This window comes from Thiothrix lacustris DSM 21227, from assembly GCF_000621325.1.
Classification (GTDB): Bacteria; Pseudomonadota; Gammaproteobacteria; order Thiotrichales; family Thiotrichaceae; genus Thiothrix; species Thiothrix lacustris.
Genome location: NZ_JHYQ01000007.1, coordinates 57,672 through 115,342 on the forward strand (window position 1 = coordinate 57,672; position 57,671 = coordinate 115,342).

At 54.0% G+C, this 57,671-nt stretch carries 49 protein-coding genes and 1 riboswitch (1 of these 50 only partly in view); of the genes, 19 read left to right on the plus strand and 30 right to left on the minus strand.

Annotation, left to right across the window (positions count from 1 at the left end):
- The 3 genes from Q394_RS0104735 to Q394_RS0104745 form a co-directional block, all read right to left on the minus strand.
- On the minus strand, positions 1-51 hold the beginning of the coding sequence (locus tag Q394_RS0104735; RefSeq protein ID WP_028488258.1) for a hydrogenase iron-sulfur subunit. Its footprint begins 2,166 nt before the window's first position; the window shows 51 of its 2,217 coding nt (coding positions 1-51); the start codon lies at positions 49-51; the stop codon falls past the left edge of the window.
- Between the two features lies 1 nt (position 52).
- Positions 53-1,333, minus strand: a complete 1,281-nt coding sequence (locus Q394_RS0104740; protein ID WP_028488259.1) for a CoB--CoM heterodisulfide reductase iron-sulfur subunit A family protein — start codon at positions 1,331-1,333, stop codon at positions 53-55.
- 253 nt (positions 1,334-1,586) lie between these two features.
- On the minus strand, positions 1,587-2,516 hold the full coding sequence (locus Q394_RS0104745; protein WP_028488260.1) for a histone deacetylase family protein: 930 nt from the start codon (positions 2,514-2,516) through the stop codon (positions 1,587-1,589).
- A gap of 94 nt (positions 2,517-2,610) precedes the next feature.
- Here Q394_RS0104745 and Q394_RS0104750 point away from each other — a divergent pair, with 94 nt between their 5' ends.
- The 3 genes from Q394_RS0104750 to thiE are packed head-to-tail and all read left to right on the plus strand — an operon-like array spanning position 2,611 to position 6,745.
- Entirely contained in the window at positions 2,611-5,331 is a 2,721-nt protein-coding gene (locus tag Q394_RS0104750) for a bifunctional acetate--CoA ligase family protein/GNAT family N-acetyltransferase (RefSeq protein ID WP_028488261.1), read from the plus strand.
- Positions 5,325-6,131 carry a bifunctional hydroxymethylpyrimidine kinase/phosphomethylpyrimidine kinase gene (gene thiD, locus Q394_RS0104755; RefSeq protein WP_028488262.1) on the plus strand — a complete coding sequence of 269 codons (807 nt, stop codon included), beginning with the start codon at positions 5,325-5,327 and terminating at the stop codon, positions 6,129-6,131. The genes Q394_RS0104750 and thiD overlap by 7 nt, the downstream gene beginning before the upstream one ends.
- The gene (thiE, locus tag Q394_RS0104760; RefSeq protein ID WP_245606733.1) at positions 6,128-6,745 is read left to right on the plus strand and encodes a thiamine phosphate synthase; all 618 of its coding nucleotides are present in this window, start codon (positions 6,128-6,130) and stop codon (positions 6,743-6,745) included. The genes thiD and thiE overlap by 4 nt, the downstream gene beginning before the upstream one ends.
- Here the strand turns inward: thiE and Q394_RS0104765 are convergent.
- Positions 6,681-8,201: a hypothetical protein gene (locus Q394_RS0104765; protein ID WP_028488264.1), complete on the minus strand. Its 1,521-nt coding sequence runs from the start codon at positions 8,199-8,201 to the stop codon at positions 6,681-6,683. The two genes, thiE and Q394_RS0104765, sit on opposite strands and share 65 nt — an antisense overlap.
- A gap of 62 nt (positions 8,202-8,263) precedes the next feature.
- Here Q394_RS0104765 and hemL point away from each other — a divergent pair, with 62 nt between their 5' ends.
- From hemL to Q394_RS0104780, 3 genes are read left to right on the plus strand one after another with little or no spacing between them, the layout of a single operon-like run.
- Positions 8,264-9,544 (plus strand): glutamate-1-semialdehyde 2,1-aminomutase, encoded by a 1,281-nt coding sequence (gene hemL / locus Q394_RS0104770; protein WP_028488265.1) that lies wholly within the window; start codon positions 8,264-8,266, stop codon positions 9,542-9,544.
- Positions 9,545-9,562: 18 nt separating this feature from the next.
- The gene (locus Q394_RS0104775; RefSeq protein ID WP_028488266.1) at positions 9,563-10,828 is read left to right on the plus strand and encodes a S1 family peptidase; all 1,266 of its coding nucleotides are present in this window, start codon (positions 9,563-9,565) and stop codon (positions 10,826-10,828) included.
- Positions 10,816-11,772: an FHA domain-containing protein gene (locus tag Q394_RS0104780; protein ID WP_028488267.1), complete on the plus strand. Its 957-nt coding sequence runs from the start codon at positions 10,816-10,818 to the stop codon at positions 11,770-11,772. The genes Q394_RS0104775 and Q394_RS0104780 overlap by 13 nt, the downstream gene beginning before the upstream one ends.
- 13 nt (positions 11,773-11,785) lie before the next feature.
- Here Q394_RS0104780 and Q394_RS0104785 read toward each other — a convergent pair whose 3' ends face one another.
- From Q394_RS0104785 to metK, 5 genes are read right to left on the minus strand one after another with little or no spacing between them, the layout of a single operon-like run.
- On the minus strand, positions 11,786-12,517 hold the full coding sequence (locus Q394_RS0104785) for a 16S rRNA (uracil(1498)-N(3))-methyltransferase (protein WP_028488268.1): 732 nt from the start codon (positions 12,515-12,517) through the stop codon (positions 11,786-11,788).
- Entirely contained in the window at positions 12,517-13,389 is an 873-nt protein-coding gene (gene metF / locus Q394_RS0104790; protein WP_051542811.1) for a methylenetetrahydrofolate reductase [NAD(P)H], read from the minus strand. Before metF ends, Q394_RS0104785 begins: the two co-directional genes overlap by 1 nt.
- Entirely contained in the window at positions 13,382-14,692 is a 1,311-nt protein-coding gene (locus tag Q394_RS0104795; protein WP_028488270.1) for a class I SAM-dependent methyltransferase, read from the minus strand. The genes metF and Q394_RS0104795 overlap by 8 nt, the downstream gene beginning before the upstream one ends.
- Positions 14,693-14,752: 60 nt before the next feature.
- The gene (gene ahcY / locus Q394_RS0104800) at positions 14,753-16,159 is read right to left on the minus strand and encodes an adenosylhomocysteinase (RefSeq protein ID WP_028488271.1); all 1,407 of its coding nucleotides are present in this window, start codon (positions 16,157-16,159) and stop codon (positions 14,753-14,755) included.
- A gap of 20 nt (positions 16,160-16,179) precedes the next feature.
- The gene (gene metK, locus Q394_RS0104805) at positions 16,180-17,343 is read right to left on the minus strand and encodes a methionine adenosyltransferase (RefSeq protein WP_028488272.1); all 1,164 of its coding nucleotides are present in this window, start codon (positions 17,341-17,343) and stop codon (positions 16,180-16,182) included.
- 24 nt (positions 17,344-17,367) lie between these two features.
- Positions 17,368-17,446, minus strand: a riboswitch (S-adenosyl-L-homocysteine riboswitch).
- A 253-nt stretch (positions 17,447-17,699) separates the two neighbouring features.
- Here metK and tkt point away from each other — a divergent pair.
- The 5 genes from tkt (at position 17,700) to fba (ending at position 24,743) form a co-directional block, all read left to right on the plus strand.
- On the plus strand, positions 17,700-19,694 hold the full coding sequence (tkt, locus tag Q394_RS0104810) for a transketolase (protein WP_028488273.1): 1,995 nt from the start codon (positions 17,700-17,702) through the stop codon (positions 19,692-19,694).
- Between the two features lie 78 nt (positions 19,695-19,772).
- Positions 19,773-20,777 (plus strand): type I glyceraldehyde-3-phosphate dehydrogenase, encoded by a 1,005-nt coding sequence (gene gap, locus Q394_RS0104815; RefSeq protein ID WP_028488274.1) that lies wholly within the window; start codon positions 19,773-19,775, stop codon positions 20,775-20,777.
- Positions 20,778-20,883: 106 nt separating this feature from the next.
- Positions 20,884-22,065, plus strand: coding sequence for a phosphoglycerate kinase (locus tag Q394_RS0104820; protein WP_028488275.1), 1,182 nt, complete (start codon positions 20,884-20,886; stop codon positions 22,063-22,065).
- A gap of 127 nt (positions 22,066-22,192) precedes the next feature.
- Entirely contained in the window at positions 22,193-23,635 is a 1,443-nt protein-coding gene (pyk, locus tag Q394_RS0104825) for a pyruvate kinase (protein ID WP_028488276.1), read from the plus strand.
- Between the two features lie 43 nt (positions 23,636-23,678).
- A complete protein-coding gene (fba, locus tag Q394_RS0104830) occupies positions 23,679-24,743 on the plus strand; it encodes a class II fructose-bisphosphate aldolase (protein WP_028488277.1) in 1,065 nt (354 codons plus the stop codon).
- A gap of 46 nt (positions 24,744-24,789) precedes the next feature.
- Here the strand turns inward: fba and Q394_RS19165 are convergent, their stop codons facing one another.
- Entirely contained in the window at positions 24,790-25,794 is a 1,005-nt protein-coding gene (locus Q394_RS19165; protein ID WP_051542815.1) for a protein adenylyltransferase SelO family protein, read from the minus strand.
- A gap of 92 nt (positions 25,795-25,886) precedes the next feature.
- On the opposite strand from Q394_RS19165, the gene Q394_RS0104840 reads away from it, so the two are divergent.
- Positions 25,887-26,387, plus strand: a complete 501-nt coding sequence (locus Q394_RS0104840; RefSeq protein ID WP_028488278.1) for a disulfide bond formation protein B — start codon at positions 25,887-25,889, stop codon at positions 26,385-26,387.
- Between the two features lie 11 nt (positions 26,388-26,398).
- Here Q394_RS0104840 and Q394_RS0104845 read toward each other — a convergent pair whose 3' ends face one another.
- The 4 genes from Q394_RS0104845 to Q394_RS0104860 are packed head-to-tail and all read right to left on the minus strand — an operon-like array spanning position 26,399 to position 31,046.
- On the minus strand, positions 26,399-28,804 hold the full coding sequence (locus Q394_RS0104845; RefSeq protein WP_169735879.1) for a bifunctional molybdopterin-guanine dinucleotide biosynthesis adaptor protein MobB/molybdopterin molybdotransferase MoeA: 2,406 nt from the start codon (positions 28,802-28,804) through the stop codon (positions 26,399-26,401).
- Between the two features lie 8 nt (positions 28,805-28,812).
- On the minus strand, positions 28,813-29,508 hold the full coding sequence (locus tag Q394_RS0104850; protein ID WP_028488280.1) for an ABC transporter ATP-binding protein: 696 nt from the start codon (positions 29,506-29,508) through the stop codon (positions 28,813-28,815).
- Positions 29,505-30,206: an ABC transporter permease gene (locus Q394_RS0104855; protein WP_028488281.1), complete on the minus strand. Its 702-nt coding sequence runs from the start codon at positions 30,204-30,206 to the stop codon at positions 29,505-29,507. The genes Q394_RS0104850 and Q394_RS0104855 overlap by 4 nt, the downstream gene beginning before the upstream one ends.
- Positions 30,207-30,212: 6 nt before the next feature.
- Positions 30,213-31,046 (minus strand): ABC transporter substrate-binding protein, encoded by an 834-nt coding sequence (locus tag Q394_RS0104860; RefSeq protein ID WP_028488282.1) that lies wholly within the window; start codon positions 31,044-31,046, stop codon positions 30,213-30,215.
- 250 nt (positions 31,047-31,296) lie between these two features.
- On the opposite strand from Q394_RS0104860, the gene Q394_RS0104865 reads away from it, so the two are divergent.
- From Q394_RS0104865 to Q394_RS0104875, 3 genes are read left to right on the plus strand one after another with little or no spacing between them, the layout of a single operon-like run.
- The gene (locus Q394_RS0104865) at positions 31,297-32,622 is read left to right on the plus strand and encodes a sigma-54-dependent transcriptional regulator (RefSeq protein ID WP_028488283.1); all 1,326 of its coding nucleotides are present in this window, start codon (positions 31,297-31,299) and stop codon (positions 32,620-32,622) included.
- Positions 32,603-34,657, plus strand: coding sequence for a sensor histidine kinase (locus Q394_RS19170; protein ID WP_051542818.1), 2,055 nt, complete (start codon positions 32,603-32,605; stop codon positions 34,655-34,657). Before Q394_RS0104865 ends, Q394_RS19170 begins: the two co-directional genes overlap by 20 nt.
- Positions 34,658-34,715: 58 nt before the next feature.
- Positions 34,716-36,023 carry an ATP-binding protein gene (locus Q394_RS0104875; protein WP_028488284.1) on the plus strand — a complete coding sequence of 436 codons (1,308 nt, stop codon included), beginning with the start codon at positions 34,716-34,718 and terminating at the stop codon, positions 36,021-36,023.
- 10 nt (positions 36,024-36,033) lie between these two features.
- On the opposite strand, the gene Q394_RS19175 is transcribed toward Q394_RS0104875, so the two are convergent.
- The 7 genes from Q394_RS19175 to Q394_RS19195 form a co-directional block, all read right to left on the minus strand.
- A complete protein-coding gene (locus Q394_RS19175; protein WP_051542822.1) occupies positions 36,034-37,059 on the minus strand; it encodes a formate dehydrogenase subunit gamma in 1,026 nt (341 codons plus the stop codon).
- A gap of 4 nt (positions 37,060-37,063) precedes the next feature.
- A complete protein-coding gene (fdh3B, locus tag Q394_RS19180; RefSeq protein ID WP_051542827.1) occupies positions 37,064-37,705 on the minus strand; it encodes a formate dehydrogenase FDH3 subunit beta in 642 nt (213 codons plus the stop codon).
- A gap of 10 nt (positions 37,706-37,715) precedes the next feature.
- Positions 37,716-40,613, minus strand: a complete 2,898-nt coding sequence (locus Q394_RS0104890) for a formate dehydrogenase subunit alpha (protein WP_028488285.1) — start codon at positions 40,611-40,613, stop codon at positions 37,716-37,718.
- A 21-nt stretch (positions 40,614-40,634) separates the two neighbouring features.
- Complete coding sequence (locus Q394_RS19185) at positions 40,635-40,847, minus strand: twin-arginine translocation signal domain-containing protein (RefSeq protein ID WP_038140536.1); 213 nt, start codon at positions 40,845-40,847, stop codon at positions 40,635-40,637.
- A gap of 10 nt (positions 40,848-40,857) precedes the next feature.
- Entirely contained in the window at positions 40,858-41,463 is a 606-nt protein-coding gene (locus Q394_RS0104900; RefSeq protein WP_028488286.1) for a TorD/DmsD family molecular chaperone, read from the minus strand.
- Between the two features lie 127 nt (positions 41,464-41,590).
- Positions 41,591-43,594 carry a DUF3306 domain-containing protein gene (locus tag Q394_RS19190; RefSeq protein WP_051542829.1) on the minus strand — a complete coding sequence of 668 codons (2,004 nt, stop codon included), beginning with the start codon at positions 43,592-43,594 and terminating at the stop codon, positions 41,591-41,593.
- Between the two features lie 2 nt (positions 43,595-43,596).
- Positions 43,597-44,100, minus strand: coding sequence for a DUF3305 domain-containing protein (locus Q394_RS19195; protein ID WP_051542830.1), 504 nt, complete (start codon positions 44,098-44,100; stop codon positions 43,597-43,599).
- A gap of 238 nt (positions 44,101-44,338) precedes the next feature.
- On the opposite strand from Q394_RS19195, the gene moaA reads away from it, so the two are divergent.
- The 3 genes from moaA to Q394_RS0104925 are packed head-to-tail and all read left to right on the plus strand — an operon-like array spanning position 44,339 to position 47,096.
- Positions 44,339-45,346, plus strand: coding sequence for a GTP 3',8-cyclase MoaA (gene moaA, locus Q394_RS0104915; protein ID WP_028488287.1), 1,008 nt, complete (start codon positions 44,339-44,341; stop codon positions 45,344-45,346).
- Between the two features lie 2 nt (positions 45,347-45,348).
- On the plus strand, positions 45,349-46,200 hold the full coding sequence (locus Q394_RS0104920) for a formate dehydrogenase accessory sulfurtransferase FdhD (protein ID WP_028488288.1): 852 nt from the start codon (positions 45,349-45,351) through the stop codon (positions 46,198-46,200).
- A complete protein-coding gene (locus Q394_RS0104925; RefSeq protein WP_028488289.1) occupies positions 46,197-47,096 on the plus strand; it encodes a helix-turn-helix transcriptional regulator in 900 nt (299 codons plus the stop codon). Before Q394_RS0104920 ends, Q394_RS0104925 begins: the two co-directional genes overlap by 4 nt.
- Positions 47,097-47,166: 70 nt before the next feature.
- Here Q394_RS0104925 and exaC read toward each other — a convergent pair whose 3' ends face one another.
- The 7 genes from exaC to cysD all read right to left on the minus strand — a co-directional run bounded on the left by exaC (position 47,167) and on the right by cysD (position 54,534).
- Positions 47,167-48,687, minus strand: a complete 1,521-nt coding sequence (exaC, locus tag Q394_RS0104930) for an acetaldehyde dehydrogenase ExaC (protein WP_028488290.1) — start codon at positions 48,685-48,687, stop codon at positions 47,167-47,169.
- A gap of 126 nt (positions 48,688-48,813) precedes the next feature.
- On the minus strand, positions 48,814-49,059 hold the full coding sequence (locus Q394_RS0104935) for a hypothetical protein (RefSeq protein ID WP_028488291.1): 246 nt from the start codon (positions 49,057-49,059) through the stop codon (positions 48,814-48,816).
- Between the two features lie 248 nt (positions 49,060-49,307).
- Positions 49,308-50,354 (minus strand): Fic family protein, encoded by a 1,047-nt coding sequence (locus tag Q394_RS0104940; RefSeq protein ID WP_028488292.1) that lies wholly within the window; start codon positions 50,352-50,354, stop codon positions 49,308-49,310.
- A gap of 36 nt (positions 50,355-50,390) precedes the next feature.
- Positions 50,391-50,564, minus strand: coding sequence for a hypothetical protein (locus Q394_RS22280; RefSeq protein WP_156946738.1), 174 nt, complete (start codon positions 50,562-50,564; stop codon positions 50,391-50,393).
- Positions 50,561-52,327, minus strand: coding sequence for an SLC13 family permease (locus Q394_RS0104950; RefSeq protein WP_028488293.1), 1,767 nt, complete (start codon positions 52,325-52,327; stop codon positions 50,561-50,563). Before Q394_RS0104950 ends, Q394_RS22280 begins: the two co-directional genes overlap by 4 nt.
- Before the next feature lie 12 nt (positions 52,328-52,339).
- A complete protein-coding gene (cysN, locus tag Q394_RS0104955; RefSeq protein WP_028488294.1) occupies positions 52,340-53,608 on the minus strand; it encodes a sulfate adenylyltransferase subunit CysN in 1,269 nt (422 codons plus the stop codon).
- Positions 53,608-54,534, minus strand: a complete 927-nt coding sequence (gene cysD, locus Q394_RS0104960; RefSeq protein ID WP_028488295.1) for a sulfate adenylyltransferase subunit CysD — start codon at positions 54,532-54,534, stop codon at positions 53,608-53,610. The genes cysN and cysD overlap by 1 nt, the downstream gene beginning before the upstream one ends.
- Positions 54,535-54,648: 114 nt before the next feature.
- Between cysD and Q394_RS0104965 the strand changes: the two genes are divergently transcribed.
- On the plus strand, positions 54,649-55,161 hold the full coding sequence (locus Q394_RS0104965) for a hypothetical protein (RefSeq protein ID WP_028488296.1): 513 nt from the start codon (positions 54,649-54,651) through the stop codon (positions 55,159-55,161).
- Here the strand turns inward: Q394_RS0104965 and Q394_RS0104970 are convergent.
- The gene (locus tag Q394_RS0104970) at positions 55,144-56,871 is read right to left on the minus strand and encodes an NADPH-dependent assimilatory sulfite reductase hemoprotein subunit (protein WP_028488297.1); all 1,728 of its coding nucleotides are present in this window, start codon (positions 56,869-56,871) and stop codon (positions 55,144-55,146) included. The genes Q394_RS0104965 and Q394_RS0104970 overlap by 18 nt on opposite strands.
- Complete coding sequence (locus Q394_RS0104975; protein WP_028488298.1) at positions 56,871-57,605, minus strand: phosphoadenylyl-sulfate reductase; 735 nt, start codon at positions 57,603-57,605, stop codon at positions 56,871-56,873. The genes Q394_RS0104970 and Q394_RS0104975 overlap by 1 nt, the downstream gene beginning before the upstream one ends.
- Positions 57,606-57,671 lie beyond the last annotated feature (66 nt).

A 57,671-nucleotide genomic window follows, 5' to 3' on the forward strand; every position in this document is an offset into this window, starting at 1 on the left:
AAGACGGTCGCCGATACCGCAACCCGTACACAGATAACCACCAATTTTCATCTTATGCTCCTGCTACCTGATTGACGACTTGCACGGCACGCAACGCGGCGGCTGTGGCATGTTGCACAGCGCGGTTTACGTCCAGTGCATCGGAAGCAACGCCTGCGGCAAAAATGCCGCCGTTGCTGTCGTCCTGTTCGATGAAGCCTTCATCATTGACCATGATTTTGACCGGGAAACCTTTGAAGTCCACGCTGGGTTCCATGCCCGTCGCCAACACCACCAAGTCGTGCTGGTTGGCGTAACGCTTGTAGCCTTCGGTATCCACGCCGTGCAACACCGGGTTGCCAGAGGCTTTGTCTTCTTCGACCTTCGCCACTTTGGACTTGATGAAGCTGACATTCGGGTTGTCTTGCACCTTCTGGTAGAAATCGTCAAAACGGTCAATCGCCCGCATGTCGATGTAATAGATGGTGGACTTGCCGTCGTCGCCAAACTTTTCCTGCACGTAGTTGGTTTGCTTGAGGGAAGCCATGCAGCAAATGCGTGAGCAATGTGCCAGATGGTTTTTGTCACGCGAACCCGCGCACTGGATGAAGGCAACGTTTTTCGCTTCCTTGCCGTCAGAAGGGCGCAGCAATTTGCCGCCAGTGGGGCCGTGTGGGTCCATCAGGCGTTCAAATTCGACGTTGGTAATGACATTGGCGAAACGGTCGTAACCGTAAGGCTGAATCTTGTTGGCGTCGTAAGGTTTCCAGCCAGTCGCGAAAATCACCGCGCCTGCTTTCAGGTCGAGGGTTTCCACTTGCTGGTCAAGGTCGATCGCACCGTATTTGCAGGCAGCTTTGGCAGCGTCGGCTTCTGCCGTGCCAATGAGGCGCTGGTCAATGACGTAATGCTGCGGGAAAGCCATCGCATTAGGCAGGTACACGCCTTTGCGCTTGCCCATGTTGTAATTGAATTCGTCGTCGAATTCCGTGGTGGCAGCCTTGGCACATTCACCGCACGCGGTGCAGTGGTTGTTGACATAACGCGGGGTCAGGGTCACGGAAACCGTGTAGTCGCCGGTGTTGCCGCTGATATTAGCCACTTCGGCCTGTGTCAGCACCGTGAGGTTCTGGTTCATCTTGATACGGCGCTGGTTGATTTCCTGTCCGCAGGTCGGGTGACACATTTTAGGGAAGTATTTGTAAAGTTGGGAAACACGTCCACCCAAGTAGGGGCGTTTTTCCAGCAGGATGACCTGCTTACCCGTTTCGGTAGCTTCGAGTGCAGCGGTCATCCCGCTGATACCGCCACCGACGACGATAATGGTCTGGTTGGTTGCAACGACATCCGTCATTGAGGCTCCTCCGTCAAAGACAGTATTGTGGAATCCTGTGCGAAGCGCCCATTACTAGCCAAACATGTCCGAATCGGGTGGGCATCTTCCTTAAGTGGCTGGCAGGATACTATATTTTATGCGCCACATTCCAGCGTGTACCCTAATCGGGGTATGCGCTTTTATTGATTTGCAAATCAAAAATATTTATCAAAATACGCAAAGATGATAAATATCAATTATTCGTTATATTCTCACATTCTTATTTGGCGTCTTAGTGAAATTCTGCCAATTCTTTGATATGTGCAGTCACACTACGCCCTAACGGTGATAATTCATAACCACCCTCCAGACAGGAAACCAGCCGCCCACCCGCAAATTCCTTGGCAATCTGACAAAGCTCTTTGGTGATCCAAATGTAGTCGCGTTCGACTAGATTGAAGTTACCCATGTCATCTTCGAGGTGGGAATCAAACCCGGCAGAAATCATCACCAGTTCTGGTTTGAAGTCGCGCATGGCGGGCAGCCAATGGGTTTCAATGGCTTCACGCCACGCCGCACCGCCGGTTCCGGCTGGCAGAGGCAGGTTGAAAATATTGGGTACGTCGGTATCAGCCCCGCTGTGCGGGTAGAAGGGGTGCTGGAACGATGAGCAGAACATAACTTTATCGTTACCGCTGAAAATTTCTTCAGTGCCGTCGCCGTGGTGTACGTCGAAGTCAATGATGACGACGCGCTCTATCCCGTAGACTTCCATAGCATGAGCCGCGCCAACCGCCACATTGTTGAAGATGCAGAAGCCTGCTGCTTGGCTGCGTCCGGCGTGATGACCCGGTGGGCGAATGGCACAAAACGTGTGTTTGTGACTGCCCGCCATCACCAAATCCACCGCCATGATGGCAGCCCCGGCGGCGTGCAGCGCTGCATCCAGCGAATGCGGGTTCAACCCAGTATCACCATCTAGCATCGCGAAACCTTCGGTGGGTACGCTGGCGAACACGCGGTCCACGTATTCGGCATCATGCACCCGCACCAAGTGTTCACGTTCCGCACAATGGGAGTCATAATGGCGCGAAATCCAGTCCACACCCGACATGATCATACGGTTGTTAATGGCATCCAAACGCTCCGCGCATTCGGGATGGTACGGTGAGCCATTATCATGCAAATGGCAGTGAGAATGTGTAATTACGGCAACGGTCATGTTTTTTTCACGTAAATGAGCGTAGAATATGTTGCATTGCAACAAAAGATGGGTTTATCCACTTTTGTGCCCCTTCATCATAGAGGTTTTGGCCATGAGCCACCATTATTTAAATCAACTCTTTACTCCCAGTAGTGTCGCCGTGTTTGGTGCTAGCGAACGTGAAAAAGCCGTGGGAACACTGGTTTTTCAGAATTTATTGGCGGCTGGCTTCAAGGGTGCGCTTTACCCAATCAACCCCAAACACGCTGAAGTCCAAGGTCAGATAGCTTATCCGAATCTGGTAGCGTTAAACAAGCCAGTCGATTTAGCCGTAGTCGCAACCCCGGCGGCAACGGTTCCAGGCATTATCCGTCAGTGTGGCGAACACGGGGTCAAAGGCGTGGTGGTGTTATCGGCCGGGTTTGCCGAGGCGGGTAATCGCGGGCAACGTCTGCAAAAAGAGATTACCAATATTGCCGGGCAGTACGGTATGCATATCATCGGCCCCAACTGTTTGGGGATTATGCGCCCATCGGTGGGGCTGAACGCGACGTTTAGCCGCAATCAAGCGCAGCCGGGCAATCTGGCGCTGGTGTCGCAATCGGGGGCGATGTGTACGGCAGTACTGGACTGGGCAGCAACGCAGGGCATTGGTTTTTCCACCGTGATCACGCTGGGTGATACGGCGGATGTGGATTTCGGCGATGCGTTGGACTTTCTGGCGCTTGACCCCAAAACCGACAGCATTTTGTTGTACGTGGAAGGTGTCCACGATGCACGCGGTTTCATGAGTGGCTTGCGCACCGCTTCACGCATGAAACCGGTAATTGTGCTGAAAGCTGGGCGTTACGAGGAAGGTTCTCGTGCCGTGATGTCCCACACCGGGGCGATTGTGGGGCGGGATGATGCCTTTGATGCAGCATTGGAACGTGCCGGGGTCGTGCGGGTGAATACTATCGCGCAATTGTTTTCGGCGGCACAAATCCTGTCATCCGGTATCCGGGTGCAACAGGATCGCTTGTTGATCATTGCCAATGGCGGTGGCCCTGGCGTGATGGCAACGGATAGAGCGGTGGAAATGGGCTTACGCTTAGCAGAGATTTCCCCGAATACCTTGGCGGAACTGAATAAGGTTTTGCCGTTTACGTGGTCACACGGCAACCCGGTGGATATCCTCGGTGATGCTGACCCGGAACGCTACATTGCTGCCTTGAAAATCTGTATGCAGGATGAGAATCTTGACGGTATCCTCGTCATGCTTACCCCGCAAGCGATGACTGACCCGGTGGCTGTGGCAGAAGCGGTGGTGGATATTTGTAAAACCACTAAAAATGCCAAAAATGCCAAGCAGTGTAAGCCTATTCTCACTTGTTGGATGGGTGAGCAGCAGGTGTTGGCTGGGCGCAAAATTTTGACGGCAGCCGGTGTGCCGCATTTCCGTACACCGGAAGCAGCAGTTGAAGCCTTTGCCTATCTAACCCAGTACCGCAGCAACCAAAAGTTGCTGATGCAGGTGCCGCCTTCCGTCAGGGAGCAAACCACCGAACCGGATGTGGATGGTGCTCGCCTGATCATTGAGAGCGTACTCGCAGAAGGGCGACGTTCGCTATCGACGACGGAATCCCGCGCTATCCTGTCGGCGTTCCGCATTCCTGCGGTGCCGACCATTCTGGTGCGCAGCCCGTCGGAAGCGCTGGTGGCCGCCGAATCGCTGGGTTATCCGGTGGTGCTGAAAATCAGTTCGCACGATATTTCGCACAAGTCTGACGTGGATGGGGTACGTTTGAATGTTGCCAGCGCTCATGCGGTGCGTAGCGTTTATCTGGAGTTGATCGAATCTGCCCGCCGCAGCCTGCCCGAGGCGCGTATCGACGGGGTGACGGTGGAAAGCATGTACCACAGCAAATCCTCCCGTGAACTGATGATCGGGGTAGTGCGCGACCCGGTATTCGGCCCAGTCATCAGCTTTGGTATGGGGGGTACGTCGGTAGAAATTCACCGTGACCGCGCCGTGGCTTTGCCACCGCTGAACGATTACATGATCAAGAAAACGGTGTGCCGTACCCGTGTGGCGCGCTTGCTGGGCAATTTCCGCAATATGCCCGCAATTAATTTCGAGGCATTGTGGAAAGTCATGCAGCGCGTGTCCGAGATGGTGTGCGAGTTGCCGGAAGTGGTGGAGATGGACATCAATCCGTTAATGGCGGATGCTGACGGTGTGATTGCGGTGGATGCGCGGTTTATCATCAACTACCCACCGACTTCAGCGCGGCGTTATGATCATATGGCGATTCACCCCTATCCCAACGATTTGGTGAAGCGCCTGCAATTACCCGATGGAACGGATATTGTCATTCGTCCGATCCGCCCGGAAGATGCCGAAATGGAGCAGGAATTCGTGCGCAACCTGTCGAAAGAATCGCGTTACATGCGCTTCATGCAAGCATTACGGGAACTCACGCCTGACATGCTGGTGCGTCTTACGCAAATTGATTATGACCGTGAAATGGCCTTTCTGGCGCTGACAAGGCAAGAGGGTAAGGAAGTCGAGATGGGTGTGGCGCGTTATGCCATTAACCCCGACAAAAGCAGTTGTGAATTCGCGCTAGTGATTGCCGATGAGTGGCAAAATCGTGGTCTCGGCGGTGTAATGATGCAGACCCTGATTGATACGGCGCGTGCTAAAGGCTTGCGTACCATTGAGGGCGAAGTATTGCCGCATAATAATGGAATGCTTAAGCTGATGCAGCGCTTAGGTTTTGCTCGTCATCAGGATGGGCTGGATGATGGTGTGGTGATGGTCACCAAACGCTTAGGAGATACCTGTTGTTAACAGAAAACACATCTTCCCCGGCAATGCCGGTTGTCATGACACTGGCGGGGCACGACCCTAGTGGTGGAGCGGGCATTCAGGCGGATATTGAGGCGATTGCCAGTCAGGGGTGTCACCCGGTGACGGTGATCACGTGCTTAACTGTGCAAGATACCTGCAATGTGCAACGCATTGAGCCGCTGGCGGATTACCTGATTGAGCAGCAGGCTGAAACGCTGTTGGCCGATATGCCGATAGCGGCGTTCAAAATCGGTTTGCTGGGCAGTGTGGATGTGGTGCAGGCGGTGCACCGCATTTTGTTGCAAGCACCGGATGTGCCGGTCATTCTCGATCCAGTGCTGGCCGCAGGGGGTGGTAAAGGCTTTACCAGCGATGAGTTGCTGGGTGCCATTCGCGAATACCTGTTGCCACTGGCAACGTTACTGACGCCGAATGTGCCGGAAGCGGCGCAATTGGCCGTGCGCGGTGAAACGCAGGACGAACACGCCTTTTCTTTGATGGATCAAGGCTGTGAGTATGTATTGCTGACCGGTACTCATGCGCCAACCGAGCGCGTGGAAAATGCCCTGTATGGTGATGGTAAGCGCTTACGCACTTGGCTGTGGGAGCGCTTGCCAGAAACTTATCACGGTTCGGGCTGCACATTGGCGTCGGCCTGTGCTGCAAATCTTGCCAAGGGTATGGAAGTCAGCAAGGCCGTTGCCGCTGCGCAAGCGTATACGTGGGGAAGTTTGCAAGCTGCACACAAGCTGGGACGTGGACAATGGTTGCCTAACCGTTTGTACTGGCGGCAGGCATGATGCAGGGGCTTTACGTCATCACGGATGGTTCGACAGGTGACGTGTTGTTGGATAAGGTCGAGCAGGCTTTACGCGGTGGCGCTGCACTGGTGCAATACCGTGATAAGAGCATGGATGCTACCCGGCGTGGGCAGGAAGCCGCAGCCTTACGCGATTTGTGCCACCACTACCATGCCCTGTTTATCGTCAATGACGATGTGGTCTTGGCGAAAACCGTGCAAGCCGATGGTGTACACGTCGGGCGTGACGATTCTGCCTTGCGAGCGGCACGTGACTATCTGGGGAAATCTACGCTTATAGGGGTGTCATGTTACAACCGCTTGGCGTTAGCGTTGGATGCTGCCGCACAGGGCGCTGATTACATTGCATTTGGTAGCTTTTTTCCATCACCAACTAAGCCGGATGCACCGCGTGCTACGCTGGAATTGTTGCAACAAGCCCGCCAGCAACTCGCACTGCCTATTTGCGCGATTGGTGGCATTACCTTGGATAATGCGCCCAGCCTGTTGGCAAACGGGGCAGATATGCTGGCAGTCATTACCGATGTATTTAATAGCTCGGATATTGTGCAGCAGGCAACCCGTTATCAAGCGTTGGCTCATACTGTCCCGTAGTATTGGCGTCATCGATGTAATAAGTGGTGGAGCCGTAAGCCTCTAGTGGCGCTTCTGCTGCCATGGGTGGTGCGCCCTTGAGGATGTTGACGGCTTCTTGCAGGGTGTTCTGCTTATCGGGCTGTTGGGTTTGTTGTAGTTGCTCTTCAATGTGCTGGCGTAGTACCGTATTTTGCTGAAGTCTTTTTATCAGCTCATCACCACCGACTGAAGCAGTCAATACTAGGGCGATTTGTTCCTCTTGTACTTGGCTGTTCACAATCCGTTGATAAAATGTGTTGGCTGCCTGTTCAGGATTTTTAAGTAACTCAATGGCATAAGTTTGATTGCCGTATTCGTACAAGCTGTAACGGTCTTGTAGTGTGAGGAGGGTTAGGCCACTCTCTAGGTAACTTATCATCAATTGCCGGAGTGGTTCTGGGAGCGCTTGATTAGAGACTGTCGGGGTATTGGGAGAGATGTACATAAAAACCGTATTACCCAATTGCGACTGTAAATTCTTACGTTGTTCTGCTGTCATTGGCGTGCTGCTGATATCTCGAAGCAAGCTCGCCATATCCATCGAGAGATCCGTCAGGTTGGCATTTTGCAGGCGGAAACTGAAATATTGATCAGGAGCAATACGCGTGCGTAGCATGTCGAGTTGTTGTGAAAAGCGTTCTGCCGAAACTAACCATTGCTGGTTTTGTGACATGATGTGGTAAATATCCAGATAGGCTTTCAGTATTTCCGGGTCGGCTTCTTGCTGGAATTGTGTTTCTATAAATTGCTGAATACGTTGTAGGCGTGGGTTAGCGGGGGATTCACCGGCTTTTTTGTCAGGTGTGCCGGAGTCGTAATAGGTTTCGGAGGTTAATAGAATATTGAAGATTAAGCTTGAGCGTGCTTCAGTGCTTTGTCCACCACTACTGAGCGTTATGAGCATGTCTTCAAACAGGGCGTCATCGATGGCATTATTGAACAGGTTGATGGCTAGTGAGCTAATACTGTCTTCTAGCCCCAGTGACAATGCTTCTTCCCATATAAAACGTTGGGTAATAGGTTTGGAAATATCACTAGCTTCCATTATTTTTTGATGAAGCTGTTGTGATAGTTCATCAATGCGTGGCTGGTATGTTTGTTCGATGGTCACATCTATGAGTTGATAGGGCGTAAGTGGATTAAATAGTTGTTTTTGCAGAATAGAAAGTTCCTGCATGATACTGCTAATCGCTGTCAATAATGGTTCAAGAACTGCTTGCTTGTTTGGCGGGGGCGGCGGTGATGAGGGTAACGTACTGTCTGTTTTCGGTGTCCAGTCATTGGGTAATGCGCTGAAAATATGACGAGTTTCTGGTAGTGATGGTGGTGATTCTGCTAGAAAGGGGACATCAGGTTTGCTTGGTTTACTGATAAAGTAAGCCATGAACAAGCTAATTGCCACAACCAATCCGAAACCCAGTTTGTAACTGTTCAAGCGCGTGCCTCTCGCGTAAGATATGAAGGTCTTTCTAGTCAACTCTGCCAAGGATGCCAGCCGTGACCCGTTCCGAAACCCTGTTTGAGCAAGCTAAACACTCCATTCCCGGTGGTGTGAATTCCCCGGTACGTGCCTTCCGTAGTGTCGGAGGAACTCCCCGTTTTATTGCTCGTGCCCAAGGCGCTTATATGTGGGACGCGGATGGTAATCGTCTGATTGATTATGTCGGTTCTTGGGGGCCAATGGTGGCTGGTCATGCGCACCCGGAAGTGGTTGCCGCAGTACAAGCCGCCGCTGTCGATGGTTTGAGTTACGGTGCTCCAACCGAACTTGAAATTACCATGGCTGAGAAAGTCTGTGCGCTGGTGCCTTCCATCGAGATGGTACGTATGACCAGTTCCGGTACAGAAGCGACGATGTCCGCTATTCGCTTGGCTCGGGGATTTACGGGGCGTAATTTCCTGATCAAGTTTGAGGGCGGGTATCACGGTCATGGTGACTCCTTACTGGTGAAGGCTGGATCCGGTGCATTGACATTCGGACAACCCAGTTCCCCGGGTGTCCCTGCTGAATTGGCGCAATACACGCTGACACTGGATTACAATGATAGCGCACAAGTAAAAAAAGTGTTTGCCGAGCGTGGGCATGAAATTGCTTGCATCATTGTCGAGCCAGTATCGGGCAATATGAATTGTATTCCACCTGTGCCCGGTTTCCTTGAAACCCTGCGCGAAGTGTGTGATGAATCCGGTGCGGTATTGATTTTCGATGAGGTCATGACTGGGTTTCGTGTCGCCTTAGGTGGTGCGCAACAGCTATACAACGTCAAGCCAGACATTACCACGTTAGGTAAAATCATCGGCGGGGGGATGCCTGTTGGTGCGTTTGGTGGTAGACGAGACATCATGGAGCATTTATCGCCACTGGGTGCGGTTTATCAGGCGGGTACTTTATCGGGCAATCCCATTGCGATGACTGCTGGCTTGAAGATGCTAGAGATCATTTCTCGTGAGAATTTTTACACAGAGTTAACCAGTAAAACTACCTATTTGCTCGAAGGTCTGCAACAAGCTGCGGATGCTGCTGGGGTTGCCTTTATGACCCAACAAGTAGGCGGTATGTTTGGCTTGTTTTTTACCACTGAAGCGCGTATCGATACGTATGCTCAGGTTACTGCGTGTAATACTGAGCGATTTAATCGTTTCTTTCACGGTATGCTGAATCGTGGTGTTTACCTTGCACCATCGGCTTATGAGGCAGGTTTTGTCTCTAATGCCCATAGTCAAGCCGATTTGGACGAAACCATCGCCATTGCCAAAGACGTATTTGCCAGCCTGTAAGCTGCAAGGAATGCCCTCGTGCTGTTAAGACTTTTTCTTTTGTTGGCGACCCTGTGGGTCGCTGCCCCGGCGTGTGCGGAAAATACGTCCTCCTCTATTTCTATTTATTCTGATGTTGAGCAATCGGTTTATCAGGTACAGGTTATTAACCTGCAAACGGGTAAGAAAAATGCGATTGGTTCTGCATTTGTGGTGATGGATCCGACGATTCTGGCGACTAATTACCATGTGGTCAGTACATACATCAATAACCCAAAGGGTGATTTTGCGCTGGATTACCTGTCAACGACCGGTGAAACGGGGCGCTTGGAATTGCTGGCGGTGGATGTTATTCACGATCTGGCGGTATTGAAAGCGACAACTGCACTGGGCAAGCCATTGCAGATTGCTAAAATTCCCCCCAAAGGTACGCGCCTGTATTCTTTGGGTAACCCCATGGATAAGGGATTTTCTATTGTGGAGGGGACAAATAACGGTGTCATGAAATCTAGCGATGATAATAACATCCTGTTTTCTGGCAGCCTAAACCCTGGCATGAGTGGCGGCCCTACATTGATTGACACTAAGGAAGTGGTGGGTGTCAATGTGGCGACGTCCGGTAATGGTTTAAGCTACTTGGTGCCCGCTGAGTATTTGGCGATTATTCTGGAGCGTTTGAAGCTAAATAATTTTAAGGCAGATGAAGATATTTTTCAGCGTCTTAGCGAACAACTGCTGAATAATGCTGATAAGTATGTGCAGCGTTTGCGGAATATGGCGTGGACCAGTGAGCGTATCGGTCATTTCATGGTTCCGATGGATATTCCGGGGGCGACGCGTTGCTGGGATAACAGCACTAAGCCTAGCCCAGATGATCTGATGCATTCTTATTTTACCCAGTGCAGTAATGAGAGCAGCATTTATTTGGATGATGATCTCGAAGTGGGAACACTGGCGTATGAGTATATTTGGTTGGATGGCAACAATATGATGCCTGCTCGCTTTTACCGCCAATACGAGGCGATGAATGCCAGCGTCTCCAATAGCGGAGCAGGTAAGCAGGATGTCAGTAACTTTGCGTGTTTTACGGATTTTACGGCGGTATCTGGGCAGGAATTCAAGTTGACCATTTGTCGCCGTGATTACTTTAACTACGCCGGTTTGAGTGATCTGTTGGTCACGGCTGCACTGGTGGGCAATAAGCGTGAGGGAATGTTGTTTAATTTGGATATGACAGGAACCACCTTTACTAGCGGAATGGCGTTGTTACAACGCATGTTGGAGGATTTCAAATGGCAAAAATGATGATTGAAATCCAGACGCGTGGCCTTAATCAGTATCAGCGTCTGGCGCACTTTCCGGTGACGATTGGGCGGGCACTGGATAACGATGTCATTCTTTCTGATCGGTCGGTGTCGCCGCACCATTTGCGGCTGGAACAAGATGAAGACGGGCAAGTGTTTGTCCATAACTTGGTTCTGGAAAATGGGACGCGCCTGAATGAGCATCCGCTAGGGGAGCAGCCCGTACAAGTACCGATTCCCAGTCAGTTGGTGTTAGGAGACCGTAAGCTGCGGCTAGTATCAATGGATACCCCCGTGGAAAACACGTATGTCAGCCACTGTCGCAGTTTGTTTGCACCTTTGTGTAAGCCGTTCTGGGCGATAATGCTTTTGTTTATGGCTATAGGCGGCTTGTTGGTCAATGACTATCTGGATGTTGGCTTACAGAAAGACCTACTATTTTACTTTAGCGGGTTGCTGCCCAGCTTGTTATGGATATTATTTTGGACCTTGGCGATTAGTGGTATTACCCGATTAATTACCCATCGGTGGGAGTTTACGCCAGCGTTAAGTGTGGTTGCTTTGTTTAGTCTGATGCCATTGGTGTTTCAGGAAGTGGGCGGTGCATTGAATTATTTTTTGACCTCAGACGCACCGACAATGTGGTTAGTGGGTGGGGTCAGTGATTTCTTGTTGTTGCCAGTGCTGGTTTACGCTTATCTGCATTGGGTATTGAATCAGAGGCATTTGCCAGCGCTGGGATTTGCGCTGGTACTGAGCGCGTTACCCTTGGGATTACGGGCGATCAACTTGCTGGATCAGGTGACGGCGGATAAGGAGTTTTCCAGTGATCCTTATTACAACCAGACGCTGAGTTCGCTGAATATTCATGCTCGCCCAGCGTTGCCGTTGGCGGATTACCTGAAGAAAGCAACAGAAGCGTTGCCTTCACAGGTGGAAGAGTAAGCACTCCTCCCGATCAGAGATCACCGTAGTGGTGCTGGAGCAAGGCCAGTGCGGTGATGCTAGCAGTTTCAGCCCGCAGGATACGCGGGCCGAGTGACACGGGTGTAACGCCTGCTTGCACACAGCTTGCTACTTCCGCATCGCTAAAGCCGCCTTCGGGGCCGATTAGTAAGGCAACGGGCGTCGGCAAGTCCAGCGGTAGGCTGTTGATGCGGGGGTAGTCACCCGGCGCGAGAATCAGGCGTGTGCCTTCAAAAGGCTGCTCCAGCCAGTCATCCAGTTCCAGCGGGGCATTCAGTTGCGGCATTCGGGTGCGCCCGGATTGTTCGCAAGCCGCTACCATAATGCCCTCCCAATGCTGCATTTTCTTGTCGACCTTTTCCTTGCCGATCCGCGCCACACTGCGTTGCGTGACCAGTGGCTGGAAGGTGGCAACACCGAGTTCTACCGCTTTTTGCAGGGCGAAATCCATTTTGTCAGGCTTGATGATGGCTTGCACCAGCGTGAGTTGCAGGGGGGATTCGGTATCAATCTCAGCAAAGGCTTCGATCAAGACAGAGGCGCTGCGTTTGCTGACGTTGTGGATCTGCGCGGCATATTCACCGCCTTCACCGTTGAACAGGATCAGGGGTTCGCCGACGTTCAGGCGCAAAACTTGCACGGCATGGCGGAAGGTGCTGTCAGGCAGGGGGAATGCCTGCCCGACAGTCAATGCATCCGTGATATAAAAACGTGGAATGCGCATTAGTCCGCTAACCCGATGTTTTTCCAGATGCTCATGGTCGGTTCAACCCGGTTCATGGTGTAGAAATGCAAGCCAGGAGCGCCGGTTTCCAGCAGGTTTTCCGCCAGCAAACTGATGAATTCCTCGCCGAATTTGGCAATTGCATCGGTGTCATCACCATAGGTTTCCAGTTGCTTACGCAACCAGCGCGGGATTTCTGCGCCGCACATATCCGAAAACCGTGCCAGTTGGGTGTAGTTGGTGATCGGCATAATGCCGGGCACGATGGGGATTTCCACGCCCTTTTTCACGCATTCATCCACGAAATGCCAATACGCATCGGCGTTGAAGAAGTATTGCGTAATGGCACTGTTTGCGCCCGCTTTCACCTTCCGCACAAAGTTGTCGATGTCGACTTTGAGGTTAGATGCTTGCGGGTGCATTTCCGGGTAGGCGGCGACTTCGATGTGGAAGTCATCGCCGGTTTCCTTGCGGATGAATGCCACCAGTTCGTTGGCGTAGCGGAATTCGCCGAGGTCGCGTGAGCCGGAAGGCAAATCACCGCGCAGGGCAATAATGTGCTTGATGCCGTTATTGCGGTAAGTGTCGAGAATCTCGCGGATTTGTTCGGCACTGGAGCCGACACACGACAAATGTGGTGCGGCCTCAATGCCTGAATCGCGCTGGATTTCCAGCACAGTATTCAGCGTATTGGCTTGCGTCGAGCCACCTGCACCGTAGGTGACGGAAAAGAAGCGTGGCTTCAATGTCGCCAATTGGGTGCGCACTGCCCGCAGATTTTCCGCGCCCTTGTCGGTTTTCGGCGGGAAAAACTCGAAGCTGAAAACCAGGTCATCGCCGTGGCTATGATCGTGTTGATGTTCGTCAGTCATGGTTATGTCTCACAAAGCAGTTACTGAACCGCTTTAATTGAAATTGAAAGCGTTGGTATAAGGTAGTGGCGTGCGTCGGCTGTGCTTCACGGATTTTTTCCAGCAAGGCGTCGTAGACAAACAGGTTTTGAAGGTCGACCTTCAAGCCTTGCAACACCAGCAATTCGGCGACAGGCAGGTAATCGCCACCGCGCCAGTATAAATAATAGGGCAGGGCATAAGGCATGACCTTGCCCAAACTCACTAAAGAATCCGTTGCCGCGACCCGTTCCAGCAAGCCTTGCGGCTGTGCTAAATCAATGTCGAACAGGGTTTGCAGTGCCGTTTCAATTTCTGTGATTACCGTCGCTTCAACCGGTAGCCCCATCTGGCAGGTGTAAGTGTGGTAGTTGAGCCAATGCCCCAACAACACCCGTGCATCTGCGACGGTTTGGCTGGTTTTGCGCTGATAGTAATCGCGAATACGCGGCGTTGCCCAGACGTGGTTTGCCAGCGTCACAGGGTGATCAGCCAGTACACACACTTGCGTCATCCCGAATGGCTCGATGTGACACCATGCAAAACCGGCTTGGCTTGCCAAATCCGCCAGCTTTTCCGGTGATAGCAGGAAATAATGCGCTCCCGGTGACAAAGCGGCGAGTAACTCACCCGGCGGCGTTTGCAGGTTTAATGCGCCAGCCCTCGGTGTGGTTAACAGCAGGATGCCATTGGGTGTCAGCGAGCGTTTGATTTCTTGCAAAAAAATCAAAGGATCAGCGACATGTTCCAGCACTTCCGTGGCATAAATGAAATCAAATAGTTTGCCCTGAAGACTGCTGGCTTCATGCAGGTACTGCGGCAGAATCGGCACTTCCAGCAGACGTGAACCCATTACACCATACGCGGAAGGTTCCAAGCCTATTACGGTGTCGGCATTCCACATTGTTCGGCAATAATCCAGCGTGACCCCGGCATTGCAGCCGATTTCCAGCACTGAACGGAATGGCGTAAACGGTAAGCGTTCCAACAGGCTCACTTTCCAGTCTAGCCCGCCAACGATTTCCAGATAATGGTAGATGTAGTAAGGGAAGTCAGGGTCTTGCAGAATAATCTGGGTATCAGGATACGGGACGAGAAAACGTTCCATAGCTGGAAACCATGCACTTTTGCAGCTACCGCACTCAGCAACATCCATAACGCCCAAATCGCTTGCCCAATGGGCAACTTTGAGAATCAAGTGGTTGTGCTGGGTATTGCCACAAAGCCGACAGGCATCCGTGGTGACAGGACGCGGGTTGTACCAAACGACCCGATCATTTTGCATGGTGATTGCCTTTGAAGAAAGGGGAAGTGAATCTTCCCCTTTACGCTACGTTTTTGCTACTTAGTAACGGTAATGGTCAGCTTTGTAGGGGCCTTCCACCGGAACATCAATGTAATCCGCTTGCGTTTGAGTCAGTTCGCTCAGTTGCGCGTTGAGTGTTTTCAACTGTAAGCGAGCCACTTTTTCGTCCAAATGCTTCGGCAGAATGTAAATGCCCAGTGGGTATTTGCCAGAATCACGTTCTGCCCACAACTCGATTTGCGCGATGGTTTGGTTCGCAAAAGAAGAGGACATGACGTAAGACGGGTGACCTGTTGCACAGCCCAAGTTCACCAAGCGACCTTGTGCCAGCAGGGTAATGCGCTTGCCATCAGGGAAAATAACGTGGTCAACTTGTGGTTTGATTTCATCCCACTCGTACTGTTCCAGTGAGGCTACGTCGATTTCGTTATCAAAGTGACCGATGTTGCAAACGATGGCTTCGTTTTTCATCGCCTTCATGTGGTCATGGTTGATCACGTGGAAGTTGCCCGTTGCAGTCACGAAAATGTCTGCTTTGTCAGCAGCGTATTCCATAGTGACCACGCGGTAGCCTTCCATTGCCGCTTGCAGGGCGCAGATGGGGTCGATTTCTGTTACCCAAACTTGTGCAGACAGCGCACGCAACGCTTGGCAAGAGCCTTTGCCCACGTCACCGTAACCGGCAACTACCGCGACTTTACCGGCAATCATGACGTCGGTAGCACGCTTGATGCTATCCACAAGTGATTCACGGCAGCCGTACAGGTTGTCGAACTTGGATTTGGTGACGGAATCGTTGACGTTGATCGCTGGGAATTTCAGCTCACCACGGGCGTGCATTTGATACAAACGGTGTACGCCAGTGGTGGTTTCTTCGGTCACGCCACGGATTTCAGCCAGACGGGTGCTGTACCAGTTCGGGGACGTTTCCAGACGTGCACGGATAGCCGCGTACAGGAAGGTTTCTTCTTCGGAAGTCGGTTTGCTCACGATGCTGATGTCTTTTTCAGCGCGTGCGCCCAGATGCAGCAGCAGGGTGGCATCACCGCCGTCATCCAGAATCATGTTGGCTTGTTCGCCATTAGGCCATTCGAAGATTTTGTGGGTGTAGTCCCAGTATTCTTCCAGTGATTCACCTTTGAAGGCGAATACCGGTGTGCCCGTTGCCGCGATGGCTGCTGCGGCGTGATCTTGCGTAGAATAGATGTTGCAAGAAGCCCAGCGCACGTCTGCGCCCAGTTCTTTCAGGGTTTCGATCAGCACAGCCGTTTGGATGGTCATGTGCAATGAACCCGCGATGCGTGCACCTGCCAGTGGTTTGGCTGTGGCGAATTCACGACGGATCATCATCAAACCCGGCATTTCGTGTTCCGCGACGTTGAGTTCCTTGCGGCCCCAGGCAGCAAGACCCATGTCGGCTACGATGTAGTCGTTAAACGTTGTCATATTGTCATCTCCTAAATTTTTTACAGGCCAGCGGCAGAGCGCAGGGCAGCAGCTTTGTCGGTACGTTCCCACGGTAGGTCGAGGTCTTTACGACCGAAGTGACCGTAAGCCGCCGTGCCGCGATAGATTGGGCGCAGCAGGTCGAGCATTTTGGTGATGCCGTAAGGGCGCAGGTCGAAGTGTTCGCGTACCAGATCAGCGATCAGGGTTTCATCGACCGTATTAGTGCCGAAGGTTTCAACCGTGATGGAGGTGGGTTGCGCCACGCCGATAGCGTAGGAGACTTGAATTTCGCAACGTTCTGCCAAGCCTGCTGCGACGATGTTTTTCGCCACATAACGCGCTGCATAAGCGGCAGAACGGTCAACTTTGGAAGGATCTTTGCCGGAGAATGCGCCGCCACCGTGACGCGCCATGCCGCCGTAAGTGTCAACGATGATTTTGCGCCCAGTCAGACCGCAGTCGCCCACAGGACCACCGATCACGAAGTTGCCGGTCGGGTTGATGTGGTATTGCGTGCCAGCGTGCAGCCATTCTTCTGGTAGGACTGGCTTGATGACGTGTTCCAGCACGGCGCTGCGCAGGTCGTCAAGGCTGATCTCAGGGTTGTGCTGGGTAGACAGTACCACTGCGTCGATGGCAACGATTTTGCCTGCTTCGTAACGCACAGTGACTTGGGATTTTGCATCCGGGCGCAGCCAAGGCAGCGTGCCGTTTTTACGCATATCCGCTTGTTGCTTTACCAGACGGTGGGAATAGGTCAGTGCCGCTGGCATCAGTACGTCAGTTTCATTGCTGGCGTAACCGAACATCAAGCCTTGGTCGCCCGCGCCTTGGTCTTCTGGTTTGGCACGGTCAACGCCCATGGCGATGTCGGGGGATTGCTTGCCGAGTGCATTGATGACCGCGCACGTGTGGCCGTCGAAACCAATTTCGGAGTTGTTGTAGCCGATGTCGTTAACCACGCCACGCACGATGCCTTCGTAGTCAATTTCAGCATTGGTGGTGATTTCGCCTGCCAGTACGACCATGCCGGTCTTGGTCAGGGTTTCGCAGGCAACGCGTGCATACGGGTCTTTGGCGATGATCGCGTCCAGAATGGCGTCGGATACCTGATCCGCCATTTTGTCCGGGTGGCCTTCGGAAACAGACTCAGAAGTGAAGAGGTAGCTTCTCTCAGTCATTAAAGTTCTCCTAAATAAAAATTAAATGACTGAGCGCCGTTGGTATGTTCAACCATTATCTGAGCCTGGCGGGATGCTTCCCGTCGCAACGCTCCTCAGATACCATGGGTTGCGGATAACTAACTAGCCTTGTCAGCTCCCGACGAGCGGCATAATAGCGAAAACAAATCCATGTTGCACCATTCCTCACCCCGGAAAGTGATAAAAAAATCACATAAATGGGGTGTGCCCTATCTAACAAGGGAGAGTTGCCCCCTTAGCAGAAGTCCGCCACAATACAAGACATTATACCGCCTGCATAATAAATATACAAAAGGCTCGAATGCTATCGATTCAAAACTACAGGAGACCCATCAATGACTACACGCCGCGAGCTGGCTAACGCAATCCGCGTTTTGGCAATGGATGCCGTACAAAAAGCAAATTCCGGGCATCCGGGCGCACCGATGGGCATGGCAGACATTGCCGAAGTCCTCTATAACGATTTCATGTCACACAATCCGCAAAACCCCAAGTGGGTCAACCGTGACCGCTTTGTGATGTCTAACGGCCATGCCTCCATGTTGCCGTACTCTGTGCTGCACCTGACAGGCTATGACCTGAGCATGGATGACCTGAAAGCTTTCCGCCAATTGCATTCCAAAACCCCAGGCCACCCGGAATACGGTTACGCGCCGGGTATTGAAACCACTACCGGCCCACTCGGTCAAGGCATCACCAATGCCGTGGGTATGGCGCTGGCAGAAAAAATTCTGGGTGCGCAATTCAACAAGCCGGGTCACACCATTGTTGACCATTACAGCTATGTGTTCCTTGGCGATGGCTGCTTGATGGAAGGCATTTCCCATGAAGCGTGTTCATTCGCAGGCACGATGGGTCTGGGCAAACTGATTTGCTTCTACGACGACAACAATATCTCCATCGACGGCGAAGTCGACGGCTGGTTCACAGACGATACCCCTAAGCGTTTTGAAGCTTACGGCTGGCACGTACTGAGCGTTGACGGTCACGATGCTGATGCAATCAAGGCAGCCGTTGTGGCAGCGAAAGCTGAAACCAACAAGCCCACCATGATTTGCTGCAAAACCACCATCGGTTTTGGTTCACCGAACAAGGCTGGTTCACACGACTGCCACGGTGCAGCACTGGGTGATGCAGAAGTTGCGCTGACCCGTGCACAACTGGGTTGGGCTCATGCGCCATTCGAGATTCCTGCTAACGTTTACGCAGGTTGGGATGCGAAAGCCAAAGGTGCAGCGGCTGAAGAAGCGTGGAACGGTACGTTTGCAGCTTATGCGGCGGCATTCCCTGCTGAAGCGGCTGAATTCAAGCGCCGTATGGCTGGCGAACTGCCTGCTAACTGGGCGGAAGAATCTGCGAAAGCGATTGCGGCGATTGATGCGAAAGCAGAATCTCCAGCGACGCGCGTGGCGTCCAAGAATGCGCTGGATGCGTTTGCACCACTGCTGCCTGAATTCCTCGGCGGCTCTGCTGACCTGACGCCTTCCAACAATACCTTCAACAAAATGAGCAAGCACATCAGTGCGGGTCATGGTAAAGCGCAAGACTTCAGCGGCAACTACCTGTCTTACGGTGTGCGCGAATTCGGTATGAGCGCGATCATGAACGGCATGACCCTGCACGGCGGTTTGCTGCCTTACGGTGCGACCTTCCTGATGTTCTCTGAATATGCCCGTAACGCGCTGCGTATGGCTGCGTTGATGAATATTCAGACGATCTTCGTGTACACCCATGACTCTATCGGTCTGGGCGAAGACGGCCCGACTCACCAAGCAGTTGAGCAAATCCCGACCTTGCGCATGATCCCACGCATGTCGGTATGGCGTCCTTGTGATGCAGTGGAAACAGCGGTTTGCTGGAAACACGCGATTGAATACAAAGGCCCTAGCACGCTGATCTTCTCGCGCCAGAACCTCAAGCATCAAACCCGCGATGCCGCGACCCTTGCCAATATCGCTAAGGGTGGTTACATCCTGAAAGATACCGCTGGCACACCTGACGTGATCGTGATTGCAACAGGTTCTGAAGTGCAGTTGGCGATGGAAGCCGCCGCCGCTTCTGACAAGAAAGTGCGCGTGGTTTCCATGCCATCCACTGACGTGTTTGACGCACAAGACGCAGCGTACAAAGAATCTGTCCTGCCCGCAGCCGTGACTGCGCGTGTTGCAGTAGAAGCAGCGATCGGTGATGGATGGTATAAATATGTCGGACTGAATGGTAAAGTTGTCTGTATGACGACGTTCGGTGAATCTGCCCCAGCGGATCAATTGTTCAAGCAATTTGGCTTCACTGCCGAAAACGTCTTGAACGCGATCAATAGCGTCGCATAAGCAAATCGACAACCGGCGGCTTTTCTGAGGAGGGGAGCCGCTACTCATTTTATCTGATTAATTTTAGAGGAGTTCTTCATGACAATTAAAGTTGGCATCAATGGTTTTGGTCGTATCGGTCGTATGGCTTTCCGCGCTATCGCCAAAGATTTTCCTGGTATCGAAGTTGTCGGTATCAATGACCTGCTGGCAGCTGATTACCTTGCATACATGCTGAAATACGATTCCGTACACGGTCGTTTCGGTGGTGATGTTGCGGTTGACGGCAATAACCTGCTGGTTAACGGCAAAACAGTACGCCTGACGGCTGAACGCGATCCTGCCAACCTGAAATGGGGCGACATCGGCGTTGACATCGTGCTGGAATGCACGGGCTTCTTCCTCGACGAAGCAGGCTGCCAGAAGCACATCGAAGCAGGCGCGAAGAAAGTGGTTATGTCCGCTCCTTCCAAAGATACCACCCCGATGTTCGTTTATGGCGTAAACCACAACACTTACGCCGGTCAAGCGATCATTTCTGCGGCATCTTGCACCACTAACTGCTTGGCACCTGTTGCGAAAGTTCTGAACGACACTTGGGGCATCAAGCGTGGCCTGATGACTACCGTTCACGCAGCGACGGCTACCCAGAAGACGGTTGACGGCCCTTCCATGAAAGACTGGCGCGGTGGTCGTGGTATTTTGGAAAACATCATTCCATCCTCCACCGGTGCTGCTAAAGCAGTTGGCGTGGTACTGCCAGAGCTGAAAGGCAAACTGACGGGTATGGCGTTCCGCGTGCCTACTTCTGACGTTTCCGTGGTTGACTTGACGGTTGAGCTGAACAAAGAAGCGACTTACGCTGACATCTGTGCAGCCATGAAAGCAGCGGCTACCACTGGCGAGATGAGCAAGACACTGGGCTACACCGACGAGAAAGTGGTTTCCACTGACTTCCGTGGTGTTGGCTTCTCTTCCATCTTTGATGCTGAAGCGGGTATCGCGCTGGATGGCACCTTCGTGAAAGTCGTGGCTTGGTACGACAACGAATACGGCTATACCGCTAACATGCTGCGCTTTGTTGAGCACGTAGCAGCGAACTAAGGTTCAAAGGATGGGCGGGGAATCTCTCGCCCTCCTTCCCAGATCACTCAAATAAATCATCCACGCTTTATTTGACTGATTTGATTTCTGCAAGGAGTTTCACCACATGGCTTTCATCAAAATGACCGACTTGGATCTGAAGGGCAAACGTGTCCTGATCCGCGCCGACCTGAATGTACCTGTCAAAGACGGCAAAGTTACTTCCGACGCCCGTATTACTGCTTCCATGCCGACGATTGAGCACGCCATGAAAGCTGGTGCGAAAGTCATGGTCATGTCTCACCGTGGTCGCCCGACCGAAGGTGAAGTGGATGAAGCCAACTCCATGCAGCCTATCGCTGAAGACATGAGCGCTAAGCTGGGCAAAGATGTTCGTCTGGTCAAGGACTACATCAACGGTGGTTTTGACGTTGCCGAAGGCGAAGTTGTCCTGCTGGAAAATGTACGCTTCAACGCTGGTGAAAAGAAAGACAACGAAGAGCTGGCAAAGAAATATGCCGCCCTGTGCGATATTTTCGTGATGGATGCTTTCGGTACAGCGCACCGTGCGCAAGCTTCTACCCACGGCGCGGGCAAGTTTGCCCCAGTCGCAGCCGCAGGCATCCTGCTAACGGAAGAACTGATTGCACTGGACAAGGCGCTGGCAAAACCGGCACGCCCAATGGTAGCTATCGTCGGTGGTTCCAAAGTTTCCACCAAACTGACCGTGCTGGAAGCGCTTTCTGAAAAATGTGAGCAACTGGTTGTCGGTGGTGGTATTGCCAACACCTTCCTGAAAGCCACCGGCCACAACGTCGGCAAATCCCTGTGTGAAGACGATCTGGTTGATACAGCCAATGTCCTGATCAAGAAAATGACTGCTCGCGGCGCGACTATTCCTATCGCGGTTGACGTGGTGTGTGGCAAGAAATTCGACCCAGCCGAGCCAGCCGTATTGAAAGATGCCAAAGACGTGGCTGACGACGACATGATTTTCGACATCGGCCCCAAGTCTGCACAAGAGCTGGTCGACATCATCATGAACGCTGGCACGGTGGTTTGGAATGGTCCGGTCGGTGTATTCGAGTTTGACCAATTCGGCGAAGGCACTAAAGCCATTTCAATGGCAATGGCTGAAACCAAAGCGTTCACGCTGGCGGGCGGTGGCGATACTATCGCAGCGATTCAAAAATACGATATTTACGACAAGATTTCCTACATCTCCACTGCTGGCGGTGCTTTCCTGGAGTATCTGGAAGGCAAAACACTCCCGGCAGTTGCCATGCTGGAAGAACGCGCCAAAGGCTGATTAACTAAGCCCACCATTGTCAGACTTTAGTCTGACAATGGTTTTTCAGTACATGATTTCATAATACAACTATCATAGAACAAGCATAAACTAAGCACTTTACAGCACACAGTTAATAGGTAATACATTGAGAAGGACTAAAATTGTAGCGACTATGGGGCCTGCTACAGACACGCCAGAGGCGATCGAAGCTATTATTCGGGCGGGTGTGGACGTAGTGCGGATGAATTTCTCACACGGTACACACGAAGAACATGCGGCGCGTGCCGTGTTGGTGCGTGAGTTGGCGCATAAAGTTGGACGAATAGTTGCCATTTTGGGTGACTTGCAAGGGCCAAAGTTACGTATTGCACGCTTTATCGACGGTAAAATCACTCTGAAACCGGGTGATGCTTTCATCTTGGATGCAGAGCTTGCTGCCGATGCGGGCACGCAAGAGCGGGTCGGACTGGGTTACAAGGAACTGATCAACGACGTGGTCGTCGGCGATGAACTCTGGTTGGATGATGGGCGTATTGTCTTGGAAATTACCGCATTGAAGGGGCAGGAAATCCATACCCGCGCTATCAATGGCGGTATTTTGTCCAATAATAAAGGCTTGAACCGTCGTGGCGGTGGTTTGAGTGCTGAAGCCCTCACGGATAAAGATAGGGAAGACATTGCCGCCGCCGCCAGCATTGGCGTGGATTTTCTGGCAGTGTCTTTCCCGCGTTCGGCGGCTGATATTCATGAAGCGCGTCGTCTGGCATTGGAAGCAGGTTGCAAAGCCGGGATCGTGGCCAAGATGGAACGTGCGGAAACGATGGAAGCAGCGATCCGCGATGAAATCATTCTGGCTTCAGATGTCATTATGATTGCACGGGGTGATTTGGGTGTGGAAATTGGCGATGCTAAGTTGCCACAAGCTCAAAAATGCCTGATAAGCCGTGCCCGTACCCTAAACCGTGCGGTCATCACTGCGACGCAGATGATGGAAACCATGATCGATAATCCGATCCCCACGCGTGCAGAAGTGTTTGACGTTGCCAATGCGGTCATGGATGGCACGGATGCGGTCATGCTATCCGGCGAAACGGCGACGGGTAAACACCCTGCACTGGTGGTTAAAACGATGGCGGCTATTTGTGATGAGGCTGAAAATTCCAGCTATACCAGTCGGTCTGGGCATCGTATGGAAGAGCATTTCGAGCGTATCGATGAAGGTATCGCCATGGCAACCATGTACACGGCCAATCACATGGGTGTACGGGCGATTGCGACATTGACCGAATCAGGTGCTACGCCGTTGTGGATGTCGCGGATTCGTTCCGGTATTCCGATTTACGCGTTAACGTCCCGCGATGCGGCTGCCCGGCGCGTGTGTATGTACCGTGGTGTTTATCCGGTGAAATTGCACGAACCGATGAAAGACCCGAAAATCGCCAATCGCCAAGCCGTTGAGCTGATGATTGAAGAAGGTATCGTGGAAAATGGTGACCTGGTCATTATCACCAAGGGTGATTTTATGGGCATTAAGGGTGGTACCAACCAGCTCAAAATTCTGCGCGTTGGTGAGCATCAGAATGGTTAAGACACAATATATATAGTTTACATAACATTTCGAGGAGAACGACATGGCTTTGATTTCATTGCGCCAATTACTGGATCATGCGGCTGAAAACAGCTACGGGATGCCAGCATTCAACGTTAACAACATGGAGCAAATCCACGCCATCATGCAGGCGGCTGATGCGTGCAACTCCCCAGTTATCCTGCAAGGTTCCGCTGGTGCGCGTTCTTATGCAGGCGAACCGTTCCTGCGTCATCTGGTACTGGCTGCGGTCGAAATGTACCCGCATATCCCTATCGTTATGCATCAGGATCACGGCTCTGAACCAGCAGTTTGCTTCCGTTCCATCCAGTCCGGCTTCTCATCGGTCATGATGGACGGCTCCCTGATGGCTGATGCAAAAACCCCTTCCAGCTACGAATACAACGTTGAAACGACCCGTAAAGTGGTTGAACTGGCGCACGCTTGCGGCGTTTCTGTTGAAGGCGAATTGGGTTGCTTGGGTTCACTGGAAACCGGCATGATGGGTGAAGAAGACGGCCACGGCGCAGAAGGCGTGCTGGATCATTCCATGTTGTTGACTGACCCAGAAGAAGCGGCTGACTTCGTGCGCAAGACGGGTGTTGACGCGCTGGCGATTGCTATCGGTACTTCCCATGGTGCATACAAGTTCACCAAGAAGCCTACCGGCAATGTACTGCGTATTGACCGTGTGAAAGAAATCCATGCACGTATCCCAACCGTTCACTTGGTTATGCACGGTTCTTCTTCTGTGCCAGAAGACTGGCTCGAAATCATCAACAACTACGGCGGCGACATGGGTCAAACCTACGGCGTACCGGTTTCTGAAATCGTGGAAGGCATCAAGCACGGCGTGCGTAAAGTCAACATCGACACTGACCTGCGTATGGCATCCACGGGTGCAATCCGTAAGCACTTGCATGACAACAAGGCCAACTTTGACCCACGTAAGTTCCTGAAAGAATCCACCGCAGCGATGAAAGGCATCTGCCAAGCGCGCTTTGAAGCGTTCGGTTCTGCTGGTCAAGCCAGCAACATCAAGCCAATTTCACTGGAAGTGATGTTTGGTCAATACAAAGCTGGCAAACTCGACCCGAAAGTGTCTTGATTTTCAGCGTGTAATACCTAAAAAAGGGGCTTCGTGCCCCTTTTTTTTACACCAGTTGCGCATGGTAACGCAGGTATGCCGGTTCATATTCCTGTAAGGCTGCACGAAGTTGCGCCGTCGTGATCAGTGGGGAAAGGGCGCGTGCCAACACATTACAATTCCACAAACCCACCACGGGTTGTTGCCCGAATGCATAACGGTGGTGCTCATCATCCGGGTGACTGGTAACGTCAGGGTCACGTTTCGGGTTGAAAGCACTTGCCCCCACATCCAGCGTTATACCCAGTATCGACTGGTTATCGGTATTCATCACCCCATGCACAAAGCCGACTGCTTGCCAGTGCGCAATCAGGCGAGCAGTGCGTACCACCACTTCCCTGAAAAAGCCTGCATAATCGCCATTCGCCACGCAGTCCGCGTAATGGCAAGCGATCACATGATCAGCCAGTTGGCGTAAAGCTGTCGTATTTTTCTGGAAAAAATAGTTTTCAAACGTGCCAAAGCGCACATGGCTGGGGGCAATCCGGGTCACTATGGCAGCGGATTCAAAGCCGCCCCGATACACTTGCTGACTGCCTGCTACGACGCACAAACACCGCGTTGTCGGTACACCTAGCGCGGCGAGTTGTTCAGTCGTGTCAAATTCGTGCAGGCATTCGCGTAATCCAGCACGCCCGTCGGCGTTGCGGGCGTAGGCTGTTTTGCCTGCACCTTTCAGGTAAACATCCAGAGTGCCGGTGGGTGTTACCACCTCAGCTAACAGCAAGGCTCGCCCATCACCGAGAAACGGGTTGAAGTGGCCGAACTGATGCCCGGCGTAATCCTGCGCCAGTGGTTGCATACCGGGCAGCAAGGTATTACCGCTGAACACTTGCAGGAACAGATCCGTCGTGAATTCTGTAGGATCGAGACCGATCCATTCTGCCACCGCTCGATTGGTGCGGACGAGGCGAGGCTGTTGCAGTCCTTGTGGTTGGTGCTCGGTGTAAAACGCATTTCCTAGATTGTGGAAGTGGTGTTGGAGGGTGAGTTCGTTTAAGCGTTTCATCATTTAACAATATTGCCGAGTATGCCTTTTATCATCGCTACCATCCCATCATCTGATTACACTGACAAAATATAAACACAGGATACCCCATACCCATGCTGACCTTCATCCGTAAAAACCTCTGGCTCGTCATTGGCCTGATCGCGCTGAGCCTCGCGGCAAGCAGCTTTGTGCTGACGGCATTGCTGGATCTTCACCCCTGCTACTTGTGTATTTTCCAGCGCTTACTGTTCATGCTGATCGGGGTGTTTGCGCTGCTCGCCGTCACAGGATTCGGTGAAAAAGTCTGGGGTGGGCTGGTGCTGTTGCTGGCAGGCGTGGGCACTGCAACTGCCACTTACCAAACATGGTTGCAATTACAGCCCCCCGGCGAAGTCTCTTGCGCAGGCGGACAACCCAACCTGATTGAACAACTGGTTTATTTCCTCAGTGATCACGTTCCCGCCCTGTTTGAGGTGACGGGTTTGTGTGAAGACGAGGAGCTGGTCATTCTGGGGCTTTCCCTCGCCAATTGGGCACTGGTTTCTTTCCTATCAGCGTTTGTCGCGGCAGCTTGGGCTTTATTCCGCAAGCAAAACCGCGCGGATCAGGTGTAGCTGAGTCGCTATCACCAACCGAATAGCTGTACCTGCACCACATCCCCCGGTTCTACCGTGGCGGATGCTTCCGGCAGAATAATCAGGCAATTCCCCTTGCTCATGGAACTGAGCACGCCGGAACCCTGATAGCCGGATTTTTCCACCACCAGTTTGCCGTCTGCTGCGCGACTCACCGTGCCGCGTTGGAATTCCATCCGCCCCGGTCGTTTTTTCAGGCGGCTTTGGCTGATGGCATCCACCAGCAACGCTTGGTCAGCCGTTTGCCCGGCAAGTTTCAGCAAGGCAGGCTGGACGAATTGCAGGAATGTCACCATCACCGCCACCGGATTTCCCGGCAAGCCAAAGAACAGCGCATTGCCGAGCTTGCCGAAAGCCAGCGGACGCCCCGGTTTGATGGCGATTTTCCAGAAATTGATCTGCCCGAGCTTGTCGAGGATGAGCTTGGTGTAGTCGGCTTCACCCACGGAGACACCGCCGGAGGTGATGACCACATCGGCGATTGCCGAGGCTTGCAGGAAAGCCGCTTCCAGCGCCGTTGGGTCATCGCGTACCACGCCCATGTCGAGGATGTCGACGTTAAGCTGTTTCAACATGCCGTACAGGGCGTAGCGGTTGCTGTCGTAAACTTCCCCGTCGCGCAGGGTTTCGCCGATGCTGCGGAGTTCATCCCCCGTGGAGAAAAACGCTACCCGCAGCGGACGGTAGACGCTGAGTTCGCTGATGCCGAGGGAGGCGAGTACACCCAAATCCGCCGGATTTATCCGCCGCCCAGCACTGATAACGCAACTGTCCTTGGCGATGTCTTCACCTGCTTGGCGCACGTTTTGCCCGCTGCGGTGGCCTGCGCCGATGCGCACCCTGCCTGCTGCGCCTGCTTCGGTTTGCTCCTGCATCACCACGGTATCGGTTCCGGTTGGCATGGGTGCGCCGGTCATGATGCGCACGCATTCGCCCTGAGCACAGCTAGCGCTGAAGGGTACACCGGCGAACGCTGTACCGATTACCCGGTATTCGCGGATGGCATCGCCCGGCAAGTCAGTGCCGTTCAGGGCGTAACCATCCATCGCTGAGTTGACGTGGTTGGGTACGTTGAGGGGGGAAATCACGTCTTCCGCCAGAATATGCCCGAGGGCATCGCGTAACGGACGTTTGAGCGCGGGGGAAACCGCTTGCAGGGCATCCATGATACGGCTGCTGGCGGCGGCGACGCTCAGGCTGGTGGGGTCGAGGTCGTCGGCACAACTGGGGGCGGAACGGATGTGGTGGGTGGAGGGAGGGGTTTCCCCTTTCTTCATCCAGTTCAGCACAAATTCGGCGATTTGATCCGGTTGGTTGATGTCGAGTTTGGTGATGTGTGGCGGCGTTTCCAGCGTCATATCGTCGGTTGCCAAGGCAATCACATGGCTGTCGTCGGGGAACAGCAAGGGTTTGCCGAGGCTAGGGCGGTGTACTTCGATTTTGGGAATGGCGGTGTGCTTGAAGCCTTCCACCAGCACCAGATCGGCGCAATCGGGGTTGACGAAATGCAGCACGTCGACCAGTTCCGGTTCGCGCTGGGTTTTGCATTCCTGCATCATCGCCATGCGTTTGCGGGAAGCCAGCAGTACCTGATCGGCTCCGGCTTCGCGGAAACGGTAGCTGTCTTTGCCCGGTGTATCTAGCTCGATATTGTGGTGGCCGTGTTTGATCACCGTCAGGCGCAGCCCGGCGAATTTCAGGCGGGGGATCAGTTCGGTGAGCAGGGTGGTTTTGCCAGTGCCGCTCCAGGCGCAGAAGCCGAGGATGGGGAATGGGGTGGTGGAGGAAGGGAGGGGGATTTTCGCCCCTTCCATTTCTGCTTGCTGCTCTGGGGTATTGATATTGCGGAACATGTCGCGGCAAGTGGCGAAATCTGCTCGTGCCATGCGGTGTTGTGCGTACCACAGGTCGATCTTGCGGTCGCCGTTTTCCAGAAAGGCCAGCAGGCTGGGCAGCAGGCTGACGGGGATCAGCGCATGTACGGGTTGCAGGCGTTCGCCGTCATGCGCGACGGCCAGTTCAGCATCGTTTTGTTGCAGGGCTTGTAGCAGGCGTTCCGCCATGTCCGGCGCGATAGTGGGGCCGTCGCAGGGCACGGTCATAATGTAGGCTGTTTTGGCTTCCTGCATCGCTGCGGCGAAGCCCGCTAATGGCCCCTGAAAGCCGCTGAGTTCATCATTAACCACTGGCAAGCCGTAGCGCTGGTAGCGCTCGTGATTACGGTTAGCGTTGATCAGCACCGCGCCGGTTTGTGGCTGAAGTGCGTTCAGCAGGTGTTCTACCAGCGGCAGTCCGTTGAAGTCGATCAGTCCCTTGTCCTGTCCGCCCATGCGGCTGCCGCGTCCGCCTGCGAGGATGACGCCCGTAATATCGGTGGTTGAAAGCTTCTTTTTCATGATGGTACTCACGATGCCTGCTGTAAAAGGGTCATGTTAACGAATCGGGACGCGGGTGTAACCGTTTGCAGGCGGCCTGCGCTCAGATTCAGGTGTTCGTTGACCAATGATGAAAAACATTCCGGGTCGTGGCTGGCGACCAACAGTGCCATGCCGTCGTCGCGTAATTGGCGTAACAGGCTGATGGTGCGGTTGCGGGCTTCCCTATCCATGTTGGCGGTGGGTTCGTCGAGCAGCAGGATACGCGGTTGGCGTAACCAGGCGCGTGCCAATGCCACCCGCTGGTATTCGCCGCCGGACAGGGTTTTTGCACGGGTATCGGCGATTTTTTCCAGCCCTGCCCATTGCAGCGCGGTGTGGATGCGTTGCTCGCGTTCGGCTTTCGGCAGGCTGCGGTCAAGAGCAAAACTGAGGTTGTCGCGCACACTGCCTTCAAACATATAGGGTTGCTGGTGCAAATACAGCACGCTGCTTTGCAACAGCTTGCGGTAATGTCGCCAGTTGAGCTGTGCGTGGCCGGTGTCGGCCGCGAATTGTTCCGGCTTCTCGAAACCGCCGAGGATGCGCAGCAAGGTGGTTTTGCCCGTGCCATTTTCGCCGGTCAGCAGGGTGCAGCTACCGGTACGCAGGCACAGTTCCAGCCCCGCCAGGATCGTGCGCCGGGCGTAGTGTTTATGGATGTCGCGGAAATGCAGTGTACTCATGAGCCAACAAATCCTTTGCCTTGAAAGTGGTGTAACAATACGTTGAGAGTGGCCGCCATCACCAGTAATACCATACCGAGTGCGATGCCTTGGGCGAATTCACCTTTGCTGGTTTCCAATGCAATTGCGGTCGGAATATTGCGGGTGTGATGCAGAATATTGCCGCCTAGCATCATTGACGCGCCCACTTCCGAAATAATCCGCCCGAACGAGGCCAACACTGCCGCCAGCAAGCCGAAACGCACTTCGTAGATAATCGTCAGCAACGCCCGCAGGTGGGAAGCCCCCAGTGTCCGCGCCGTTTCCCACGCGCGGCGGTCAGCCGCCTGAAGTGCCGAATGACCGATCGACACCAGCATTGGAAAGGCCAAGGCAATCTGCCCGATGATCATGGCGTTTTGGGTGAACAGCAAGTGCCATTCCCCTAAGGGGCCTTGCCGTGACAAGATCAGGTACAAGGTTAGGCCAATCACGACCGTCGGCACGGATAGCAGGGTGCTGAAAAGGGCAATGATCAGCCGCCTGCCGGGAAAGTTTCCATACGCCAGCACAAACGCCAGCAACACGGCTGGCGGGGTGGCGATCAGTAAGGCCAGCAGGGAAACGCGGAAGGAGATTCCGACAATTTCCCACAAGGCCATGTCACCGCTGAACAGCAGGTGCAGGGCTTTGAGGCTGGCGTCAATCAGGGCATCCATGCACCCTTATTTGGCGGTCGCTGGTTTGTCAGCATTCGGGGTGAACAATGGCGTACCGTTGATCTTGAAATCGGCAATTGCTTGCTGGCCTTTTGCCGAGACGATCCAGTCGATAAAGGCTTGTGCGCCCGTGTGGTTAATGTCGGGGTAACGTGTTTGGCTGACCGCAATCACACCATAGGGATTGAACAAATCCTTGTCGCCTTCGTGGACGATTTTCAATGGGGATTTGTCAACGCCCGCTAGCCAAGTGCCACGGTCAGCGAGGGTGTAACCTTCCAGTTCGCCCGCCATCTGGATAACCTTGCCCATGCCTTGTCCGGCTTCACGGTACCAGTCACCTGCTGGCTTGATGCCTGCGGTTTCCCACAATTGCTTTTCTTTCTTGTCCGTGCCGGAATCATCGCCGCGTGAGATGAAAATGGCTTGCTTCTCAGCGATTTTGGCGAATGACTCAGGCGCAGTCTTGGTGTCGCGCACGCCTGCCGGGTCAGCATCGGGGCCGAGCACGATGAAATCGTTGTACATCACCGGGTAACGCTTGTCGCCGTAGCCTTTTTCGACGAATTCTTTTTCGGCAGCGGGGGCGTGTACCAGTACCACATCCACATCGCCATCTTCACCCATTTTCAGCGCCTTGCCCGTGCCGACGGCAATGACTTGTATGCTGTAGCCAGATTCTTTCTCGAATTTGGGCAGCAAATCTGTGAGCAGGCCGGAGTTTTCGGTACTGGTGGTGGTGGCCATTTTCAGCGTCATGTTGGCAGGTTTATCATCGGCATAAACTACGCCGCACAGGAATGCGCTTGCCAGCAATAGGGTTGATAACAGCTTTTTCATGAAGTCTCCTTGAGTGAGTGGTATACATTGTGTTTGCAACTGGCAGATACAGAGCAAAAACAATGCCACCTTGCTACTTATCGGTCTAAAAGCCGTTTTGGCAGGTATAAAACACCCTGAAACTACGCTAAACCACCAAGGCTGATGGCTGATTGATGTCAAATTGGTTCATTATGTCCCATATGTTGCACAGGTTATGGGTCATAATGATACAATCATCGGTATTGCAAGCCATTGGTAACCCCACCTAATGAAATCTGTGCTGATTGTTGATGATGAGCCTGGTATCCAGTCCTTTTTCCTGCGTGGCCTAACCAGTCGCTTTGACCTGATCGAAACGGCGGGCGATGTAAAAACTGCCAATGCGCTGCTGGAACGCTGCCATTTTGACTTGATCATTTCCGACATCCGCTTACCAGACCGTACCGGGGTGGAATGGGTAACGGAAATGCGCGACAAGGGCAACCTGACCCCGGTCATTTTCATCACCGCCTACGCCAGTCTGGAAACCGCCATCGAAGCGCTGCGGGTGGGGGCGATGGATTTCATCCTTAAACCGTTCCGGCTGGAGCAGATACTCGCAGCGATTGACCGTTGTCTGGAAACTCAGCAGTTACGCCGGGAAAACTTCGTGTTGCGCCGCCAATTGGAACAGCATTTGGAGGTCGGCGGTATTATTGGTGAGTGCGAGGCGGTACACAGCGTCTGCCAGATCATTCGACAGGTTGCGCGGATGCCATCTACCGTGTTGATTGAGGGTGAATCCGGTACGGGCAAGGAGCTGGCCGCCCGTGCGATTCACGAACTCAGCCAGCGCAAAGGTAATTTTGTCTCGGTCAACTGCGGGGCGATGACGGCAGAGCTGATGGAGAGCGAGCTGTTCGGTCACGTCAAAGGCTCTTTCACCGGGGCGCATCAGGCGCGGGAAGGGCTGTTTGCCTACGCCAACGGGGGGACATTGTTTTTGGATGAAATCGGTGAAATGCCGCTGACCATGCAGGTGCATTTGCTGCGGGTGCTGGAAGAGCAGCGTATTCGCCCGGTGGGTTCCAACCGTGAAACGCCGATTGACGTGCGTATCCTTGCCGCTACCAACCGCGAACTGGTGCAGCGGGTTAAAGAGGGGTTGTTCCGTCAGGATTTGTTTTACCGTCTGAATGTACTCAGCATCCGCCTGCCGCCGTTGCGTGAGCGTGGGCAGGATGTGGATTTACTGGCACACCATTTCAGCAAACGGCTTTCCGGCGAACTGGGGGTGAATGCCTTACCGCTGGATAGAGCCGAAATCATGCGTCTGCAAGCCTACGACTGGCCGGGCAATGTGCGCGAACTGAAAAACGTGATCGAACGGGCGTTGTTGTTGGGCATTATGCCTAGCCAGTGTTTGGCGGGAACGCCATCCGGCAGAAAACTGCCCGTACTCAAGGAAGAGGCTTTGCTGCTGGAGGATGTGGAAAAGCAGCATATTCTGCGTGTACTGGCGTTGGAAGACAGCAACAAGTCGGCAGCGGCGCGGCAATTGGGTATCTCCCGCAAGACGTTGGAACGCAAGTTGAATGGCTGGGCATTGGAGTGATCGGGTGAAGCTATGGCGTCTGCTGTTCCGCAAGATTCAGCGTTCGGTACGTTACAAAGTCTTGTTGCTGGTGTTGCTGCCCTTGTTGCTGATGATGCCGTTGCTGTTGGGGGCGACGGTGTATTGGGGCTATCAGCTCACTTACCAGCAGTTGTTTATTAAGGTGAATACCGATCTGTCAGTGGCGGATGATGTGTTCCGCCGCCTGCAACAGGATTACCTCAACCGATTGGCGCGGTTCGGCGAGTCGTATGCTTTCCGTACCTTGCTGGATGCCGGGGATCAGGCGGGTATTTCCCGACGGCTGGAAGCTTTGCGTCGTGAGGAACAGCTTGCCTACCTGCAACTGCTGGATTTGGGGCAATTGGATAGCTTCCCGGATGCGCAATCCGGGCGTCAGTCGCCTGCGTTGCAAGCCGCGATTCGGGGGCAGGCCAGCACCGGTATTGCCATTTTCAGCCCGGAAGATTTGCGCCGCGTTGACCCGCATTTGGAGGAACAAGTACGCTTGCCGCTACTTTCCACCCCTTACGCCCGACCCATCCAGCGGCAGCAGGAAAACCGGGGGATGATGATCCGCGTGCTGTATCCGGTACGCGATACCGAGGAGCATGTCATTGCGGTGATGGATGCGGGGGTGTTGCTCAACGGCAATTTTGCGCTGGTCGATGCCATCCGCGATTTGGTGTACGGCAAGGGCAGCCTGCTGCCGGGCAGTATCGGCACGGTGACGATCTTTCTGGATGACGTGCGCATTTCCACCAACGTGCCGCTGAAACCGGGTGAACGTGCCCTGGGAACGCGGGTATCAGAAATTGTGCGCCATACCGTGCTGGATCAGGGGCAGAACTGGATCGCCCGCGCCTTCGTGGTCAACGACTGGTACATTTCCGCCTACGAGCCGATTTTGGATGAAAGGGGGCAGCGGGTTGGCATCCTCTACGCCGGTTATCTGGAGCAGCCATTCCGAACCAAATTGTGGAATGCCATCCTGTTCTTACTGGTGCTGTTTCTGGCGCTGACTGGCGTGACAGCGGCGCTAGTGGTACAGGGTGCTGGGGTTATCCTGCGGCCGCTGGAAAAAATGCGTGAGGTTATCCGCGCCATCAGCCGGGGGGAAAAGCAGCGCATCGGCAAGCTGGCTTCCCGCGACGAATTGGCTGAACTCGCCCGTCGTTTCGACCTGATGCTGGAACAACTGCAATTACGCAGCGATGAAATCAGCCACTGGGCAACGCATCTGGAACACAAGGTCGACGAACGTACCGCCGAACTTCAGCAGAAAAACGCTGATCTCAGTCGCACGATTACCTTGTTGCACACGACCCGCAATCAATTGGTTGCTGCCGAAAAAATGGCAGCACTCGGCGAGTTGACCGCAGGCATGGCGCACGAAATCAATAACCCGGTCGCGGTCATTCTCGGCAATGTTGACGTGATGACTTCATTACTGAGGGAACACGCCCAGCCGGTACAGCCAGAAATCGACCTCATTATCGAACAGATCGACCGGATTCGCGCCATCATCCACAACCTGTTGCAATACGCCCGGCCTGCTGATCATTTGCAGTTGGAACAGGTGGATGTGAATGTTTTGGTCGCACAAACCTTCAAGCTGCTGAAGCATAGCCACCAGCATCGGCATGTCCGTTTCAAGACCGATTTCGGTGCTAGCCTGAAGGTCACGGTCAACCCGCAGGAATTACAGCAAGTTTTGGTCAACTTGATCCGCAATAGTATTCAGGCGCTGCCGGAAAGCGGTGGCTTGATTACCATCAGCACAGAACGCTGGGCGTTTTTGGGGGTTGTTATCCACATCCGCGACAACGGTGCAGGCATTGCGCCAGAACACTTGCCGCGCATTTTCGACCCATTCTTTACCACCAAACCGAGCGGTGAAGGTACGGGGTTGGGGCTGTCGTTGAGCTATGCAATGGTGCAGCGTTACGGCGGACATATTACGGTGGAATCGGTGTTGGGTAAGGGCACAATGTTCAGTGTGTATTTGCTGGAAAGCCCGGTGGATGAGACGTGAAATAGGTGTCCATTTACTGTAGCATAAGTTACTGTAACAATTATTACGGTAACTCTGTATGAAGTTCTACAACCGCGAATCGGAACAACAGCAGCTCCAGTTTTGGTCTGAACAGGCCGCCAATGGACAGTCCAGCCTGACCATGTTGGTAGGGCGGCGGCGGGTCGGTAAAACTGCTCTACTGCATGAGACTTTTCAGCGGTGGCCTACCCTGTACCTGTTCATTTCCCGCAAGGCGGAACCCTTGCTGTGTGATGAGTTCACCGAACAAATACGTACCCAGTTGAACATTCCAGTCTTTGGGCAGCCCAAAAGCTTGCGCGAAGTGTTGGAAATCCTCTTCCAATATGCAAAAAGCCAGCCGTTGACCCTGATTTTGGACGAGTTTCAGGACATTGCTCGCGTCAATAGCGCAGTTTTCTCGGAATTGCAGCATTTGTGGGATCAGCATCGCGCCTCCATGCGTCTGCACCTGATTTGTTGTGGGTCGCTGTATTCCCTGATGACCCGTTTGTTCCAGAATAGCCGCGAGCCGCTATTCGGGCGTGCCGATCACCGTATCAACCTACAACCGTTAAAACCGGCCTACCTCAGTGAGCTGCTGCACGACCAACAGCGTTTCAGCCCGGAAGCCATGCTTATCTGGTACACGCTCAGCGGTGGCATTCCCAAATACCTCGAATGGTTGGCACAAACTGATCCGCAACAGGATATTTGGGAAGCGCTGATCAACGAACACAGCCTGATACTGGAGGAAGGCCGCTATCGTCTGGCAGAAGAATTCGGGGCGGAGCAAAATACCTATTTCTCCATACTCGCCACCATTGCCAGCGGCAAAACCAGCCGCAGCGAAATCGAGTCTGTGCTGGAAATATCCATTGGCCCTTACCTCAAGCGTCTGGAAGAGGAGTTCGATATTCTGCAACGCATCCGTCCTGTGCTGGCGCTTTCCACCAGCCGCCAGATCAAGTACCGGATTCAGGACGCCTTCCTCAGTTTCTGGTTTCGCTTCATTTATCGCTATCGTAGCGCGATTGAGATCGAAAACTTCGCCTTCATCCGTCAAGCGATTCAGCGGGATTTCCCCACGTATAGCGGCCTGTGGTTGGAGCAACTGATTCATAAACAGCTCGCTGCCAGTGGGCAATACAACCTGATTGGTGGCTATTGGGAGGCGAGTAATAAAAACGAAATCGATGTGGTGGCGCTGAATGAGCTGGATAAAACTGCCTTGATCGGTGAAGTCAAACGCAATCCTAAAAGTTTGCGGCTCAGCCACCTGAAAGAGAAAGCCCGCAAGCTTGAGCAAAAACTTGCGGGCTATGACATTACTTATCGGGGATTTTCGCTGGAGGACTTGAAGTGATGACGCTTCCTTAACGTGAGTGATCTAACAAGCCATCGCCCTTAGCCTGCTCAATACTGTCTGCCGGAACCGCTTGATCCTTCATTTCCTCGTACCACAAATCATGGTGTTCCTTCGCCCAGTTGGCGTCGCAATAGCCGGTCGCCATGGCTTCAAACGCGCCTTCCATGGCGACTGTACCCATGTAGATGTGTCCCATCGCGCCCGACATAATGACCACGCCTGCGATGCTGTGAATCCAGTGATACCACGTCATGACGTTGCGCCCCTGCTCGAAGTTGGGGAAATCCAGCACTAGCCCGCTGACCACTACAAATGCGCCAACGATGGCTGCAATCCAGTACCAGCCTTTCTCGCCCGCGTTGTAGCATTCAGCAGAAACGTGTTTGTCGCCAAACAAGCCGCCACCTTTTGCTAGCCATTTCAGGTCGAGCAGTTTGGGCATATTGCCTTTCATGAAGGTAATCACCAGCACCACCAACGATACGGCAAACGCAGGCCCCGCAAAATCATGGATACGCTTGAACAGGTAAGTCAGCGTGCCGCCGATTTCCGCCCCGAACACAGGAATCACAATATGACGCCCGAACATCAACACCATGCCAGTAATGGCCAGTGCCACGAACAGGATAGCCGTCGTCCAATGCACATAACGCTGCAAGGTGCTGAAACGCTTGATCTTGTGATCAGAACGCCCGGCGCGGATTGGAATCTTACCGCGTACCAGCCGGAACACGATAATCGCCAGTGCCACCAAGCCGAGCACGATAGCCGCGTTCGGAATCAGTTTTTCCATCCGGTATTCGCGCCAGTCTTGACCTTGCTTGTTGATCAGCACGCCCGTATCGACGCCTTGCACCTGCGTCCGAATTTGCCCGGTATCCGTGCCGTCGCGACCACGGATTTCATTCCATAAATCCACGCCCGGTGAGGGTACATTTTGCGCCGCTAACGGTGGCGGGGCTGCGGTTTGATCCGCCGCCTGTACACCTGGCACAACCACCAGCAGACACAACAAGAGGAGAACCTTGTTCATAATCCTACTCCGTGGCTGTAGCCTTACCTTCCAGTTCTGGCGGAACCACCGTTGGCTGGAAACCCGTTTGTTGCAGGCTAGAGCTTGAAACCAGTGCGCTCGCCGCCCGGTTCACCACCCGCTTGCGGTAGATGTCAGCAACGATATTCGCATCCCCCGCCAGCAATGCCTTGGTGGAACACATTTCCGCACACAGTGGCAGCTTGCCTTCAGCAATACGGTTGCTGCCGTATTTTCTGAACTCTTCCGGGCTATTGTCGGCTTCTTCGGGGCCTCCGGCGCAGAAGGTGCATTTGTCCATCTTGCCGCGTGACGAGAATGCGCCATCGCTAGGGAATTGCGGCGCACCGAACGGGCAAGCATAGAAGCAATAGCCACAACCGATACAGGTATCCTTGTTGTGCAGCACGATGCCGTCTTTGGTGGTGGTGAAACAATCCACCGGGCACACCGCCTGACAGGGCGCGTCGGAACAATGCATACAGGCGACCGACAGCGAACGTTCACCCGGCTCGCCATCTTTGATCGTCACCACCCGGCGGCGGTTAACGCCCATCGGCACTTCGTTAGCGTTTTTGCACGCCGTGACACAGCCATTGCACTCAATGCAGCGTTCCGCATCACAATAAAATTTCATTCTTGCCATGATTCTATCCTCAAGCCTTGGTGATACGGCACAGGCTGCATTTGGTTTCTTGCATCTGTGTTACTGAGTCGTAACCGTAAGTGAAAACTGTATTACAGGCTTCACCCAGCACAATCGGGTCAGCGCCTTCCGGGTATTTCGCGCGTAAATCCTTGCCCTGGAAGTGCCCGCCGAAGTGGAACGGGGTAAATGCCACGCCGACGGCTACCCGTTCAGTCACCAGCGCCTTGATGTTGATCTTGCCGCCTTCGGGGCCTTCCAGCCACACCATGTCACCGTCTTTTACCCCGGCGTTATTGGCGTCACGCGGGTTGAGTTCGACGAACATATCCGGCTGCAATTCTGCCAGCCACGGGTTGGAACGGGTTTCGTCGCCGCCGCCTTCGTATTCCACCAAACGCCCAGAGGTGAGGATGATGGGGAAGTCTTTCGAGTAATCCTTGGCCTGAATCGAGCCGTAACGGGTCGGCAAGCGCCAGAAGGATTTACGGTCTTCGTAAGTGGGGTATTTTTCCACCAGATCGCGGCGCGAGGTGTACAGCGGTTCGCGGTGGATGGGGACTGGATCAGGGAATGTCCACACAATGGCACGCGCCTTGGCGTTGCCGTAAGGGGCGCAACCGTGTTTGATGGCCACCCGCTGGATGCCGCCGGAGAGGTCGGTTTTCCAGTTTTTGCCTTCGGCAGCGGTTTTTTCCTCGGCCGTGAGGTCATCCCACCAGCCGAGTTTTTTCAGTAACTCGTCGGTGAACTCGGGGTAGCCGTCGGTGATTTCTGAGCCTTTGCTGTAAGAGTCTTCTGCCAACAGGTTGACACCATTGCGCTCGACGCCAAAATTAGCGCGGAAGGGCATTCCACCTTCTGCCACCGACATGCTGGTGTCGTAGAGGTTGGGGGAACCGGGGTGGTTCATTTCCGGTGTGCCCCAGCACGGCCACGGCATTCCGTAGAAGTCACCGTCACACGCGCCGCCGTTGGCTTTCAACGAGGTGTAATCGAATGTGCCCCAGTTTTGCTGGTGCTTTTTCATGCGTTCCGGGCTTTGTGCGGTGTAGCCGATCGTCCACATGCCCCGGTTGAATTCGCGGGTAAGGTCTTCGATCACCGGTTCGCCATTCTTAACCTCGATGTGTTTGAACATTTGCTGGTCGAAACCCAGTTTCTTGGCGAACAGGTACATGATGGTGTGGTCGGGTTTGGACTCGAACAGCGGTTCGATTACCTTGTCACGCCATTGCAGCGAACGGTTGGAAGCCGTCACCGAGCCGTAGGTTTCAAACTGGGTGCAGGCGGGTAGCAGGTACACGCCATCAGTACGGTCGTGCATGACAGCGCTGATAGTGGGGTAAGGGTCGACGACCACCAGCATTTCCAGCTTTTCCATCGCGGTTTTCATTTCCGGCCCGCGTGTCTGGCTGTTGGGTGCGTGCCCCCAGAAAAACATGGCGTGGATATTGTCTTTTTGGGCGATATTGGCCTTATCTTCGAGCACGCCGTCGATCCAGCGGGAAACGGTAATGCCGCTGGTTTCCATGACCGGTACGTCGATTTCTTTACCCTCTTTGTCCTTGCCTTTTTCGTAGCTGCTTGGCTCGAAACGACTCTTGATCCAGTCGTAATCCAGATCCCAGACTTTCGCCCAATGCTTCCAAGCACCGGCAGTCAAACCGTAATAGCCGGGCAGGGTGTCGGACAGCACGCCGAGGTCAGTTGCGCCCTGTACGTTGTCATGCCCCCGGAAAATATTGGTGCCACCGCCGGATACGCCCATGTTACCGAGTGCTAACTGGAAGATGCAGTAGGCGCGGGTGTTGTTGTTGCCGATGGTGTGTTGTGTACCACCCATGCACCAGATGAAAGTGCCTGGGCGGTGTTCAGCCATGGTTTGCGCGGCTTTTTTGACTTGGGCTTCGGGTACGCCGGTGACTTTCTCGACTTCTTCCGGTGTCCATTTGGCGACTTCGGCCTTGATCTCATCCATGCCGTAGACGCGCTGACGGATGAATTCCTTGTCTTCCCAGCCGTTCTGGAAAATGTGCCACAACATGCCCCATACCAGTGGTACGTCCGTGCCGGGGCGCAGTTGCAAGTATTGATCAGCGTGCGCAGCCGTGCGGGTGAAACGCGGGTCAATCACGATGACGGGCGCGTTGTTCTGTTCCTTGGCAAGCATGATGTGTTGCAAGGATACGGGATGCGCTTCCGCTGAATTCGCCCCAATGATCAGGATCGCTTTGGAATTGTGGATGTCGTTGTAGGAGTTGGTCATCGCCCCATAACCCCAGGTATTGGCTACCCCGGCGACGGTGGTCGAGTGGCAAATACGTGCCTGATGGTCGAGGTTATTGGTTCCCCACATCGCCGCCATTTTGCGGAACAGGTAAGCCTGTTCGTTGTTATGTTTGGCAGAACCCAGCCAGTACACCGAGTCAGGGCCAGATTTTTCGCGAATTTGCAGCAGCTTGTCGCCGATTTCGTTGATGGCTTCATCCCATGAAATCTTTTTCCACTTGCCGTCGACCAGCTTGGTGGGGTACTTGAGGCGGCGTTCGCCGTGGCCGTGTTCGCGGACTGCCGCACCTTTGGCGCAGTGCGCCCCGAGGTTGAAGGGATGGTCGAACGCGGGCTCTTGCCCTGTCCACACCCCGTTTTTCACTTCGGCAATAATGCCGCAGCCGACTGAACAGTGGGTACAAATAGTACGGACTTCTTTGGTGTCACCGCCTGCTGTGGGGGCATCTTCCGCTTGTGCTTTGCGCATCATGCCAGCACTGATGCCGGTGGCGAGCATGGCTCCGCCTGCCATCAGGCTGGAATTGCGCAGGAATTCACGGCGATTGATCGACTTGATGCCGAGGGTCTGCGTGGCTGGCTGGATGGGTTGGTCGCTGATTTTGCGTAGTTTCATGGTCTAAATCCTCCAACCACATCAATGTGCGGCAGTTTTGTAATAAGCGGCGATATGGGGAGTGAGCCGGTAGCCTGTCTTTTCTTCTGGTTTGGCGGCAACGGTTTCCGTGGCAGCTTCGGCTACGCCGGGCAGGGTGGCTAGCAAGGTTGCACCCGCGCCCGCAGCAACCGTGCCCCGCAGGAATTCACGGCGGGTGGTATGGGGTTGCTGTTTCTGATCACTGTTCTTCATGCTCTGACTCCTACATCTGCATACTGAAATACTGTTGTTCAAAACGGATGAACGCACCGCCTGTCTGTGCTACCGACTGATAGAACGAGGCCGCTGTCGCTCCCTGCAAGTCGCCGAAAAACCTTTCCAGCCAGTTCACCATGTGCCGCTGGAAGAACCCCGCTTGCTGCGTAAACTCGGCCTGATCTTCGATCAGCATGGCCATGACTTCGCACAGGGCGGCGGCGTGGTCTTCCGGTTCGTGTACGTTGGGGTCACGTTCAAACCCCAGTCGGGCGAGTTCCTGACGTAACTGACCCAGCGGTTTTTCCATCAGGAAGCCGGTCAAATACCACGAGCCGTAGGGAACCACTTCGCCTCTACCTAGCCCGATGAATAATGCATGGAACTCGTCATCAATCATCATCGGGTCGGCGTGGCGGGCGGCTAGCCCCAGCCCAATCAGCGCGGTTGCCAGTTCGTCATTACCATTGGTCATATTGGCCAGTTGTTGCACGTAATCGAGGATGTCGCTATCCGGTGGTTTACGTAACAACGCCGCCAATAAACGGTAGGTGTTGGCGCGGTAAATTTGCTCCGGCTCCTGCGTGCGAACAAACAGACTGTTCTGGTTCATTGCGTCTCCTTTCCTTCTTTAGTAGGGCAAGTTCCGTACCAGTTTTGGCGGTAAAAGACTGCCCGATAACACCAGCGGGTCAGATCAAATCTGCCCATTTGCCCAGTAGCGGGACATTTTGTCTGTGTCAGTGGCGAAATGACCGGGACATTGTGTCGCCCATCGCGTCAGGGTCTTGCACCACATCCACCACCCGGCAGTTGTCGCACATTTCCAGCCGTTTGAGGGCGCGGGGATCCTGAAACATGGGGTGGGAAGCCAGTTTGCCGAGCATCATTTTGATCGCGCTTTGGCTGCCAAAGGGTTTGCCGCAACGGATACAGCAGAACGGTTCTTCCTCGTGGAGGGTGCGGGTCAGGCGGCGCTGTGCGTGGTCGGCAAGGTAAAGCGGTTGTAGGGTAATGGCCTGTTCCGGGCAGCCATTGGCGCACAAGCCGCATTGCACGCAGCGGTCGGGGTGGAAGCGCAGTTGTGGCTTGTTGGTGCCGCCGTCGATGGCTTTCAGGGGGCAAATGGTGGCGCAGGCCATGCACAGGGTGCAGGCGTCCTTGTTGATGTTGAGTAGGCCGAAGGGTGCGCCTTGCGGTAGCGGGATTTCGGCGCTGGGTTGTGGGGCATGTTGGTAGAGGTGGTCAAGCGCTACCGTCCATTGCAGGCGTTTGTCATTCATGCCGCCTTGGGTGGAGGAGGGGAATGTCGGCATGACCGGGGCGGGGCTGATGCCATCCGCTGGCGTGCCGACGGCCAGCCATTGAATCGCATCGCTGGCATAGCCTAGCCCCTGCAATTGCGCGTGGGCGGTGGCGAGTTGCTGTTGCAAGGTTTGGCGGCTCAGTTCGGGCGTGGCGTCTTCGTCGTAGAGCAGCACTTGCGAGGCACCGAAACTGAGAGCGGCGAACCACAGTTCCGGGCTGGTACTGCCGAGTTCTTCCACCGGTAAAGGCAGGATATTGGCAGGTAAAGCATCCAGCGACACCGCCATTTCGCTGCGGTGGAACAGAATTTTGGGGGCAATGCCACCCGCTTCCCGGTACGTGCGCAACATGACCCGCAACTGGTCAACGCTGTGCGCCGGGGAGGGGTACTGGTAACGGATAGCACCGCTGGGGCAGGCCGCCGCGCAAGCGCCACCGCCTTGACACAGTTGCGGGTTGACTTCGATTTTTGTGCCGATGGAAATGATTGCTTCCGCCGGGCAAGCGTCAATGCAGCGGGTGCAACCCTTCAAGCCGCTGCTGCTGTGGGCGCAAAGACTGGGGTTGTAGTGGAAATAACGTGGCTTGCTGAATTCGCCGATCAGGTCGGGAAGTTCGGCTAGCGTAGTGGCAAGCGTTTCCGGGCTGGGGGCGAAATAGCCGGGCGGTTGTATGCCGCGTTGCAGGGTAGGTGTGAGTTGCAGGTCGAGGATCAGGTCAGTTTGCAGGATGCTGCCTTTGCCATCCTCACTGTTCAAGCTGATGCTGAAAGCCCCTAAATACCCACTGATGTCGATGCTGCGCCCAGCCAATGGCGTAACCACTTGCTTCAGCTCTGTGTTCACGGCTTCCGTCAGCAGCATGTGCGGCTTGAGTGTCTCCGGCAATTGTGCCGCGATTTCCAGCGCTTCCGCCCCGCCAATAATCAGCACCCGGCCTTGCGACTGGTAAGCAACCGAGTCGGTCACGGCTTGTGGGTGTTGTTGCAAACTGGCGAGCGCCTGCTGGCGGGCGGCGAGTAAGGTGTCGTGGGTCATGGCGTTTGTTTCCATCAGGGATTCCAGTTGTGCGCGGGCAGTGCGTTGCAGGTGGTATTTCATGTCGGCAGTGATCAGGTTGCCGAGTGGGGCGAATGTGGTGTAGTCGCCGCAGTAGTCATTGAGCGGGTCGATGACGTTGAATTCGGGTTGGTGGAACAGCTTGCGTAGAGCCGATTTGCGTAAGGATTCACTGACTTTGGCAGAAAAGAAGCCGCTGTAGTCGGAGTCGAAACCCAGTGTTTCCAACGGGGGCATATCGGCATCGGTGAGTTCGGGGGGCGCTGCGGGCGGCGCTTCGGGGGGCGTTGCGGGTTCTGCTTCTGGCTTTTCAGCGTCGGCGGTTTTGGTTTCGCGCTTCAAGCGTGCCCAGCGTCCGAGAAAGTTTTCATCGCTCATCGTTAATGTCCCCGGTCGTTGTCGTTTTGCCAGTCGGTCAGGCGGCGTTTTTTCTTTTTTTCTGGCGCGTAATGTTCCAGCACGTAGGCTTCTGTCCAGCGGTAGAGTTCGGGCGGAATCGGTACGGCATACACTTCCGCGCTGCCTTGCAGGTAGGAATTGGCTTCGTCGAAACTGAGGGTGACGATGTATGGGGAGGGCGTGCCGTCAGCCGCGAGGTTGGCGATGATGTAGCAGCCCGGTTGCGGCGATTGCAGGTTGTGGTAGTAACCTTCGCATTCGTCGCGGTGCAGGCTGACACTGAGACCGGGGTAAAGGTATTGCTGGATGCCGTCCTGTTCGTGCAACAGGGTAACGGTGTGGTGTTCATTGGTACCGACCACCACGCCGGTGGCTGTCCAATAGGCATCAGCCCAGCGGCTGATCGACGGGCGTTTTTCCAGAATGACGGATACCGCCAGCCGTTGGGGTAAAAGGGGCGCATCTTGCAGGGTTGATGGATTCACGGTTTTCCTCCGAAAGCGTTCTTTAAAGACTTGAGCAAGTTACGTGCCAGCGGGCGAAGGGGGGAATAAGTCGGTTTGGCGGTGTTTAATGCGGGGGTGTTGGGTCATTTTGTCCGGTTTGGCCGTTGGATGTGGGTCAATTTGTTACGTTCTGCGCTTGAGGGGAATGTATTCCTGCGGGTTTGAAGGGGCGGTATGGTTCTTGCTAGAGGACAATACAGCAGACGGAGAAAATTGAATGAGCAGCACTGCCCACCCCACCCAACTGGTTGATCGCTTTGGTCGTCAGATTACTTATGTCAGGTTGTCGGTCACTGACCGTTGTGACTTGCGCTGCGTGTACTGCATGTCTGAAGACATGACCTTTGTACCACGCGAGCAATTGCTGACGCTGGAGGAAATAGCGCGGCTGGGCAAAGCCTTCGTCGCTCTCGGCGTGCATAAACTTCGCATTACCGGCGGTGAACCGCTGGTACGTCGCAATATCCTCAAGCTGTTTGAGGATTTGGGGCAATTGGAGGGCTTGCGTGACCTGACCGTCACCACTAACGGCACGCAGTTGACCCGCTACGCCAAAGACTTGAAAGCGGCAGGCGTGACCCGCGTCAATATCAGCCTTGATACGCTGGATGCAGAACGTTTCCACAAACTCACTCGCCTCGGCGACATCAGCAAGGTGCTGGCGGGGATTGATGCGGCACTGGAAGCCGGTTTCCAGCGGGTCAAGCTGAATGCGGTGGTGCTGAAACACCGTAACCACGATGAAGTCACCGATCTGGTTAATTTCGCCCACCAACGCGGCATGGACATCAGCTTTATCGAAGAAATGCCGCTGGGCGTGATTGGCGATCATGACCGTGCCGAAGCTTATTATTCCAGCGATGAAATCCTCCGTGATTTGCGGGGCACAATGGCATTGCATGAGGTAGAGGACAATACCGGCGGGCCTGCACGCTATTTCCGACGCGGGCATACGGATAGCCGGGTGGGGTTCATTTCGCCACATAGCCACAATTTTTGCGATACCTGCAACCGGGTGCGGGTCACGGCGGAAGGGCGTTTGCTGCTGTGCCTGGGGCAGGAACATTCAATGGATTTACGCCGCGTATTGCGTGCCAACCCCGGTGATGATGCCAAGCTGCGCGAAGCCTTACTGGCGTCGATGGCGCTTAAACCCAAGGGTCACGATTTCGACCTGCAAGCCCAACCGGTTATTTTTCGCCATATGAGCGCCACTGGAGGTTAATCATGTCTGAGCCATCTGTCACTGCGTATCCGCATTTGAGCAATGCTTCGCTGGATACCACCATCTGTGTGCAGCCGGTGGATGAATACGGGCAAACGCGAGAAGGCTACATTTCTGCGGAACGCCCGCTGACGATTTACCTCGACAAGCGCGAAATCCTTACCCTAATGACCATGGGCAGCCAGCCGGAATTGCTGGTGCTGGGTTGGTTACGCAACCAGAACCTGATTACCGAAATCGCCCAGCTCAAGGCGATTCAGGTGGATTGGGAAACCGAATCGGTCGCTGTCACCACCTTTCAGGGCGTGGAGGGGCTGGATGAAAAGCTCGGGCGCAAAACCGTCACCACCGGCTGCGGACAGGGAACCATGTTTGGCAACCTGATGGACAGGCTGGATCAGTTGCAACTGCCCGCCGTCACGGTGCAGCAGTCGCAGCTTTATGACACCTTGCACGCGCTCACCGAATACAACGAAATCTACCGGCGGGCGGGGGCGGTGCATGGTTGTGCGCTGTGTGCGGGCACTGACATCCTTAGTTTCGTGGAAGACGTGGGTCGGCACAATGCGGTTGATAGCATCGCCGGGTACATGTGGCTGCACGGCATCAGTGGTGGCGACAAGCTGTTTTACACCACCGGGCGGCTGACCTCGGAAATGGTCATCAAGGTGGCGCAAATGGGCGTGCCGGTGCTGTTATCGCGTTCTGGCGTGACTGAAATGGGGCTGGAGCTGGCGAAAAAGCTGGGGGTAATCCTCATCGCCCGCGCCAAAGGGCGGCATTTTCTGGTGTACAACGGGGTGGAGCGGGTGGTGTTTGATGCCATGCCTCGGCGTGTGGAAGCGGATGCATGAATCAGGCTACCTACATGAGCGTCAAGCAGGTTGCTGATTACTTGCAACTGAATGAAAAGAAAGTCTACGAATTGGTGCGTGATAACCAGATTCCAGCCACCAAGGTGACAGGCAAATGGCTGTTTCCGCGTACTTTGGTGGATCGTTGGCTGATGGAATCGTCCTATAACGGTTTGCTTAGCGACCGGCTTTCCATTGTGGGTAGTGACGATCCGTTGCTGTATCGGGTGGCAATGGCTTACACCAATGCGGTGGGACCCAATGCGCTGGTCAGCTATTTTCCGACCGGCACTAGCATGGGCTTGAAGCTGTTGCACATGCGCCGCGCGGATGCTTGTTGCTTGCACTGGGGGCCGAATGAGGAAAGCGGTTTGCGTCACCCGGCCTTGCTGCGCCAGTTTCGGCAGGCGGATTTGTGGGTGTTGGTGCATTTGTACCGGCGTGAACAGGGGCTGATGTTGCACCCGGAGGTGTTGGCACGGGTTGGGGGGGATACGCAGCAAATTTTTCGTCAGGAATTGCGCTGGGTGGCGCGGCAGCAGGGTTCGGGGTCGCAGCGTTTTTTGATGGAAATACTCAGTCGTGCCAACCTCAGTTTGGACGATCTGGACATGCGCCAGACAGCTTATTCCGAACGCGAGGCAGCGGCGCTGGTGTCAATGCGTGAGGCGGATATTGCGCCGGGGGCGAAGGCAGCAGCCTTGGAAAACGGGTTGGCCTTCATCAGCTATGGGTGGGAGTCGTTCGATATTGCCTTGCCGCGTAATATCTGGTTCCGGCATTTGTTTCAGGGGCTGTTGCAGCGGTTGCGCTCGGATGTGACCCAGCGCATGGTGCTGACGTATGAGGGCTATGATTTGAGCGAGACGGGGAAGCTGTTGTGGGGGGAGGATTAAGCGGCTGAACCAAGAAAACGCAGGTCAGGGGAGAGCCATGACCCGCGTCAAGTCGCGAGGAGGAGGAAACTTAGAAGAAGCCCAGCGGGTTGATGTCGTAGCTGACCAGCAGGTTTTTGGTTTGCTGGTAGTGGTCGAGCATCATTTTGTGGGTTTCACGGCCTACGCCAGATTTTTTGTAGCCACCGAAGGCTGCGTGCGCGGGGTAGAGGTGGTAGCAGTTAGTCCATACACGGCCTGCTTGGATGCCACGCCCCATGCGGTAAGAACGGTTCATGTCACGCGTCCACACGCCAGCACCCAGACCGAACTCGGTGTCATTGGCAATAGCCAGCGCTTCCGCTTCGTCTTTGAAGGTGGCCACCGACACGACTGGCCCGAAGATTTCTTCTTGGAACACGCGCATATTGTTGGTGCCTTTCAGCAGGGTAGGCTGGATGTAGTAACCTTCGCAGTAATCCGCCGCCATGCTTTCAACTTCACCGCCGGTAATGACTTCCGCGCCTTCTTCCTTGCCAATCTGGATGTAGCTGAGGATTTTTTCGTACTGCTCTTGGGAGGCTTGCGCACCGACCATGACTTCCGTATCCAGTGGGTTGCCGCGTTTGATTTGTGCGGCACGCTCGATCACCATGCCGATGAATTTTTCGTAGATGGATTCTTGAATCAACAGGCGTGAAGGGCAGGTGCAAACTTCGCCTTGGTTGAAGAATGCCAGTACCGCGCCTTCGACTGCTTTGCTGACAAACGCATCTTCATGATCCAGTACGTCTGCAAAGAAGACGTTAGGGGATTTGCCGCCCAGTTCTACGGTGGAGGGAATGATGTTTTCCGCCGCGTATTTCATAATCAGGGAGCCGACCGGGGTAGAGCCGGTGAAGGCGATTTTGGCGATGCGTTTGCTGGTGGCCAGTGCTTTGCCTGCTTCTACGCCGTAGCCGTTGACGATGTTCAAGACACCGGCTGGCAGTAAGTCAGCGATCAGTTCCATCATGACCAGAATGGAGGCGGGGGTTTGTTCTGCCGGTTTCAGTACCACGCAGTTGCCTGCTGCGAGTGCGGGCGCTAGTTTCCAGCACGCCATCAGCAGCGGGAAGTTCCACGGGATAATTTGACCGACCACGCCCAGCGGCTCATGGAAGTGGTAAGCGACGGTGTGTTCGTCGATTTCACCCATCGTGCCTTCTTGCGCCCGCAAGCAACCTGCGAAATAGCGGAAGTGATCGGAGGAAAGTGGCACGTCAGCGTTCAGGGTTTCGCGCACGGCTTTGCCGTTGTCCCAGGTTTCGGCGACTGCCAGCATTTCCAGATTGGCGTCGATGCGGTCAGCGATTTTCAGCAGGATATTGGAGCGTGCGGCTACGGATGTTCTGCCCCACGCGTCTTTGGCGGCGTGGGCGGCATCCAGTGCCAGTTCGATGTCTTCGGCGCTGGAGCGCGGGATCTGGCAGAACGGCTTGCCATTGACCGGGGAAATATTGTCGAAGTATTCACCGTTTACCGGGGCAATCCATTCGCCGCCGATGAAGTTGCCGTAGCGTTCTTTGAAGTTGATGACGGCGCCTTCGGTATTTGGATTTGCGTATTGCATGGTTCTTCTCCTCTCTCAATGACTGGTCTGAATCAAGTAAAGCCGAATCCTCTGTGCGGCTCTTGTGGATAACATAATCTATCAAGGTTGGATAAAGGTTGGTGAAACGGAAAGGTTGGCAAAAAGTTAGCGATTTCCCAACACAGCTTCCGCCAGACAAAGCCGTGCCCATACTTCAACAGGGTCATTCTTGTTAACCAGATGCCCAAACCGCTTACGTACCGCAACCCCCAACCAGCGTTGCACCGCAAGGTTAGCCTCGCCAGAATGCGGATATTTCCCCAATCGAAACGCCAACAATTCCACCAAGGTGCTGTCGACGGACACCATTACCGAATCATTTTGAAAGTAAATACGGTATTGAACTGGCATGGCTAAGCATTTAATCGTCGTTGTTGGTAAAACACTTCACATTTAAGTGACGGGGAGAATGACGTAGAACCACATTAAAAAGCATTATTAACGGTGAACAATAGAAAAAAAGCAATCAGAGCATAGCCGTGATTGCTAAGGGACAAATCCTAAGAGGAGTGACTTGTGCTACAGAGCCTAATACGATGAATCGCTGAGTGGATATTAACCGAAAACAAGTGCCATGAGGAGGTAATTGGAGGTCACGCCTATGCTTTTCGCGTATACCATGTTCCCCGCGCCTGCCCGTGCCGTAAGATGAAGCCATCTGCCAATAGTTGCGCAATACGGAGTTTCAGGGTTGCCCGTGGGGTTTGGGTCAGCTCTTCTGCCTGCTTCATGGTGATGCGTTCTTGTGTGGTGAGGTATTCAAGGATTCTGACGCTATCAGCAGGCAAGCTTTCCCAACCACGGTTATCTGCCATCTTCGCCGCTAAGTGGTCTTTCTGAGCTTTCAAGGAGCGCAGGAAAAACGATAGCCACGGCAGCCAGTCGGGGTTTTCTTTATCCAATGAGCCTTGGGTACGACGTAAAGCAAGGTAATAGCTGTCTTTATTGCGCTCGATAATGCTTTCCAGCGAGGTGTAAGGTATGTAGCTGTAGCCTGCTTGTAGCAGCAACAGCGTTACCAATACGCGTGATAGCCTGCCATTGCCGTCTTGGAACGGGTGTATGGCTAAGAACACTACGTTGAATATGCCAACAGTCATCAGGGGGTGCTGGCTGCGGTCTTCCAAGGTTGCCCGTGTCCATTCCACCAGTGCCTGCATTTCCCTTGGCGTGTCAAATGGAGTGGCTGTCCTGAATATCACCCCTAGGCTTTTGCCTGATTCGTCGAAGGCTTCCACATGGTTGTTCAGGGTTTTGTATTGCCCCCGATGACGTTCATCTTTGTCGGAATGGCGCAGCAGGATGGCATGAAGCTGTTTCAGATGGTTTTCTGTCAGGGGGATGTCAGCATAGCTTTGGAAAATGGTTTCCATTGCCTCTGAGTACCCGGCAACCTCTTGTTCATCACGGGTCTGGAACGATTGCCTGCCAATATTCCCCAGCAGCTTTTCGACCTCGGCATCACTCAACTTTGACCCTTCGATACGGGTCGATGAGCCGATGCTTTCCACCGTTGCCACTCGGCGCAAGGCTTCCAAACGTTCTGGGGTTAGGCCGTGGATGGCTTTCCAGCCGCCTCGGAATTCGTCGATTTCGGCAATGAGCTTGAGCATTTCTGCGCTGATGCTCAGGGAATGGGTTTTCATCGGAATAGCCAATAAGTCGTAAATAGTTAGCCGATATTAGCCAATATTAGCCAATAAGCAAGTTTGGTAACGTTCCCGTTCCTGCCGTGAAAATCCCATACCGGCAATGTTATGCGGGGCAAGGTGTTCAAGGTCATAGCGCAGACCAGTCACACCCAGCCGTTCGCGGTTATCCATCGGCAGGTAAGTGGTGAATTTTCGCCATATCACAACGGCCAAAACCACAATATCGCTGGAATGGATACGCACCCCGCCAGAATATTCATCGGAATACCGATCTTCAAATAATCCATCACCCGATAACCGCCGGGTCCATACACCATCAAATTGGTTTGGTAGCCAATCGGCGTCATGAAACTGGCGGAAGCCGCAAACATGATGGCAATCGCAAATGGCATAAAATTCACCCCCATCTGTTCCGACACGGCACTGCAAATAGGGAACATCAACACGGCGGCCGCATTGTTGGTAATGACTTCCGTAAACAGCGAAGTCATTACATAAACCATCACCAAGGCCATCAGCGGGGTGAGATGCCCACCGGACATCAGGCTTTCCGCAATCCATTGGGCAGCCCCGGTTTTATCCATCGACTCACCCAGCGCAAACGAAGCACCGACGACCGTTAACACCGTAAAATCAATGGAACGGCGTGCCAACCCCGCATTCAGGCAGCGGGTGACTAACATCACGCCTGCCGCCAGCCATGCTGCTTGTAAAATGGGAATAATTTCCAAGGCACTGAGCACCACCATTGCGGCTAGAACACCCAGTGCCAGTTGGGCTTTTTGGAAATTGGGCGGGCTGGAATCTTCTAGTGCACTGACCAGCAGAAAATCCTTACGGAAGCTGTACTGTTTGGCGAACTCTTTTCCCGCCTCCATCAACAGGGTATCGCCCACTTGCAAATGGGCGTTCAAGCCCTTGTCAGGCAAGGTATCGACACCGCCGCGTGAAATGGACAGTACCACCGCCTGATAAGAGCCGAGGAAATCGCATTCTTGCAAAGTCATCCCCAGAAACGGGAATTCAGGGCCAATAACGGCTTCCACCAAGCGGCGTCTGAAATGCACAATACCGAGTTTGTGGATGTCTTCATTGGCAGGCTTCAAGCCCTGAATGCTGCGCAATTCGTGGGCGCAACGCGGTGCGCCAATGAACGAGAGCCGATCACCCGCTTGTAGGATGAAATCCCCCGGCGGACTTTGGGTCACTTCATCGGCGCGTTCCAGTTCTGCCAAATAACCGTAGCCGAGGTTGCTCAAGCCCGCCACGGATAAGGATTGCCCATGCAATGCCCCGTCTTCGACAATCATTTCGACGTGGTATTCACGCACTTTGTCCAAGCCTTCTGCCACACCCGCGCTGTCGGGCAACAGGCGATTGCCGAAGAGCAACAGGAAGCCGCCACCCGCCAGTAAGAGAATCAGCCCCACGCCGCTAATGTCAAATACGCCTAAGCCCTCGTGCCCGCTTTTTTGCAGCAAGCCATTCACCACCAGATTGGTGCTGGTGCCGATCAGGGTGCAAGTTCCCCCCAGAATGGCGGTATAACTGAGGGGTAACAACAGTTTGGAAGGCGGGATTTTCAAACGCTGACACCATTCCTGAATGGCAGGAATCAACATCGCCACCACCGTGGTATTGTTCAAAAAAGCACTCAAGGCCGCCGTCGGCAATAACATGCGGAACTGTGCCCCGCGCACACTCGACGGTTGCCCCAGTAATCGCCGGGTAATGCACTGGATAGCGCCAGTTTCCCGTAACCCCGCAGCCACAATGTACAGCGCGGCAATCGTCATTAACCCGGTATTGGCAAAACCCGCAAACGCTTCTTCCGGTTTGAGTACGCCGCTTACCATCAGGATGATGAGTGCGGCCATCAGGATCAGGTCGGGGGAAATCCGCGACAGCGCCAGAAAACCCAATACACCCAATACCAAGCCAATCGCTAGAATCCCTTCCCAACCCATGTTGTGTCTCCTTTAAACAACCATTCCGGCACCGACCGTATTATTCGTGCTCTCATCAATCACGATGAATGCACCCGTGCCACGATTATCCGCATACGCATCCACAAACAGCGGTTGTGCCAGCTTGAAGGTGACGTTGGCAATGTCATTCATCGCTAACTGGTTCACCGGCTGCTTATCCAGCGTATTCACATCCACGCGCCAGGCAATGTCGGCGACTTTGGCCTTGGTGTCGCGGGTGGTATGGCGGATCAGGTAAGTACGCGCCCGATCCAGCGGGCTTTCTGCTAACCAGCAGACGGTGGCGTTCAGTTGCTTGGTCTGCGTGGGCAAGTCAGTGGCTTTCACCAGCATATCGCCGCGTGAAATGTCGATTTCATCCGCCAATAATACGGTGACGGATTGTTCGGTTTCCGCTGTGGTTAACGGTGTTCCACCCAATTCAAGCGCTTTGACCGTGCTAGAAAGGCCGGAGGGTAATACCGTCACGCGCTCGCCCACACTCAGGCTGCCGGATTCCACTCGCCCCATGAAGCCCCGGTAATCATGCAACTGTGGATTGCTGGCATCCTGCGGGCGGCACACGTACTGGACGGGGAAACGGAACGCCGCTGCATGGCGTTTTTGCGCACTTGGCGTGGTTTCCAGAATATCCATGAGTGTTTGGCCTTGATACCAATCCAGCTTGTCGCCACGCTCCACCACCATGTCGCCATTGAGGGCGGAAAGCGGCATGAATTGCACGTCACGGATACCCAATTGTTCGGCAAAATCCAGATAATCCCGCTGGATTTCCTCGAAACGCGCCTGGCTGTAATCCACCAAATCCATTTTATTCACCGCCACCAGCAAATGCGGAATCCCCAGCAAATGCGCCAGATACGAGTGCCGCCGGGTCTGGGTTAAGACACCTTTCCGCGCATCCACCAGAATAATCGCAAGGTTGGCGGTGGAAGCCGCCGTCACCATATTGCGAGTGTATTGCTCATGCCCCGGCGCATCGGCAATGATAAATTTGCGCGTGCCGGTGCTGAAATAGCGGTAAGCGACGTCAATGGTGATGCCTTGTTCACGTTCGGCTTGCAAACCATCGGTGAGCAGTGACAGGTCAACCTCCTGCATTCCGCGCCGTTGCGAGGTTTTGGTGATGGCACTCAAGGTGTCCGCCAAAATGGCTTTGGAATCGAACAGCAAACGCCCGATCAGGGTACTTTTGCCATCGTCGACACTGCCGCAGGTCAGCAGGCGCAACAAGCCGTGGTCTTCAAGCGGATGTGTCATTAGAAATAGCCCTCTTTTTTACGTTGTTCCATCGCGGCTTCGGATGCTTGGTCATCCAGTCGGGTAGCGCCGCGTTCAGTAATGGTGGTGGTCGCGGTTTCGGCAATGATTTTTTCAATTGAATCTGCATCAGAAATCACGGGTGCAGTGCAGGTAATGTCGCCGACAGTACGGAAGCGTACTTGCAGGTCGATGATTTCCTCACCCGCTTGCGCCGGGGTAATGTCGGTCACGGGTACGATCGAACCTTGGCGGTACACAATCGGGCGGGTGTGGGCAAAGTAAATGCTGGGTAATGCCAATCCTTCGCGCTCGATGTATTGCCACACATCCAGCTCTGTCCAGTTGGAAATCGGGAAGGCGCGGATGTTTTCACCCTTATGGCTGCGGGCGTTGTACAGGTTCCAGAGTTCCGGGCGCTGATTTTTCGGGTCCCATTGCCCGAATTCGTCGCGGAAGCTCATGATGCGTTCTTTGGCGCGTGCTTTTTCCTCATCACGGCGTGCACCGCCAATGCAGGCATCGAAACCGTGCTCTTCAATGGCTTCCAATAAGGTGACGGATTGGTGCTTGTTACGCGATTCCGTCGGTGATTTGAGCACGACCGTGCCGCGCAGTATAGAGTCTTCTACGGAGCGCACGATCAGACGTTCACCGATGTCAGCGGCTTTGCGGTCACGGAAGGCGATGACTTCGGGGTAATTATGCCCGGTGTCGATATGCAGCAAGGGAAAGGGGAAACGTCCGGGGCGGAAGGCTTTTTCCGCCAGACGCAGCAGACAGATCGAATCTTTGCCACCGGAAAACAGCAAAGCCGGATTACTGCATTGCCCTGCTACTTCGCGTAGGATGTGGATGGCTTCAGCTTCCAACCAATCGAGGTGGCTGAGAAGCCGCCGCTGTGGTTTGAGTGTGTTGAGGAACATGGCGTTATATCCTGAGTAAACGTGAATACGACCTAGTATCCGTGAACTTCTTAAGTTAAAAAAACGATATAATTAGATGTTAATATCTAATAAAAAGATTAAGAGGAGGAGAAAATGACAACTGCTGTCTTTATTAAGACCCCTAAAGGCGTTGAGGAAGTGGAAACCAAAGCGAATGGCTTGTCGATGATCCAGCGTTGGGTGCTCATTTCCATTGATGGCAAACGCACCTTTGCAGATCTCAAGACATTGCCGCGCGTGAATGACTTGGAGGGTATTCTGACTTTCTTGGAGACAGGTGGTTATATTGCCCCGGTCAGTACCCCGGCAAGCGTGGGTTCCGACATGGTTAAGCAAGCGCCTAATACAACCCTTTCTATCTTCCGACCCTTACCGGCCACCGTTGACCCCAAGACGTTCGGCATGGCAAAAAATTTTATGATCAATACCTTAAATGCTTTTTGTGGGTCATATGGCGCCACTGCTTTGGTAAGAAGTATTGAACATTGCCAAACCCATGAGGAGCTGCGTGCCCTGTTTGATCGTTGGCATGAGGATATTGCTAATACCCGCCAAGGACAAAAACAGGGCAAGGATTTGCAGAAAAAGCTACTGGATGTGCTTTGAGGCAAGGTAGCCTTTGCGTACTACAAAATCCCCAAGCGGTTCACTTTCGATGCGTTTGGCGGCGAATTCAGCCAGCAAACCATCCAGTGTGTTGAGGATGGCGGCTTCATCCAAATTCTCGCGGTACAGCGTGTTGAGCCGATCACCGTTGAAACTGGCACCGAGATAAAGGTTGTAACGCCCCGGTGATTTGCCGATCAGGCCGATTTCACCTAACACTGAACGCCCGCATCCATTGGGGCAGCCGGTCATGCGGATTTTGATTTCATCATGACGCAAGCCGTGTTTATCCAGCGACACTTCCAGTTTGCTGATCAGTTCCGGCAAATAACGTTCGGCTTCGGCCATGGCTTGCGGGCAGGTATTCAGTGCCACACAGGCGATGGAGTTACGCCGTAAGCCAGATAAGTGACTGGCATCTGAGGCATAGCCGTGCGTTTGCAGAATACTTTCCACCGTGCCGATGTGTTCTTCGGATACTCCGGTCAGGATCAGGTTCTGGTTGCCTGTCATGCGAAAACCGCAGATATTTTGCGCGGCGATTTCCCGCAAGGCTGTTTTCAGGTGATGGGTGTCATTATCCAGCACGCGCCCGTATTCCAGCCGTAAACCCAGGTGCCATAAGCCATCGGTGGTGGAACGCCAGCCGAAACGGTCGCCCGTGGTCTCAAATTCAAACGGACGTACTTTGCCCAGTGCAAACCCCAGACGGGTATTCAACTCCCGCTTGAACCAGTCCAGCCCGTGCCGGTCGAGGGTGTATTTGAAACGCGATAGCTTGCGGTCTTGGCGATTGCCATAATCACGCTGGATGGCGACGGTGTGGAAACACACGTCCAACACCTGTTCCGGCGTGCAAAAACCGATGGTGGATGCCAAGCGTGCGTAAGTATCTTCGCGCCCAAACGTAAACCCTAAACCTCCACCGACCGCAACGTTGAAACCTGCCAGTTTGCCGTTTTGCTCAATCGCTATCAGGCCGATGTCGTTGGCGTACACGTCCATGTCGTTGAATGGCGGAATCGCAATGGCAATCTTGAATTTGCGCGGCAGGTAATGCTTGCCGTACAGCGGCTCGATTTCCTCCGCTTCACCGCCTGCCACCAGCGTTTTGCCTTGTTCCTCGTCCAACCAGATTTCGTGGTAGGCACGCGACTGGGGCAGCAAATGGTCGCTGATCTTTTGCGCCCACGGGAACACTTCCGCATGAAAACTCGACAGCGTGGGGTCGGGTGTACACATCACATTGCGGTTCACGTCGCCACACCCGGCAATGCTGTCTAGCAAGGCTGCATCCATCGCCTTGATGGTGTTCTTCATGTCGAACTTGATAATGCCGTGAAACTGCAAGGCTTGGCGCGTGGTAATGCGCGAGGTGCCATTGCCGTAACGGTTGCTGATGTCGTCGAGTTTGACCCATTGCTCAGCGCTCAAATCGCCGCCCGCCACCCGCAGGCGGATCATGAAGGAGTACGCCGGTTCGAGCTTTTTATCCTGCCGATGCAGACGCACATCGCGGTTATCCTGCATGTACGAGCCGTGAAATTTCACCAGTTGTACATTGTCTTCGCTGATCGCGCCGGTGATCGGGTTGTGGAAATCGTCTACCAGATTACCGCGCAAGTAGTTGCTGCTATCCTTGATGTGTTCGACCGCAGAACCGTTAGGGGCAAGCGCGTTGAGGGGTTTGGGTGTCGCTGTATGTTCCATTAGGCTGCCTTTTTCAAGGGGTTGCGTGTGCCATCGTGCAGGCCGCATTCCTGATTGTGGGATTCCCACCACCAGCGCCCGGCACGTTCGTCTTCGCCTACTGCCACGGCGCGGGTGCAGGGGGCGCAGCCAATACTGGGGAAAAGTTCATCATGCAGCTTGTTGTAAGGGATGTCGTATTGGCGGATATAGCCCCACAATTGCGCGGTGGTCGCATTCAGCAGCGGGTTGAATTTCACCAGATCGCGTTGTTCATCGCGCTCAAACAAACCCATGTCAGCGCGGAAACTGGATTGTGTTGCCCGTAACCCCGTGATCCATACCTGTGCGCCGGTGAGTGCGCGGTTGAGCGGTTCAATTTTGCGGATGGTGCAGCATTCTTTGCGATTGCCGACCGATTCGTAAAGCGCGTTGATGCCTTTGAGGGTGACGTAATGCTCAATCGCGGCGGTTTGCGGGTAAAACACTTTGATCGGCTTGCCGTACTTGTTGCGGGTTGCGTCAAGCGTGTCGTAGGTTTCTTTGAAATTGCGCCCGGTATCCAGCGTGAATACCTCGATGTCGAGATCGTTACGGAAGATGGCATCAGTAATCACCTGATCTTCCAGCCCCAGACTGGTGGAAAAAGCAATGCGTCCGTCGAAGCGTTGGCGCAAGGCAAGCAGGGCTTCGTCCAGTGTCAGGTCGTGGAAATCAGCGTGCAAGGTTTGCAGCGGTGCGGTTGTTAATGTCATGGTCTTGTGCCTCATGGAAAGTGGATGAGGCGCAGTATCCCTGAAACGTTAAAGCGAAAAAAACGA

Coding starts and splice junctions, on each gene's coding strand:
- Q394_RS0104740 (WP_028488259.1), bottom strand. CDS start 1,333: ATGACGGATGTCGTTGCAACCAACCAGACCATTATCGTCGTCGGTGGC.
- Q394_RS0104745 (WP_028488260.1), bottom strand. CDS start 2,516: ATGACCGTTGCCGTAATTACACATTCTCACTGCCATTTGCATGATAAT.
- Q394_RS0104750 (WP_028488261.1), top strand. CDS start 2,611: ATGAGCCACCATTATTTAAATCAACTCTTTACTCCCAGTAGTGTCGCC.
- thiE (WP_245606733.1), top strand. CDS start 6,128: ATGATGCAGGGGCTTTACGTCATCACGGATGGTTCGACAGGTGACGTG.
- Q394_RS0104780 (WP_028488267.1), top strand. CDS start 10,816: ATGGCAAAAATGATGATTGAAATCCAGACGCGTGGCCTTAATCAGTAT.
- Q394_RS0104785 (WP_028488268.1), bottom strand. CDS start 12,517: ATGCGCATTCCACGTTTTTATATCACGGATGCATTGACTGTCGGGCAG.
- metF (WP_051542811.1), bottom strand. CDS start 13,389: ATGACTGACGAACATCAACACGATCATAGCCACGGCGATGACCTGGTT.
- Q394_RS0104795 (WP_028488270.1), bottom strand. CDS start 14,692: ATGCAAAATGATCGGGTCGTTTGGTACAACCCGCGTCCTGTCACCACG.
- ahcY (WP_028488271.1), bottom strand. CDS start 16,159: ATGACAACGTTTAACGACTACATCGTAGCCGACATGGGTCTTGCTGCC.
- metK (WP_028488272.1), bottom strand. CDS start 17,343: ATGACTGAGAGAAGCTACCTCTTCACTTCTGAGTCTGTTTCCGAAGGC.
- tkt (WP_028488273.1), top strand. CDS start 17,700: ATGACTACACGCCGCGAGCTGGCTAACGCAATCCGCGTTTTGGCAATG.
- gap (WP_028488274.1), top strand. CDS start 19,773: ATGACAATTAAAGTTGGCATCAATGGTTTTGGTCGTATCGGTCGTATG.
- Q394_RS0104820 (WP_028488275.1), top strand. CDS start 20,884: ATGGCTTTCATCAAAATGACCGACTTGGATCTGAAGGGCAAACGTGTC.
- fba (WP_028488277.1), top strand. CDS start 23,679: ATGGCTTTGATTTCATTGCGCCAATTACTGGATCATGCGGCTGAAAAC.
- Q394_RS19165 (WP_051542815.1), bottom strand. CDS start 25,794: ATGATGAAACGCTTAAACGAACTCACCCTCCAACACCACTTCCACAAT.
- Q394_RS0104840 (WP_028488278.1), top strand. CDS start 25,887: ATGCTGACCTTCATCCGTAAAAACCTCTGGCTCGTCATTGGCCTGATC.
- Q394_RS0104845 (WP_169735879.1), bottom strand. CDS start 28,804: ATGAAAAAGAAGCTTTCAACCACCGATATTACGGGCGTCATCCTCGCA.
- Q394_RS0104850 (WP_028488280.1), bottom strand. CDS start 29,508: ATGAGTACACTGCATTTCCGCGACATCCATAAACACTACGCCCGGCGC.
- Q394_RS0104855 (WP_028488281.1), bottom strand. CDS start 30,206: ATGGATGCCCTGATTGACGCCAGCCTCAAAGCCCTGCACCTGCTGTTC.
- Q394_RS0104860 (WP_028488282.1), bottom strand. CDS start 31,046: ATGAAAAAGCTGTTATCAACCCTATTGCTGGCAAGCGCATTCCTGTGC.
- Q394_RS0104865 (WP_028488283.1), top strand. CDS start 31,297: ATGAAATCTGTGCTGATTGTTGATGATGAGCCTGGTATCCAGTCCTTT.
- Q394_RS19170 (WP_051542818.1), top strand. CDS start 32,603: ATGGCTGGGCATTGGAGTGATCGGGTGAAGCTATGGCGTCTGCTGTTC.
- Q394_RS0104875 (WP_028488284.1), top strand. CDS start 34,716: ATGAAGTTCTACAACCGCGAATCGGAACAACAGCAGCTCCAGTTTTGG.
- Q394_RS19175 (WP_051542822.1), bottom strand. CDS start 37,059: ATGAACAAGGTTCTCCTCTTGTTGTGTCTGCTGGTGGTTGTGCCAGGT.
- fdh3B (WP_051542827.1), bottom strand. CDS start 37,705: ATGGCAAGAATGAAATTTTATTGTGATGCGGAACGCTGCATTGAGTGC.
- Q394_RS0104890 (WP_028488285.1), bottom strand. CDS start 40,613: ATGAAACTACGCAAAATCAGCGACCAACCCATCCAGCCAGCCACGCAG.
- Q394_RS19185 (WP_038140536.1), bottom strand. CDS start 40,847: ATGAAGAACAGTGATCAGAAACAGCAACCCCATACCACCCGCCGTGAA.
- Q394_RS0104900 (WP_028488286.1), bottom strand. CDS start 41,463: ATGAACCAGAACAGTCTGTTTGTTCGCACGCAGGAGCCGGAGCAAATT.
- Q394_RS19190 (WP_051542829.1), bottom strand. CDS start 43,594: ATGAGCGATGAAAACTTTCTCGGACGCTGGGCACGCTTGAAGCGCGAA.
- moaA (WP_028488287.1), top strand. CDS start 44,339: ATGAGCAGCACTGCCCACCCCACCCAACTGGTTGATCGCTTTGGTCGT.
- Q394_RS0104920 (WP_028488288.1), top strand. CDS start 45,349: ATGTCTGAGCCATCTGTCACTGCGTATCCGCATTTGAGCAATGCTTCG.
- Q394_RS0104925 (WP_028488289.1), top strand. CDS start 46,197: ATGAATCAGGCTACCTACATGAGCGTCAAGCAGGTTGCTGATTACTTG.
- exaC (WP_028488290.1), bottom strand. CDS start 48,687: ATGCAATACGCAAATCCAAATACCGAAGGCGCCGTCATCAACTTCAAA.
- Q394_RS0104935 (WP_028488291.1), bottom strand. CDS start 49,059: ATGCCAGTTCAATACCGTATTTACTTTCAAAATGATTCGGTAATGGTG.
- Q394_RS0104940 (WP_028488292.1), bottom strand. CDS start 50,354: ATGAAAACCCATTCCCTGAGCATCAGCGCAGAAATGCTCAAGCTCATT.
- Q394_RS0104950 (WP_028488293.1), bottom strand. CDS start 52,327: ATGGGTTGGGAAGGGATTCTAGCGATTGGCTTGGTATTGGGTGTATTG.
- cysN (WP_028488294.1), bottom strand. CDS start 53,608: ATGACACATCCGCTTGAAGACCACGGCTTGTTGCGCCTGCTGACCTGC.
- cysD (WP_028488295.1), bottom strand. CDS start 54,534: ATGTTCCTCAACACACTCAAACCACAGCGGCGGCTTCTCAGCCACCTC.
- Q394_RS0104965 (WP_028488296.1), top strand. CDS start 54,649: ATGACAACTGCTGTCTTTATTAAGACCCCTAAAGGCGTTGAGGAAGTG.
- Q394_RS0104970 (WP_028488297.1), bottom strand. CDS start 56,871: ATGGAACATACAGCGACACCCAAACCCCTCAACGCGCTTGCCCCTAAC.
- Q394_RS0104975 (WP_028488298.1), bottom strand. CDS start 57,605: ATGACATTAACAACCGCACCGCTGCAAACCTTGCACGCTGATTTCCAC.